This is a genomic window from Kitasatospora sp. NPDC127121 (assembly GCF_042677305.1).
GTDB lineage: Bacteria > Actinomycetota > Actinomycetes > Streptomycetales > Streptomycetaceae > Kitasatospora.
Map to the genome: position 1 here is coordinate 1 of NZ_JBHXTQ010000014.1, position 57,671 is coordinate 57,671.

Below are 57,671 nucleotides of genomic sequence, written 5' to 3' on the forward strand. Positions count from 1 at the left end.
AGCTTATTATCTCTTCCCTCGCGGGGGGGGTCTCTTTGTTCTTGTGCAGCTCCTCCGTGCCCCCTTCCCCTGGGCGGTTCTCCGCGGCGGCGGCCCCCCCCCCCGCCCCCCCCCCCGCGACTCGCGGGACCGCAGCGCCAACTCCCCAGCGACCAGTCCGATGGACTGCGGTCTACAGGAGGGGAGCTGGTTCTCGTCCGACTGCTCGGGAACGTCCTCGGTGCGGGCCTGGACGCGGGCGTCGTCGTGAGCGTCGTCGGTGCGGTCACCCATAACCGGGTTATGGCCCAGTGACACCAGAGCGGGCCTCAACCACCAAGAAGGAGGTGTCGGGTTCGTGGGGCTCGTACGGCTCGAAGTCGGGGCGGTCGATGAGCTCAGCGACTGAGAAGGGGTGCCGGTGGTCGGTGAGGAGCCGGTGGACGAACTCGGCGGTGGAACCGTCGAACCGCGCCCAGCTCTCGCCGTCCTCGTTGCGGGCGATGACCGGCCACCGGTTCGGGTCTGCGTCCTCCGTCAGCCAGTAGAACTGGTCGGCCTGGACGGAGCCGGCCCACTGCAGGAGCCCGCCCGGGGCCGGGTGGAGCTGGTGAGGCCGGTAGAGGTCGGCGATACCGGGGTCGGCGGCGGCGAGTTCGGCAAGGTGGAGGGCGTGCTCGACGAGGCACAGGAACTGCGGGAACGGGTCGTCGCGGCCGGGCGGGGGGCCGGGCAGGGAGAGGTCGAGGAAACCTGCGAACGTGCCAGGGCCGAAGTGCTCCGCCAGGTGCCGGTAGTCGGGGGGCAGGGCGGTACCGAGCCTGGCCTCGGCCGACGACCAGTCGACGGGCCACTGCCGCGACTGCGGCCGGCCCGTCGCGGCGGCGAGCCGCCGAACCCAGCGGTCACCCGGTACGTCGACCTCTTCCTCCCCGTCCTCGGCGAGCAGGCAGGCCGTCGCCGGGTCGGCCCGGCGGGCCGTCACCGCGACCAGGTGCGGCGCGCCGCCGTCGTTGTCCCGGACGATCCCGCAGCCGATCCAGCGCTCGCCCACCGCCCACCCGCACAGCTCGACCAGGCGCCCGGCGAACGGGGCTACCAGCGGCAGCCCGCTGTCGCCGTCGAGCGTCGGGTCGACGAAACCGCCGGTCGCGAGGTTGCGCGACGACCCCCAACGCGGGCGCAGCGCCTCAACGAGGCGGCGGTGGGCGGTGGTGAGGTCGCCGTCGGCCGGCAGGCAGGCGATGTCCGGGGCCGGGCGGGTCAGCAGGGCGTCGATGCGGTGCAGGTGGTCGGTGGTGTCATTCATGGTGTCAGTCAACCGTGGGCCGCTGACAGGGGTTTCGGTAGTTCTCGCCGCTGGCGATCACAGGTCGACGGTCAGCCGGCGGATCGCCTCGGCGTAGATGCGGACCAGCTTGCTCAGGTCGCTGTTCTCTCGTCGTCGCCCGGGCGCGGTCCTTCGCGGGCGTGGACGAGCGGTGTCATGCGGCTGGCGGAGGTCGAGAGCCTCGAATGGCCTACCCGGTCGACCAATTCCTGAAGCCCGCGAACTATTCAGTATTCTACCATAGTTCGATGGAAAGTCATATTCATTGGGGATATGGAAAATTGGCAACTCGTTCGCTATGTTGGCGCCATGACTGCTAGCGCTGAATTAATTGCCGAATCCGGCGAATTGCGCCTGTGGACCGAACGGGTCGGCAACTCGAACGATCCGGCGGTCCTCCTGGTGATGGGGACCGCCGCCCCCGGCATCGGATGGCCGGACGAGCTGGTGGATGTGCTGGCCGCCAGCGGTCGCCAGGTCATCCGCTACGACCACCGGGACACCGGCCGCTCCACCTGCCTGGACTTCGCAACCCACCCCTACACGCTGGCGGACATGGCCGCCGATGCGACGGCCGTGCTCGACGGCCACGGAGTAGCCGCCGCGCACATCGTCGGGGCGTCCCTGGGCGGAGCGATCGGCCAATGGCTGGCCGTTCACCGCCCTGAACGCGTACTGACTCTGACCGCGATGATGACCGGCCCGATGGGCCACAGTGCGGGCCCGGCCTGGGCGCGCGCCATGGCCGGCCAGGCGCCCGACCCCAGCGACCTGCCACCACCCACGGCGCGCCTCCTGACGCACTTCGCACAACGCGCCGCACTCCCGCAGGGGACTCGCGCCGAGTACGTCACGGCGAACCTGGAGACGTGGCGAGTGCTCAACGGCGACATCCTTCCCTTCGACGAGCCTGCCGCTCGCCGCTTCGTGGAAGCCTCCTTCGACCGGACCGGCAACCACAGTGCGGCCCTCAACCACGATCTGGCTGGACGCCACATGACCGAAGACCGCCTTGCTCCGCTGTCCTCGATCAAGGCCCCGACACTGGTCATGCACGGCACGGAAGATCCCCTGCGCCCGCTACCGCATGGCCGTGCCCTCGCCGATGAAATCCCTCACTCCCGATTCCAGCCGATTCCCGGCATGGGGCACACACTGTTCTCCCCCGGACTTCCCCAGCAGATCGGCGAAATCATTCGCGAGCACACCGCGTAGAGAGCGGAACATCGACGTGGCGCTGGACCTCGCGGGCCTCGGCCAGGTGCCCGACGACCTGACCGGTGCCCAGGTCAACCGCATCGCCAACGACCTCGCACAGGCCGGCGACGTCGTGGCCACCACCGTCGCCGAGTTCTTCTCCCGCGGCGTGGTCCACGTCCAGCGGGTACTGCACCGCTTCCCCTCATCAGCGGCTGACCCCCGGCCGAGCCACCCGCGCCCACCGCCCCGGGGCGACACCTCCGTCCGTAAGCACCCCGTCCCCAGCGGCACCAACGGCTCGGCCGAGGTTCGGGAGGTGGGTGGAGCTGCCGTCCTCGGGGATGTCGGGCAGGCGGCCGTTGCGTGCGTGCCAGGCGAAGGACACGGGGCGGGGGCGGTCAGTCGGCGATGGCTCGCCAGGCGGTGCCGTGCCCGTCGGAGTGGACTCGGCCGAACACCACGTCCGCGAAATGGACGCCGAAGCCGGTCGTGTCCGGTCGGGCCAACTCGGCGGCCAGGCGCCGGCGTTCCTGTGCGGCCTGGTCGGGGTCGGGGTCGGCGGCGGCCGACGGGATCGAACCCGGCGTCCCGGCAGGCGGCCGTGACCAGGTCGACCAGCGGCGGGTTGTTCCGGCGGGCCGGCAGGGCGACCACGAGTTCCTCCCGCCACACCGGGATCAGCCGCACGCCTTGCTGCGCCGCCACCTCCCCGCGCACGAAGGCCGCGTCCCACTCCCGGTCGGCGACCCGCCGCAGTCGCTCCTCCGGCGCCGCCGAGGCCAACTCCGCCCAGGTGCCGGGCGCGTTTCGCTCCAGCGCCTCCAGCACCTCCAGCACCCGTTCCAACCGCACGCCCATTCCCCGGCTCGTCCCGACGCGCAGCACGGTCTCCCGCGCGGCGACGAAGCCGCCGACCAGGTCCAGGGCCCGCTGTCCGGCCGCCAACACCTCACGGGCGCCGGGCAGGAACGCCGCCCCCGCAGCACTCAGCCGCACGCGGCGCCCCGCGCGGTCGAACAGCTCGACGCCCAGCTCACCTTCCAGCCGGCCGATCTGCTGGCTGACGGCCGACTGCACGATCATCAACCGCTCGGCCGCGCGACCGAAGTGCAACTCCTTCGCCACCGCGACGAAGTACCGCAACTGACGAAATTCCATGCTCCATCCTTCGGCCGGGCCAGCTGCCCCGGCTCGGGTAGCGACGTCTCCCGCAGTCGGGCCGACGGCCGACCGCGGTCCGGGCCGACCGTGGCGCCCCGGCAACCCGCTGCTCCTCCGGGGCGCTTCTCCAGTACTCGCCGGGAGCGGGGCACCCGCTCACCTCACCCCGTCGCGGGGGGCCTATCCCTGGGCGGTGGGGCGAACGACGATGTCGCCGACGTCGACACCGTCCGGTTGCTCGATGGCGAAGGCGATGGCGCGGGCCACTGCGGTCGGCGGGAGGGCGATCTCCATCAGCTTGTCGATCTGGGCCTTCGCTGCCGGGTCCATGTGCTCCGCGAAGTCGGTGCGGACGGCGCCGGGTGAGACGACGGTCACGCGCAGGTTGGGGCCGGCCTCCTGGCGCAGGCCTTCGGAGACGGTGCGCACGGCGTTCTTGGTGGCGGCGTACACGGACTGGAGCGGGACGATGCGCAGTCCGGCGGTGGACACGGTGTTGACGAAGTGTCCGAATCCCTGCTCCCGGAAGAGGGGGAGGGCCGCCGCGATTCCGTACAGGACACCTTTGAGGTTGACGTCGATCATCTGCTCCCAGTCCTCGACGCGCAGGTCGTCGAGGGGGGAGATCAGGCCGATCCCGGCGTTGCTGACGAGGACGTCGAGCTTGCCGTATCGGTCGCATGCCAGCTTGACGAGGTTGGGGAGGTCCTCGCGCCGCGTCACGTCCGTGCGGATCCAGGCGGCCTCGCCACCGGCCTGTTCGATGCGGGCGGCCAGGGCCGCGAGACGCTCCGGACGGCGTGCCCCGAGGACGACCTTCGCGCCTCGCTCGGCCAGCAGAAGCGAGGTCGCCTCGCCGATGCCGCTGCTGGCGCCTGTGATCGCCACGACCTTGCCTTCGATTCCCGGCATGCTCGCCTGTCCTTCCAGAGTGCGGATTGCGGTGTGTGGAGTGTGGGGTGCGGAGCGGAGGGGGCGTCCGGGCAGGTCGGACCATGCCCTAGAGTGAAAGTGGAGGCTCCGCCACTTCGCCCAGACTAAGTGGCGGAGCCTCCACTTAGCAACGGAGAAGGGAACGAGTCGCCGATGACCCGAGAGGCAGGGCGCCCACTGAGGGCCGACGCGCAGCGCAACCGGGACAAGATCCTGGCCGCCGCGGTGCGCGTGTTCAGCGAGGAGGGGCTCGACGCGCACTTCGAGCGCATCGCCAGGGAAGCGGGCGTGGGAACGGGCACGCTCTACCGCAACTTCCCGACCCGAGAGGCGCTGATCGAGGCGGCGTACCGCAACGAGGTGGCCCGGCTGTGCGAGGCCGCCGCCGGACTCCTGGCGACGATGCCGCCCGCCGAGGCCCTGCGGGTGTGGACTCGCCGCTTCATCGACTACGCCACCGCCAAATACGGCATGGCCGACGCCCTGCGAGCCGTCGTCGCCTCGGGCAGCAACCCCTACGCCGACAGCCACGAGATGATTCAGGGCGCCCTCAACTCCCTGATGGAGGCCGGTGCCGCCGCCGGAACGATCCGCTCCGACATCCGTCCGACCGACATGTTCGCCGCCCTCGCCGGAATCGCCCTCACCTCGGCCAAACCCGAGCAGCGCGAGCAGGCCGAACGCCTCCTCGACCTCACCCTGGACGGGCTGAGATCCGGGCCGCCCCAGCTGCCCGGTAACTGACGACAGGACCCGGACGTCACCAGGCCGCGGTTCGCCGCCCGCGCTGACGAGCGACGGACGAGCGACGGACGCCGCCCCGGACAGCGGCACCACCGGGATCCGCTCGATGGGGGAGTGGTTCGACCCGGACAGCGCCCCCCACCCGTCTGCAGCGGCGAGGCGCCCGAACGCTCGCAGGACTGCGTAGACAGCGCATCAACGCACCGTCGACCCCGGCGTCCCAGGCGGCGGAGGGCGTGTCCAGGCCCGCGCCGACGCCACGGGCCCTCCGGGCTCGCACACGGCCTTCGGCGTCAACGCAAGCGTTGATCAAGTATCAATTCCTGCTTCGTAAAGTCGCGACTTCCCTGTGCCGTCAACGGAAGGAAAGACGTGGAGCACACGTCAATGCGAGGCAGTCACCCCCCGAGCGGGATTCCACGATGTCGACCGACCATCTGGCGTCGAGTCGCCGCGGCACTCGTCCTCACCCTGACCGTGGGCCTGTTGCAGGCCCTCGCGGTCACGCAGGGGGCGCCCGCCGTCAATGCCCCATCTGCCACCGCGACGTACCCAAATCCATACAAACCTGACCAAGTCCTACTAGAGATGCCGGGGGCCGGGCCTGCAGGAGCGACCTGCCGGCCCGGCCGCTGCTGTGGGGAGCGGGCGCCCTACTCGGAGCTCCTCCCCGCGTTGACGTGACGTATACCGCCCACTGCTTCGATCGAGCGTCACTCGACACCCGGTGTCTCCTGATGAGGCGCCGTGAGATATGAGGAACGGAATGCTTGACCGTCATATACGTTCACAGTTGGGAAAAAGGTCGCCGATGACGCGATCTTTCCCGGCGCGCGTAGCTGTCGTCCTGGTGCTCGCTCTGATCGCCGTGCTCGCGCAGACACTCCCGACGTTCGCACCTCCCGCCTCCGCCGCGATCACAGATGTCACGGTGGCGACCTGGAACATGCGCGGGGGCACGGCGAAATGGTCGAACCCCGACGACCTGCCCCACCTCCTGGACCGGTATCACGTGGTCGCGTTGCAGGAGCATCCCGACACCGTGCCGCCCGGCATGGTGCAGACGGACATGAAGTTCGTGCGTCCGGGGTTCGACACCGATACGCCCGGGTGGAACGACGACGCAGACGGCGCGTTCCGCGTCGTCACGTACCAGTGGACCCACCCACAGAACGGCCGTGTCTACTACGTCTACTACCTGGAAACCCCTCGAAATGGCCGGGCGCTGGTGACGGTCAGCGATCGGGAGGCAGTCGCAGTCGGTGTTCTTCCGGCGGTGGGGGGTGTTGCCAATCCCCGCCCCGCGTTCGGTATCCGCCGCGATGACGCTTGGTTCTACAACATTCACGCGGACTCCCCAGGAGGCCCGGATGCCCCTGGCCTGGTTCAGGCCGTTGCGAACAAGTACCCAGGTCCGGCGGCCTCGTGGACAGTGATGGGCGATTTCAACCGGGAGCCCGACACACTTCCGCTGGGGCTGGGCGGGCCCGGGACTCAGATCATCGACTCCGGACTCCCGACGTACAAGGTACCGAACCCTGAGTCGGAATACGACTACATGGTTGCCCACGGGCTTCAAGCCGGCCATCAGTACGCGGCACGCCGCCTCACGTATATGGAGAGCTCCGACCACTACCCCGTTTCCTTCGCCGTCGACCCGAGCGGTCGGGGTCAGGTCTGCAACCGACCAGGTCCTCCGGTCCCCGCGCCCGCTCCCGCCCAGGCGCCGGTCGTACCCAGGTCGGCTCCGGCCTCCGAGGCCGGTGCCGACACCGCCGGGTCCACGTCTGCGGCGGACTGCGCTCCGTCCAAACCCAAGGCGATCGTCTCGCTGGGGGACAGCTACATCTCTGGCGAGGGCGGGCGCTGGGCGGGCAACGCGAACACGAAGGAGGAGGGGGACGTCTGGGGGACCGACCGGCGGTCGCGGTGCCAGACGGGGCAGGACTGCGTGTACGACGCGACGTCCTACGACTTCAACGGCAACCGGTGCGATCGCTCGGACGTGGCGCCGATCAAGGGGACGGAGTACGCGGACGTGCCGCCGGAGCGACGCTTCAACCTCGCCTGCTCCGGGGCGACGACCAAGAACATCCTCTCCGACGGGTTCAAGGGGCAGAAGCCACAGGTCGATCAACTGGCCGACCTTGCCGCCGTTTACGACATCCGCCTGGTCGTGGTGTCCATTGGCGGCAACGACCTGGACTTCAGCGGCATCGTCGCGAACTGCGGGCTGGCCTACTTCGTCGCCGACGCCACCCTGAAACAGCCCTGCTCCCGGGCCAAGGAGGGCGAGTTCGCGGGCAAGCTCAACACCGTACGGGCCGAGATCGTCAAGACGCTGACTGCGGTCCGAGCCACGATGCTCCGGGCCCGACAGTCGAACTACGAGCTGGTGCTCCAGTCCTACCCGAACGTGCTTCCCGGCAAGGACGCACTGCGTTACGGCGAGGGCCAGACCTCGGAAGGCGGGGCGGTCGACCAGAGCCGCTATGTGACGGGCGGGTGCCCGTTCCTCAAGGTCGACGCGGACTGGGCCCACACCTCCGTCGTGCCCCGGATCGGCGAGATGCTGCGCCAGGCGGCCGGGACGGCCGGGGCACGCTTCCTGGACGTGCAGAACGCCTTCGCCGGACACGAGCTGTGCGCCAACACCGCGCAGCAGGCGACGAGCGCGAACAGCAACGGCGCCCCACTGCCGATGGACAAGGCCGAGTGGGTGCGCTGGGTCCCCTACCTTCCGGGCTGGGAGAAGTGGGCGACGGCGAAGCAGGGCGACGTCCAGGAGGCCATCCATCCCAACGCGTTCGGGCAGCAGGCACTGTCGCGCTGCCTGACCGAGTTCGGCAAGGCGGCGTCCGGCTCCGATCGGTACATCTTCAACTGTGCCGGTTCGAACGACGGTATGAAGGTCACTCCGGACGCCTCTGCGGTGCGTGAGGGCATCGTCCGACTGCGCAACGCCCGGACGGGGGAGGTGCTGGACACCGAGACCGACAAGTTCGACGACTACCTCGTCACCCGCCCGGACAGCGGGAAGGCCAGCCAGCGGTGGCTGCTCCACAACGTGGGTTCGCAGATCTCGTTGCAGTCGGTGCAGCACGACGGGCGCTACCTGGACCGCTACAACAACTGGACCAACATCGGCCCCAAGGAGACCGGCTGGTACGTGTCGAAGGCGGCCGACGGCCGGGTCGCGCTGTCCATCGGCGAGAACAGCAGGTGTCTCACGCAGGACCCGGGGAACCGCTCCAGGGACCTCAACTGGGTCAGCAACGACTTCTGCGCCAAGGGTGTCCAGGAGACCCAGTACTGGAACATCGAGTACCCCGGCGACGTAATCATCACCCCCCGCGACCCGGCCTCCGGCACGGATCCGCGTGAGGGCCAGCAGGTGGAGCTGCGTTCGGCCACCGGCATGGCCGTGGACCTCAGCGGCAGCAGCACCGCCGCCGGTACGAGTGTCCAGGCGTACGAGCCCAACGGCTCCGGCGCCCAGCGGTGGGTGATGCGCTCGCTCGGCGGCGGGAACTGGCGCATCGCCGCGTCGGCGAAGCCGGACATGGTCGTCGACCACGATCCCGGGCCGCACACCACCCACCTCATCCAGGCCCAGGAGGGCAACGCCAACCAGGTGTGGCAGCCGAAGGGCACCGGCACCGGCTGGTACACCCTGGTCAGCGGTGCCGACGGCGGCTGTCTGACCGCCGGAGCCGCGGGCGCCGCGCTCGCGGTGGCGGCCTGTGACGCGAACAACCAGGCCCAGCGGTGGAAGTTCCGGGAGAGCGGGACGGGCACGCAGGTGGGCACGATCCGCGGGTTGGGCGGCAAGTGCGTCGAGCCGCGCGGCGGCAGCCGGGACGACCGGACCCCGATCCGGCTCGCGGACTGCGCCGGCTCCGACGGCCAGGCGTGGACGGTCGCGGCCGACGGCACGCTGCAGGCCCTGGCCAAGTGCCTGGACGTCGACGCCGGGCGCGCCGACAACGGGACGGCCGTCCAGCTGTACGCGTGCAACGGCTCCGCCGCCCAGAAGTGGATCTACTCGGCGCGCCAGGAGCTGCGGAACCCGAACTCGGGCAAGTGCCTGGACGTCCCCGGCTCGGACACCGGCCGGCCGCTGCAGATCTACGACTGCAACCGGTCCGACGCCCAGAAGTGGCAGCTGTCCGCCCGCCCGGTGGGCCAGCCCGACGGCGGTGACGCGGGCGACCCGTTCGACGCCTCCCCGGACGGGCGCGGCACCAAGCCGGCCGCCTCGGGGGACTGCCGTCCCGAGGGCATGACGCCCACCCCGGGCGTGGCGGCGCGGTACTGCGACGTGTACGACGGCGCGGGCCGGGAGTGGGTCGGCAACGACCGGACCCGGCGCGTGGTGGGCTACTTCACCGGGTGGCGCGCGGGCGTGAACGGCGACCCGAAGTACCTGGCGTCGAACATCCCCTGGTCGAAGGTGACGCACGTCAACTACGCGTTCGCCGACGTCAAGGACAACCGGATCAGCATCGGCGACCCGAACGACCCGGCCAATCCGGCGACCGGCCTGAGCTGGCCGGGCGAGAAGAACGCCATGGATCCGTCCCTCCCGTACAAGGGGCACTTCAACCTGCTGAACACGTACAAGAAGCAGCACCCGGCGGTGAAGACGCTGATCTCGGTCGGCGGCTGGGCGGGCACCCGGAACTTCTACGCGATGACCACCAACGCCGACGGCTCGGTGAACCAGCCGGGCATCGACGCGTTCGCCGACTCCGTCAGCGCCTTCCTGGACCAGTACGGGTTCAACGGCGTCGACATCGACTACGAGTACCCGACGGCGCTGCCCAACACCGGCAACCCGCTGGACTGGGACGTCTCCAACCCGCGCCGCAAGGGCCTCCAGCAGGGCTACAACGCGCTGATGAAGACGCTGCGGACCAAGCTGGACCGGTCGGGCGCGGACAAGGGCCGCTACTACCTGCTGACCTCGGCCGGCTCCTCCTCCGGCTACCTCGTGCGCGGGCTGGACGCCGGGCAGGCGCTGCAGTACCAGGACTACGTCAACGTCATGACCTACGACCTGCACGGCTCCTGGAACAAGTTCGTCGGCCCGCAGGCCCCGCTCTACGACGACGGGAAGGACAACGAACTGGCCGACGCCGGGATCTACAACGACCAGGCGCCCAACACGAAGGACTTCCAGAAGGAGGGCTACTTCAACACCGACTGGGCCTACCACTACTACCGCGGTGCCCTGCCGGCGGGCCGGATCAACCTCGGCGTCCCGTACTACTCCCGCGGCTGGCGCGACGTCCAGGGCGGCACCGACGGGCTCTGGGGCACGGCCGCGATGGCGGACCAGGCGCAGTGCCCGCTGGGCACCGGCGGCCGCGGGCCCGCCAACGCGCAGTCCTGCGGGCGGGGCGCGGTCGGCATCGACAACCTCTGGCACGACCTGGAGAACGACCGGGAGGTCGGCGCCGGGTCGAACCCGCTGTGGCACACCAAGAACCTCCAGGACGGCCGCACCCCCGGCTACCTGAGGTCCTACGGCGTCGACACCGGCCTGCCGACCGGGCAGCTGACGGGCACCTACGCGCCGAAGTACTCGGACGCGCTCCAGTCGCCCTGGCTGTGGAACGACGCCAAGAAGGTGTTCCTCTCCACCGAGAACGAGAAGTCGATCGACGCCAAGGCCCGCTACATCGTCGACAAGGGCATCGGCGGCGCGATGATCTGGGAGCTCGCCGGCGACTACGCCCAGCGCCAGGGCGGGGAATGGGGCATGGGCTACGACCTGACCACCCGCCTCGACAACGCCTTCAAGGGCGCCAGCGCCGCCGGCAGCACCAAGGCGGGCGGCCGGCCGCAGCCGGCCGAGGTGATCGACGTGAAGGCCGAACTGGTGGACTTCCCCACCGGGGAGAACGACTTCTACCCCGTCCAGCCGAAGCTGCGGATCACCAACAACTCCGGCGTCACCCTCGCCCAGGGCACCGAGATCGCCCTCGACCTGCCCACCTCGATGCCGCCGATCGTCAAGGACAACGACTACAAGGAGATGAAGGGCCTCGTGCCCGGCCACACCGGCCCCAACACGGGCGGCCTCAAGGGGGACTTCCACCGGCTCACCCTCACCCTCGGCTACTGCGAGGACCTGGCGCCGGGCAAGTCCCGGGACATCGACCTGAAGTACTACCTGCCGGTCACCGGGCCGTCCAACGTGACGTTCAAGATCGGCGGACGGGAGTACGGCTCGACCGGGGACCAGCGCCGCGACGTGCGGACGGTGGCCCCGCCCGCCCCCGCGGCCGGCAGCTCCTGCCAGGCCCCGGACTGGAAGCAGGGCCAGGTCTACCGGCCCGACGGCGGCCGGCTGTGGCGGATGTACGACAAGGGCGACAAGGGCTGGATGTTCGAGTACGGCGACAGCCAGACCGGGAAGCCCATGATGATCGACAACAACCCCGACCAGTCCCGCGCGCACCTCGTGGAGCTGAACGACCAGAACCCCAACCAGTACTGGCGGATCCAGGACGCGGGCGGCGGCCTGTACACCGTCTCCGGCGGCGGCAGGTGCCTGACCGCCACCGCCTCCCGGCAGGACATCGCCTCGCTCGCGTGCAACGGACGCAACGAGCAGAAGTGGCGGCTCGTCCCGATCGCCGACAACGGCAGTGAGGGGGCGCCCGGCGGGCCGAAGCACAACGGCCTGTTCAAGCTCCGCTCCGCGAACGGCAGCGACATCGAGGTCGCCGGCGGAGCCACCGTCCGGGAGACCCACGTCCTCACCGGCGACCCGGCCGCCTCGACGGCCGCGTTCGTGAAGTACCAGGGCTACTACTGGTACGCCCAGTGGTACACCACCGCCACCCCCGGCACGGCGGAGGCCAACGGCGGCCGGCCGTGGAAGAAGCTGAGCCCGACGCCGTAGCCCCGTCTCCTGGGACACAGCCGGCCGGGAGCCGGCCGGGCACCGCGCTTCTGCCGGTGCCTGGCCGGCTCCTTCGTCGTCCAGGCCGGTCGGACCGCACCGCCGGGCCGTTCGGCGGGCGCCGCGCCCGGTCGGTGACGGCCCCGGGAGACACCCGGTGCCGTCACCTCCGGAGTGCGTCCCACAACGACCGCAGCGGGGATCGGTGCAGGTATTGGTACAGGTATCGGTGCAGGGGCGAGGCCGGCCGGCGGTGAGGAAGTACCAGCCGGCGCGCGGCGCTCAGCCGCCCGTCGTGCCGCCGGGCAGCGGGATGACGGTGTCTGCGACGTGGATCATCGCGAGACGGTCCGGCCGGACTGGCTGCCGTTGTTGGTCGGGTACAGGTTCGCCCATGACAGGTTGCACGCGAACTGCCACCACGCGTTGTTCGTCCCGGCGTCGGCCACGTCGTTCCAGTTCCAGCTGTAGGTGTGGCCGCAGGTGTCCCCGGCGGTCAGGTAGAACCGCTCGTCGGTGCGGCCCGCGTTGACGTGCCACCCGACGGTCGGGCCGTTCGCGTACACCTGGTACCATGCGCCGTTGTTGCTGGTGGCGCTGTCGGAACCGCTGTCGGAGGCGGACGCGGTGCCGACGGTCGCGACGCCCACGCCGACCATCGTCGAAGTGACGACGGCCAGGGCGGCGAGAGTCTTCCTGATGCGCATGCTGTGCTCCCTTGGTGGATGAGCGTGTCGATGGCCCGCCCCCGGTGCGTGGACGTCATTGCGTGAAGTGGTGCAGCCGATCACGATGAGGGGGGTGCGCCGGGGGCGCGTACCCATGCCGCTTCCACTCCCTGCCCGCACAGTGGGCCGCCATGCAACTCTCCTTGGTGAACGGCCAGTTCGACGAGGGAGGTGCGGGGCGGCCCGGTCTCAGCATGACCTACTCCGACCGCCGGAGTCACTGCATTCGGCAGACGGACTCGAACTCGGCCGCAGTGGCGCGGCGCCTGCGCTGGTGAACCGGCTTGCCCGGCGGCCGGACGGTCGTCGGGCGCGGTCGTCACCGGCGGTCACAACGGTGGTCCCGGCTACATCCTGCTCGCCTGGTAGAGCCCGACGATCGTCTGACGCGGCACGAGCGGCTCCGGGCGGGTGACCCCGCCCACCCGTCCCTGGGTCGCGACACCCCAGCTCAAGGCGCGGGGCGCTGGGACCGGACCTGGACCGGTAGCCCCCGGACCTGGAAGCCCCGGGCGGACAGGCGTGCGAATCCAGGGTAGCGTCTCAAGTACTCGGAGTGACCATGCAGAGAGGTGAAGCCATGAACCCGATCGGCATGGGAGCCGCAGCGCTCCTCCTTGCCACCGGGACGGTGACCGCCGTTCAGGCCCCGGCCCGTGCCGCCGACCCGGCTTACGGCTACACCTGCCCTACGGGCTACTACAGCGAGGAGGTCACGATCGAGGGAGTGTTCTTCGGCGGGGCCTGCATCCCGGACCCTGCCAGCGCCGGACCCCGCTACACGTTCCGCGTCGCCTTGCTCACGGTGGGCTTCCCGAGTGGGGACCGTGAGTACGTCGACGCCACCTTGAAATGCGACGAGTTGCAATCCGCCGCCCCTGACGTCGTCGCGTCGCGCTGCGACTTGGTTGACACCGGCCTCACACCCCGGGCGACGGCGAAGGCGTAGGGCCGGCAGGGCATGGACTGATCCGGGGACCAGGGACCGGTCGTCGCGGCGTAGCGGGAGCGAAACAGACCCCCGGGCGGGCGTTCGGGTCACGTCGGGGAGTGCGGTCAAGGCGCCGGAGGCGACGTCGGCGGCCCGGCCGGAGCGGGGGTGTCCGGATTCCGTCGCCGTGGTGATCGCCTGCTGCACGGTGGCGAAGCCGCCAAGGCCCCCGAACGGATGCTGGTCGCCGTCGGCAGGGCCTGGCCGGCTGTCGGCCGGCTTCCTGGGTGTGGTGGCAGAACGGGACCGCCCGGTCGCCGGCTCGGGTGAGGCGGCGACCGGGCGGTCGAGGTGTGTCGGGTTGGGTGGTGGGCCGTGCCTCGGGATCAGGCAGTGGCCGGTTCGGGCTGCTCCGCCTGGCGGTCGGCGGGCTGTCCGGTGGTGGCGGGGGTGTTCTCCCGGGGGGTGGGGAGTGCGGCCATGATCGCGGCGGAGATCACGATGGTCGCTGCCCAGGCGAGCCCGTACCTGCCGACGGGGGTGTCGGAGAGCGGGCCGGCGAACCAGTCGCACTTGGTGAAGGCGAGCCCCAGCAGCAGGGCGAGCACCCAGGACACCATGGCCTGCCAGCAGAAGCCGCCGGTGTACCAGTAGCGGCTGTTCCTGCTGGTGTCCATGAGCCCGGCGGCGTCGTAGCGCACCGCGCGTGAGCGGCGCCGGAACATGTCCACCGCGTAGACGCCGATCCAGGCCGAGAAGGAGACGGCGAGCAGGATCAGGAAGGTGATGAAGGAGCCCAGGAAGCTCTTGGCGACCAGCATCAGCAGCAGGCCGCCGACCAGCGAGATCACGGCGTTGATGCTGACGGCCGTGGCGCGCGGCAGCTTGACGCCCATGGTCTGTGCGGTGAAGCCGGCCGAGTACATGGAGAGGCTGTTGATCAGCAGCATGCCCACGATCGCGGTCAGCAGGTAGGGCACGGCCAGCCAGGTCGGCAGCAGGTCGCCGAGGAAGGAGACCGGGTCGGCGGCCTGGGCGAGGCCGGGTGAGGCCACCGCCATCACGGCGCCCATGAGCACCATGGGCACCATCACCAGGCCGGCGCCGGAGACCGTCACGCCGACGATCTTCCTGCCGGAGGCGGAGTGCGGGAGGTAGCGGGCGAAGTCCGGGCCGGTGGGGACCCAGCTGATGCCGCCGGCGGCGATGGTCCCGATGCCGGCGATCATCATCGCGGTGGTGCCCGCGGGCTTGGCGAAGACCTCGCTCCAGTGCATGGTGGCGACCAGGTAGCCCAGCACCAGCACGCTGAAGACACCGAAGAGGTACGTCGACCAGGTGTTGCAGACGTTCAGCGCCTTGCGGCCCATGCCGGAGACCAGGAAGGTGCAGGCGACGAAGGCGAAGAGCGTGACGACGATCAGCGCGGTGTTGGCCTTGACGCCGAAGAGCAGGTCGAGGACGGTCAGCACGGCGTAGGCGCCGGTGACGGCGTTGATCGTCTCCCAGCCGAACCGGGCGATCCAGAGCACCGCGCCGGGGAAGAGGTTGCCGCGCACCCCGAAGGTGGCCCGCGAGAGGGTCGCGCCCGGCGCCCCGCCCCACTTGCCGGAGACCGACAGCACGCCGACCAGGCCGAACGAGACGAGCGCGGCGCACGCCGCGACGATCAGGACCTGCCAGAAGTTCAACTGGTTGAACACCACCAGGGCGGCGCCCATGGTGAGCAGCAGGACGCTGATGTTCGCGGCGACCCAGGTCGGGAAGAGCTCGCGGACTCTGCCCCCGCGCTCGTGGTCGGGGACGGGTTCGATGCCGCGGGTTTCTATCGCGCCGCCGGTGTCGGCGTTCGACGGGTTGTCCATGAGGGTGGCTCCGTGCGTGTGAAGCGGAGATAAATCGAACAAATGGTGCATTTATGGAACTCTTCGCGCGTAGCGCGGGAGTTGAGTCATCCTACTTTGTCCGCTTCGGTTCCCGGGCCTGGCCGGTACCGGAGGGGAGGACGTCACCCCCGCCCGCGGCCACTCCGCAAACGCTGCGAACGGCGCGAACGGCGCGAACGGCGCGAACGGCGGACCCGGCCCACGGCCAGGCCCGACGCGCTCGCGGCGTTCGCCGAGGAGGAGATCAGGGCCGGGATGCGCCGCCGGCCCGGGAGCGCGCAGGCCCGACCGGGCGCCGCCTGGTCCAGGCGCTCAGCGCGCACCCGGGAGGTCTCACCCGGGTCTCACCTGGTGAACAGCGAGCTGCCGCTGACGACGCGGGTGGTGCCGTCGGCGAGGGTGACGGTGACCGTGTCGGGGACGGCGCGGTGTGACATCGTCCCGGGCCACCAGACGGTCCAGCGGCCGTCCGCCACGGTGACCTGGAAGGTGCGTCCGGCGACCTGCATGGTGATCGCCTTCACGCCGGCCCCCACGGAGCCCTGCGCGTAGTTGAACATGGCGTCCCCGTCGCCGTGGGAGCCGCCCGTGTCGTACGTGATCGCATCGGCCGCCACGTTCTTCACCGGGTCGATCGCCTCCCACAGACCGCTGGTCTCCGAGGCGACGTAGCAGAGCATGGCCTTGCCGCCGCGGTTGACGACCATGGAGGCGACCTTGCCCCGCAGGTCCGCATTGGTGATCTTGACGGGTGCCCCGGCTCCCGGGCCGTCGGCCATCCGGTCCAGGCACCACTTCTCGGCGGTGGCGCCCGGGCCCGTCGAAGCGGCCAGCGGTGTCGGGACACCGGTCCAGCTCGCCAGCTCCGCAGAGCTCAGCGGCCCGCTGGCCCCGCCCCGCGAGGACTGCGTCACGGCCACGGCCACGACCGTACCCACGACGAGCGCACCGGCGAGGGTGACAGCCAGCCGCCGCCGAAAGCGCGGCCTGGCGGGGGCCGGGGCGGGGGTGGAGGTTGGGGCGGGGGTGTCGAGGTCGATCTGGCGCATCAGGCGCTCCCGGTGTAGGGCGTGGCGTCCTGCGGGGAGGTCGCGCTCGGCCGGCACGGGCACCTGCCCGAGCAGTTCCGCGCGCTCGACCGGCTCCTGCCGCTGTCCGGCGTTCACTGGTGTACCTCCTTCGTGGACGGGACCGCACTCGCGGACCCACCCTGGATCTGGTTCCGGTCACGGCCGGGTTCCACTTTCTTCCGCTGCGCCCGGCGCTGGGCCGTCTCGGCGAGACGGTGCAGCCGGGTCCGGGCCCGGGACAGGCGTGAGCGTACGGTGCCCACCGGTACGCCCAGGGCCTCGGCGGCCTCCTGGTAGTCCAGGCCCGCCCACACGCACAGGGCCAGCACCTCGCGGTCCGGGCGGCGCAACCGCGCCAGCGACTGGTGCAGGACCGCGATCCGCGCCGCGTCGTCGATCCGCCCGGCCACCTCCTGCGCGAAGTCGGGAACGTCCTCGCGGGCCGGCGGGAGCTGTGCCAGTACCTGCCAGTGCCGCCGGGCGGCCCGGCGCTGGTTGCTGACCAGCTTCGTGGCGATGCCCAGCAGCCAGGGCCGCAGCGACCCGCCCTCCGCCTCGACCCGGTCGTGCCGGCGCCAGGCCTCCAGGAACGTCAACGACATCACGTCCTCCGCCGTCGACCAGTCCCCGGTGAGCCGGAACACGTGGTTGTACACCGCGCGCGCATACGTGTCGAAGAGCCGGCCGAACGCGTCCCGGTCACCGGCCCGCACCCTCGCGCGCACATCTCGATCTGAAGAGTCCACGCCCCCTATCTGGTGCCCCGCCCGCTCGGGTTCCTATGACCTGCGTCACCCGCGGAACGCGCCTGGCCGCTCTACCGGCCCGCCCGCCCGGCCGTCGTCGGAGCGATCGCCTGCACTGCGATCCCGCACATCCGGACGAAGGCCTCCGGCGGATCGTCGTGGTCCCCGAACTCGCAGGCAAGGCCGCCCCCGGGCGCTTCGCCCCGCATGCCCGCCGCCTCGGCATCCAGCCCGCCGGCTGGTCCCGGGCGAGTGGCGGGCAGTCCGTGCTCAGGCCGTTGCGTCGAGGGCCGGGGGCTGCCAGTTGTACGTCCGGGCGGAGCGGTTGAGCAGGGTGCGGGCCGGGAGGAGGCCGGCGAGGGTGAGGGCGGCATCGCGCAGGCGGGCGGCGGCGGGGGTGTGGAGGGCGACGAGGTCGCCGGTACGGCGGGAGCCGGTGACGATGGCGGTGGTGCGCGGGAGGCGTGCGGCGGTGTAGGCGGGGAGGGTGGTGGCCGGGTCCGCGCCGGGGGTCAGGGCCGAGGCGAGGACGACGGCGTCCTCGATGGCCTGGCAGGCGCCCTGGCCCTGGAAGGGGCACATGGCGTGGGCGGCGTCGCCGAGGAGGGCGACCCGGCCCTGGTGGTAGGCGGGCAGGGGGTCGGCGAGGTCCCAGACGTCGTGGCGCAGGACGCGCTCGGGTTCCGCGAGCGCGAGGAGTTGGGGCACGGGCGCGCACCAGGTGCCGAACCTGCGCAGGAGTTCGGCCTTCTCGTCGCCGTCGGCGGCGCGGGCGCCAGCCGGGGCGAGGGCGGCGCCGTACACGTAGACCCGGCCGTCGGCGAGCGGGACGACGCCGGCGAGCTGTCCGCGTCCCCAGACCTCGCCCACGGCTTCCGGCCGGCGGGTGGGGGACACGACGGTGCGCCAGGTGGTGAAGCCGCTGTAGCGGGGGCCGGGGTGCTGCGGGAAGAGCAGCGCGCGGGTGGCGGAGCGGAGGCCGTCGGCGGCGACCACCAGGGCGGCGGGCCGCTCCCCGTCGGGGGTCCAGACGACGGCTGGTCCGGTGGTGCTTCCTGGGGTGCCCCCGGTGGCGCTTCCGGTGGTGCCTCCGGGGGTGACGAGGGCGGCGGGCGAGTTGGTGCGGACGGTGCCGTCCGGAAGGGCGTCGACCAGGGCGGCGATGACGTCGGCGCGGGCGACGGCGGCGATCGTGTCGCCGAAGCAGGCCTCGAAGGTGGCGGTGTCGGTACGGGCGAGCCAGCGTCCGGAGGGGTGGCGCAGGCCGACGGCGGGATGGGGGGTGGCGAGGGCGCGCAGGCGTTCGCCGATGCCGAGCCGGTCGAGGGCGCGCAGGGCGTTGGGGGCGAGGGCGAGTCCGGCGCCGACGGGTTCGAGCGAGGCGGCGCGCTCGTGGACGGTCACGGGGATGCCCTGGCGGTGGAGGGCGAGGGCGGCGGAGAGTCCGCCGATGCCGCCGCCGATGACGATTGCCTGGTACGCGCCCATGAGTGAACCCCTCTCCCGGCACTACGGCTGTAGTGACCACTTCCCCGCACCGTACTACATCTGTAGTTGGGGTGGGATAGTGTTGGCGTGAAGGGGGTTCGGGCCCGCCCCGGGTCTGGACCCCCCGAAGAGAGAGGCCAGGACCGGATCCATGACACCGCCGCGCCCGACGCTGATCGCCGACGCCGCCATCGCCCTGATCGCCGAGCGCGGCCTGCGCGGGCTGACCCACCGCGCCGTGGACGAGGAGGCCGGACTGCCCGCCGGCTCGACCTCGAACCTCGCCCGGACCAGGGCCGCCCTGCTCGACCTCGCCCTCACCCGCATCGTCGAACGCGAGACCGGAGGCCACCCGCTCATGGCCGGCGGGCCCCCGCCGGACTGCTGCCCGCGCCACCTGCTCACCCAGGGAGTGGCCGAGCTGCTGTACGGCGCGCTCACCACCGGGCGCAGGCTCACCCTGGCCCGCCTCGAACTCGCCCTGGAAGCCACCCGCCGACCCGAACTACGCGCCGGCTACGACCGGCTGGGCGCGCGCTTCACCGACACCGCTGCCGCCCTGCTGGCACAGAGCGGCTCGGCCGACCCGGCGGCCGACGCCCGACGGCTGATCCGCTGGTGCGACGGGCTGCTGTTCAACGCCACAGCGGGAAGCGGACACTGGCACGTGCCGACACCGGAAGACCTGTGCGGCGAGGTGGCACACTACCTCGCCGCACTGCTCGACCAGGACTGACCGGCCGGGACTGGCCGGTCGGGACTGACCAGTCGGGACGGACCGACCGCCGCGGACGCAGGCCCTCGACGCGGCGGGCTTCGGCTACCACCGCTGCTTCAGTTGGGTGTTCGCTGTTTCCGCCAGCGGGCCTGGTGGAAGATCGGTTCGACGGCGACCACGCAGAACGCGTGCATGGGCTGGTCCGTGCCCCTGGGGTCGAAGAAGCCCACCATGTCGCCGAGGAAGCTCTCGCCGTGCTGATGGACGTGGGGGTCTTGGGCGACGCGGTCGCCGGCGGCGGTGAGCCAGTCGCCGATCCAGAACAGCAGCTCGGCACGGGCGGTGATGACGATCGTCGCGGCGTACTCGGCGAAGCGGGCGGGGTGGCGATCGGCTCGGCGACGGACGTCGTCGGGACGGTCGGGAGACCGTGCCGCTGGGGCGGTCACCCTCAACGGCACCGAGGCGCGGCGCATCCTGTGCCGCAGATCCGGCCAGTCGGACGGCCGCAGTCCCGTGTCCTCACGGGCCAGGAGCATGGGCATCGGATGGGTGTCGCCGCCGGCGGAGGCCATCGGATGGGCGCCCGGTGGGACCGGGATGTAGATCGCGCTGTGCGGGCTCGCCGCGGCGACGCGGAACAGAGCGCCGAGCCGAAGGAGATCGGCGCGGCTTGCGCCCAGATACCCGACTCGGTAGTCGGGCGGGCGGACGAAAGTGTTGCGGAGCATGGGACCAGTGCTCAGGATCCGGCTGAGCCCGGATTCGGGATCGGCAACAGGGTGGCTCGTCACCCGCAACCGCATCCGACCGTCGCCAACCCCCATGCGCCAAGTACAACACGCGCGCCAGTGGCCTCAAGCTCCTTTTTTGCGAAGCCCTGGGAGCCCCTCGCGGTGCGGAGCACAACCATGGTCCCGACGGACCTCGACAAGCCCGTCGGCCGCCTCTCCGTCGGCCGTGAACTGCGGCTGGAACCGGGCCGGAGCGCACACCCGGCACCGGTACGAGGACGAGACGTCGTTACCGGAACCTGACGGTACCGATGGAAGAGCGAAACGCGCCCCAGACCAGGACCTGACGTTCTGTTCCTACAGTGCCGGATATCCGTGACGCGCGGGGCGGACCGCGGCCGCCCCCGCGTACGGACCGCACCTGAACGCGAACCGCATCCGACGCGAACCGCACCCGACCGAGATGGGCAACGATGTCAGCCACACGCCGAGAACTCCCCCGCGGCCTCTCCGCCGCAGCCGCCCTCCTGCTGAGCGCGACCACGGCAGCGGCGGTGCTGCTGCCCACCGCGGCCTTCGCCGCGGAACCGGACTCCGTCACCTCGCACGCCGGCGCCACGACCGCCCAGGAGCGCAGCCGGATCGACGCCTACTGGACCGCCGCGCGGATGAAGCTGGCGGGCGCCATGGTCCCCGAGATCACCCCCGTGCCCGAGGACGACACCACGCCCGACGATCCGCGTCCGCTCCCGCCGAACACGCCGGACCCCGGCGCCGTCTGGACCCACGGCGGCGCGGTGGACCGGAGCGTCGGCCGGCTCTTCTTCACCTTCTCCGACGGCTACGACGGCAGTTGCACCGCGACCGTCGTCAACAGTGCGAACCGCAGCACCGTCGTCACCGCGGCGCACTGCCTGCGGGGCGTCGGGGCTCCCGCCGCCGACGACACCTGGCAGCACAACCTCTACTTCGTGCCCGGCTACCGCAACGGGACGAAGCCGCTCGGCGGATTCAGCATCAAGTCGACGGCCACGTCGTCCCGTTGGGACGCCGATCCGGGCAGCACGACCTCGAACGACGTCGCTGTCGCCGGCTACGACACCGGGGTCCTCGTGGCGAACCCGTCAGCCGAGGGGCGCCGGATCGCGGACGTCACCGGAAGCCAGCGGATCGCGTTCACCGAGCCCGCGGCGGGCGAGTTCATCCACACCTTCGGCTACCCGAAGGACCGGCTCAACGACCCCAGCGCCAAGTACGCCGGTTCACGCATGATCCACTGCGCCGGACCGGACCGGCCGGCCCCCAAGGCGCCCCTGCTGTGGGGCGAGTCCTGCGACATGACCCACGGGGCGAGCGGCGGCCCGCACTTCGCCCGCTTCGACACCCGGACCGGCGCCGGCACCGTCGTCGGCGTCACCACCACCACGGATGACCTCGCGGGCGGGCAGCCCGGCACGCTGTACGCCACCCGCCTCGGTGACAGTGCCCACCGCCTCTACAGCTGGGCCCAGGCGCGCTACTGACTTCGGCGCTTCGGGGTGATTGGCCTGTTCATGTAGCTGACTGATGGTCATCTGCACGCTATGCCGTAGGTATGCGATATGCGGATGGGGGCGGGCTGACGGCGAAAGGTCGCCAGCGTCGCGAGGAGGTGCGGCTGGAGGCCGCCGGGTTGTTCGCCGATGGGCTGGGGCCGCCGGAGGTTGCCCGCAGGTTGCGGGTGAGCTCGAAGTCGGCCTGCCTGTGGCTCTGCGGCCCGTTCGTGAACCGACCTGATGACCTCAACCATTGCTCTCCTCTTGATCGGAAGTTGCGGTAGTTCTCGCCAGAAGCCCGGCGGGGTAGGCCCCGAACTGTGATTTCGGGGTAAGCACCATCCCCTTGGCTCAGGGCAATGACACCATCCGCGTCCGGGCCGGCCTGGACTCGCAGCTGTTCGACCTGACACTTCGTGTCAGCAATGTGCCGCAGGCTCTCCTGCAGGCCGGCGAGTTCGCCGAGCCACTGCATTCATTGGGTCTCCCCGGGGCGGCGGGTGTTGATCTCGATCTCGAGCAGCCTGGGCTCTTGGACGAGGTCGAGACGGAGCATGGGGCACCTGACACGGGCTCATCCGAACTATGGCCTGTTGTGAAAGTGCTGGTCACAGCCATTCGTTGATGGCTGTGACCAGCACGGTCGCTTCGTAGCGGACGGCAGGTTTGTCGTATCTCGTAGCGGCGGCCCGTGGCGCTTGAGTTGGCGGCTCCTTCTGGAGGCCCCCTTTTCGCCGCCCCGGCGGCCTGCTGATGGGTCCGGTACGGAGGCCGCCCTGTCCTCTTACCCGCCGGCAGCAACTCCTCCAGTCGGATCCACTGTTCGTCCGTCAGGCCTCCGCGCCCCGCGCCAAGATCATCACAAACCGCGATCAGAGTTTCCAGGGTGTCGACGAACGGCTCCTCGCCGGCGTCATCGCCCGTCCCCGGCACGTAGTTCGGTGGCGATCTGGCGCCGGCCGGCGACCAGCGCCTCCAGCACCACCGCGACGCAGGCCACCAGCGCCAGGCCCACCGTGGGCAGTAGCACCGGCACCACCGTGGGCGACAGGGCGTTGCCGACCTCGGCACCGACCAGCGTGGAGATGTCGAAGGCCGAGCCGAGCAGTCCGACCGCCGCCGCGGCGACCAGACCGCCGCCAACGGCCGCCGCCAGGGCCTGTGGCAGTGCCTCGGCGATGATCAGTGCCAGCCCCTGCCGGGGCCGCAGACCCATGGTCCGCAACCGGGCGAGCACCGCCGCGCGGTCGGGCGCGGCCTGGAACAGCGTCAGCAGGACGGCGAGCAGGGCGAACCCCGCGCCGGCGAACGCCGCGTACCGGAACAGCCGCCCGGCGGCCTGCTGCAACGGGTCCTCGGCGAGCTGCGCGGCGTACTCGCGGCTGCTGCCCACCGTGTACCCGGGAGGCAGCCCGTGGGTGCCCCGGCCCGCGGCCGCGGCGTCCTCCGCGATCAGCTTCGTGATGCCCGTCGGCTGGGTCAGGCCCCGCTCCAGGAGCGTCGCCCTGACCTGGTCGGGGTCGAAGTCGCCGACGCCGAGCCATTTGTTCATCCGGCCGAGTTCGGGCAGGCGCTGCGCGGCGGGACCGGCGGGTACCACGACGAACGGCAGACCCGGGTCCGGCAGGGCCGGGGTGGCGGTGACGACCCCTGCGACGGTGGTGAGCAGGTCGTTACCGGTGAGCAGGTGCACCTTGGGCGTGCCGGTGGCCAGCCGCCCGGCCAGGTCACGGCTGAACAGTGCGGGCACCGGAGTGTCGGCGCCGCCGGGGGCACCGGCGAGCTGCGCCGCGTTGAACTCGCCGGCCCCGATGCTCCGGGCGATCTCCGCGTACGCCCGCGGCTCCGCGACCACCAGGACGGCCTTGGTGTAGTCCTGGTCGGCGCCGATGAACAGGGCCCTGGAGTCGACGCGGACCCCGGTCGAGGTCCGGACTCCCGGCAGTTCGGCGGCGGCCTTGGTGAACGACTCCGGCAGGGTGGCGTAGTCCGGGACGGTGATGGCGATGTCGCCGCCGGTCGCGGCCCGCGCGGCACGCATCCGGCTGTGCTCCACGGTGTCGAGCACGGTGGCGCCGAAACCGGTTGTGGTGACGGCGATCAGCAGCGCGAGCACCGGCAACGGGGACCGCCGCCGACGACCCGAGCCGTCGCGGGCGGCACGGGCCAGGCCCAGGAACCCGATCAGGCCGCGGCCGCGCTTCGTGAGTGCGGCCAACCGCCCGAACACCACCGGCACGATCCGGGCCAGCAGCAGCCCGCCGGTCACGGCGAGCAGCAGCGGGGCGGCCGCCAACAGCGGGTCCACGTCGGACCCGGCGTGGCCGACGCCGCGTCGGCGGACCTCGGCCACGGCCACGACGGTGACGGCCACAACGGCGAGTTCGCCGATCACCCGGCGCAGGGTGCCGATCACCCGGCCCCGGCCGCGGGCCACCCGCTGACGCGACCACAGCAGGGCGACACGGGCCGGGAAGGCCAGCAGGGCGAGCAGCGTCGCGGCGAGGGCCGCCAGTACCGCGTGCCCCCACCGGGGGGTGGGCAGCAGCAGCACGGCGAGCAGCGTCCCGAGCGCGGCGGCGGGCAGGACGGTCACCGCACCCTCGCCGAGCAGACGCAGCACCACCCCGCGGCGTGAACCACCGCGGGCGTACAGCAGCCGGATCTCGGTGGCGCGCCGGTCGGCGCCGAGGACCGCGGCCAGGAGCAGCACCACGGTGGCGACGCCCGCGGCACCTGCCGGTCCGATCGCGCTCAGCGCCATCGCCGCGTGGTAGCGGGCGGCCGCCCGGGCGAGGACGTCGGGCAGGAAGGAGCTGATGCGCAGGTCCGCGCGCTTGGTCGCGGCGACCAGCGCCGTCGCGGCCCGTCCGGTCAGGAAGGGCTGGACGGCGGCGCGGATCCGGTCGAGCCGGTCGGCCCGCAGGGAGCCGGGGTCGACGGGCAGTCGCCAGAAGTCCTCGACGGTTTGGCCCCAACCGGTCAGCGCAGACAGGCTTGCGCCGTCGACGAAGCCGGTGGTCCGCCAGCGGTTGTCGCCGTTGGTGCCGAGGTTCAGGCAGGCTCGGTCCGGGCAGCCGAGGCCGTCCCAGAACGGGTCGAGCGGATCGTTGACGCGGTAGAAACCGGTCACCACGGCGGTCCGCCGCCCTGTGGGTCCGCCGGTGCCGCTGTCGACTACATCGCCGAGCTTGATGCCGACGGTGTCGGCGGCCGTCCGGCTCAGCACGATCGGCAGCGGGCCGGCGGCGGGCGCGTTGCCCGGCCACGTGCCGTCGGTGAGGGTCACGCGGTCGGCAAGGCCGTGCAGGTAGGCCAGGGAGAGCCCCGGGGCGGTCTCCTCGGCGAGCCGTGCGTACCCCGGGTTGTACATGTCGTTGAACGCGGTGCGGGTGCCGTGGGCCAGGCCCGACCGGGAGAGCGGGAGCTCCCTGCCGACCCGCGCGACGAGCTCCCGCTGCACGGCGTCGAGGCCGTCGGCGGTGTCGGTCGGCCGGGCTCGGGAGGCGGCGTGCAGGCTGGTCGGATAGATGCCCTGGTGGCTCACGTAGTCCGCGAGCGCCGCGTCCGCGTTCCGGTCCGCGACCCGGGGGAAGGCCGCCGCCAGGAAGACCGTGACGAGCACGAGGGCCGCCGTGAACAGTGCCGCGAGCGGGCTCGCGCGCAGCCTGGCGCGGACCCAGTGCGCGGGGCGGAGGGCGGGCCCGGGGGTGCCGGCTTCGGTGGTCACATCTCCTCCACGTGATGCGGCCGGGCGACCGTCTTTCTACTTCCTACGGTGGAGTCCACCGGGCGCGTTCATCGCTTCGGTCCGTGCGCAGTTCAGCTGCGGACGGACAAGGCCGAGGGGCCCGTCGGCGTTCGGATCAACGCCGACCGATCGCCGGATGACCGACGATGCTGTCAGATCCGACCGGGAGGCGGAAGGGATCTTCGCGAATCAATTCCGGTCCCGCCGGGATCCGTTGGACTTCTCTCCGCTACCTACAGGTCGAGCGGACAGCCCTTGACACTGACACCAGCCGACATGTCGTCGGACGGCCAGCCACCCGGGTCAGGGGAGAAGCGGCCGGACGGCCAGCCATTCCTGAAGCTGGTCGCGACTGCGACCGGGTCGTAGGTGTCCGATGATCAGGTCGAGGTGACCGGTCAGGTTCTTGAGGCGGCGTAGCTCACCGATCTGCTCGGCAGGCAGGGCCCGCCAGCGGGCGCCCAGAGCGCCGGCCTTCGCAGGACTCAGGGTGAGTTCGGCGAGGGTGTCGGCGGCGAGAGCGTCAGGGTCCCAGTCGGGGTCCTGGGCATCGGGGCCGAAGCGGTCGATGATCCACGCCCGGAGCATGAAGTCGTTCTGGGCCATGCGTGCCTGTTCCCAGGGGGCGTCGCCGTGCAGGCGCGCGTTGACCCGCAGGGACAGTTTCCCCCATTGCTTGCGCTCCGCCGGTCCGAGGCCATCCTCGGAGCGGTACGCGCGCAGGGCGCTGATCTCCCGGATGCCCTCCAGCTCGCCACGATGCCGACCAGGACGCTCGGCGAACGCGGCGAGCTGGTCGAACGTCAACACGCTGAGGTCTTCGGCCGGTTCACTTGTCGAGGCGGTGTCCATGGACATCAGCCTGTACCACTGAACGACTGACCGCTCGGCCGGCCTCCCCGGTCAGCGTCCGACCGGGGCGACCGGGGCGGCCTGTGCGACAGGCCAGCGGGGGCCGCCCGGGCTGCCCTGCCACGCCCACTGCTTCTCGGGGGTGACGGTGATCCCGTAGTCGTACAGTTCCGGCGAGCCGAGCGCCTCCCACTGGGACCAGGCGGTCATCACCTCGTCGCCGATCCGCCGCGGCCCGCCCTGGAACAGCACCGCGCCCCCGTCACCGTCCGCGGACAGCGCCGCCCACGAGCGGTCGCCGTCGTGGAACCAGACGTTGGCGCCGTCCTCGCCCCGGCCCGTCAGCACGACGGCGTCCGGGACGGCGACCCGCACCGCGAAGCGCAGGTGCCAGTCGTCGGCCAGCGGCGCCGGATCGCGTTCCACGACCCGCCGCATCTCGGGCCCGTCACCCTCGCGCACCGCCGTGTACGTGGCGTGGTCACCGCGCGTCGGAGCCGGCCCGCGCCGGTCGGCCATGAACTGCGCCAGGCCCTGCACCCAGCCCGTCGCGCTGCGCCCGTCGTCGGCAACGGTGAGGGCGACGTGGCCGAGCCTGCCCCAGGGGTAGACGATCCGGCCGCCCGGCTTCGTCGCCTCCACCCAGCCCCACGGGACGGCCTCGACGGCGTAGGTGGCGTGGAGCCGGTCGACCCTGGCGCCGCCGGGCGGCCCCGTGTGGGTGGCGTCGCCGGCCAGCACCTCGGCGTCGACCCCGGCGGCCCCCAGGCGCCCGCGGGCGAACGCCGCCAACTGCTCGTCGACCTCGGTCGACACCACCCGACCGGGTCCGGCCCGCCAGGCCGCCAGAGCACAGGTCCAGCCCTGCCCGCCGCCGACGTCCCACACCGTGTGCCCGGGCTCGAGCATGAGGCTGTCCAGCATGTCCGCCACCACGCCGGGCGCCGACAGACTGGAGGACGGCAGACCGTCGGTGACCTGGGTGATCGCCGCGCCGTTGACGTCGCCGTACAGCTCGTCCGCCCACCCGCCCGCATCAGTGGCGCGGTCCATCGCCACGTAGGCGCATTCGTCCCAGCGCCACAGCCGATCCGGTGCGAACAGGTCGCGCGGCAGCGCGGCCATGGCCTCGCGCAACCACGGCGAGTCCTCGGGCCACGCCCCGCCCTGCTCCATCGCCGCGTCCATCCGCACCCGACGCACCACCAGGTCGGCGTCGGGGCTCACGACTTCTTGTGCTTCCCGCCCGACGGCGGCGCGGGAGGCACCTGCCCGTCCTGGTTGCCCGGCGGCGGGCTCCCCTTCTCAAGCGGCGCCGGCGGCTTCTGGTGATCGCCCATGCTGCTCCCCTTCCACGTACACGCTGACTGGCCGACCATCCTGGCGCAGCCCGGCGCCGGCCGGTAGACGGCGTGCGGTCGCACTTCGAGGGCGTGCGGGTCTCGGGCGCGCGCATCCCGGGAGCGCGGCCAGGTACAGGCAGAGCCGGAGCCCGACATGCCGCAGACAGCTCCCGCCGGGCGCCTCGCCGCACCGCAAGTACGGCGACGGAGCCCGCCGGGCCGCGGCAAGCCGTCAGCGGCGGTGGGCCGCACATGTCATCGCCCTCGTGCTGCTGGCGGAGCAGGCCCGCGAGGAACGGTGCCTTCTCCGGCAGCGGTACTGGTGCCCGGTGTGTAGCGGCATCCTCCAGGCCGGGTTCGGGACCGGCTCTCGCTCAGTTCGTCGGCCGCGTGGGATGCTGCCCGGCATGATCAACTCTCCTGATACCGAAGCGCCGGGTGGGGCCTGGTCGTTCGCGGCGGCGCGTGAGCCGGCCGAGTTCCCCCTCGTCGGGGTCAACGGTGTGCCCGGTGTCGGGCACGCCGGGGACGGGAGGCGGACCCTGTGCGGGATCCGTGGCCAGTACCTGACGTTCTTCCTGCACCACTTCGAGCCGCAGGACCTGGCCTCGTGCCGGAAGTGCCGGGCGCTGGCCGAGGCGGCACCGTCACGGCCGTGCGGGCAGGAACGCCTGCACGACCTGCTCCTCCAGGAAGCCGACGACGGGCCGCTGCGGACGGACCTGCTCGCCGCGCTGCGCCGGGGCGCGCGGATCGCGTTCTGGGGCACCGGCCCGGCACACGGCCCCACCCGGTCCTACGCGCGGCTCGACCGGATGACGGAGGAAGCCGGCCCGGCCGCCGAGGCGCTCGCGGCGGCCGGCACCTCCGTCACGCTGGCCCGCGTCGAGGACACCGACCAGCAGTACCTCGTCGTCCTGCCGCCCGACGGCCGCGCCCGCATCGCGCGCGGCCCGGCGACCGCCTCTCCCGCCGCCTCGCCCACCCCTCCTGCGACGCCACCGCCCCCTCGGAACGCAGCGCAACCGGGCGACGGGCGGGACGGCCCGTGAGGCCTGCCCCGGTCCCGGCCGGCGCGAACCGTTCGGACCGACTCGACCGGCCGTTGCCTGGCCGCCGTCGACCCTTTCGTCGCCGACCGGACCGAGGAGAACCGGACCGTGGTGCGGGAGGCGTTCCTGGCCATCCCGGCGCCTCGTAGCGCCGATACGCGCTGGGCGACGTGGACAGAAAGGACGCACCGCTTCGGGTGCCGGTGACAGGGCCCGGGCGTGGCAGGGCAGCCCGGCTCCGGCCGGGAGCTGCCCGGGACTGCGCAGGGCGGCAGTCACGGGATGGCCATGGGCGACGTGGGTGGTGTCTACGTCTTCGTCTGCCGTGCTTGCCCCCGCTGGCCCACGATCCACCGGTACGACTGCTGAACTCCCGCGAGTCGTGGCGTTGCCGGCCCGCGGTGCTGGCACACCGGCCCGAGCGCTCCCGCAGTCGCTCGGGGTGCCGGCTGAACCTGCCGACCGGCCGGTGGGGCTCGATCATCGTCCGCTGGTTGTCCGCGAGTTGGTGACGCGTCACAGCCCACAGTCCTCCCTGTTCCGCTCTCGGAGGAGGGTGGAACCACAAGGCTGGTCACAACCTCACACAGGCCCTCATTCCCGTACGTCGTGGCGGTTGGTGAACCAACGAGGTCCGCCATCCCGTTGAGACATGTACCTGACCGCCCTCCGATCGAGAGTTGGCTGCCATGACCTCGAAGCGTGTTGTCCAGTCCTCCGTACTGACCGCCGTCCTGGCGCTGAGCGCAGGCTTGGCCCTGGCTCCCGCGGCGCAGGCCGCCACCCCCGACGCCGGAACAGCGCAGTCGGCCACCCCGACGGCGCCCGCCGGCTACGCGGTGCGCAGCACCAAGGTCACCCTGTCCAACCAGACCAGCAGCATGCTCTACCTCGGCTCGGCCACCCTGGCCCACGGGTGCTGGACCGCCGGCAGCCCCCTGCCCCCGAGCTACATCCTGCCGAACGTGGCCCCCAGCTGGAAAACCGAGTCGTGCGGGTTCCTGACGGGTACCGAGGGGCAGATCAGCTTCGGCGTGGACACCTGGAACGGGTTGATCCACTGGAGCAATCCCTATGCCGGGTCGAACATCAACGAGTGCACTGTCGGCGCGGGCCTCACGTGCGAGGTGATCGGCGGCAAGGGGAACACCGCCGAGGTCACCTTCGTGGTGCGGCGCGCCTGAGGCCCGACCACACCTGGTCGTGCGGAAGCCGCCCTCCTCGCCGTCGCCGCCCGCCATTCGTCCTGCCACGATTGCGACTTGATCGGGCGTCAGGTTCCCTCGGTGGTCTGTCGGAACTGTCTCGGACAGCGCGCCGGTTCTGAGCGGACCTCTGCGAGCGGCGATCTCGGTCGTCGACTCCCGGCCGGCGCGCGGCGCGGTCTGGCTGCGCCGCACCGGCCGCGGAGGCATCCGCGAGCCCTTGCTGCGTCCGCGACCCGAGGCGGGGCTGCCAAGACGTCGCGCTCCCGGTCGTGGACGGAATGGGGATCGGTTGCCGCCCCTGAGTCGAGCACCGCCTCAAGAGTGCTAACTTAGGCAAGCCTAACCAAGAAGCGCGATCACACAGCCCAGGGGGGCACCATGGCAGACCAGCCGACCCGCCGGACACCGCAGGCCCGCGAAGCACAGGTGCTGCGCACTGAGCGGATCACACCGCACATGGTGCGCCTGGTCCTCGGCGGTGCGGGGTTGGAGGACTTCGACGCCACCGAGTTCACCGACCACTACGTCAAGGTGCTCTTCACGCCCGAGGGCGTGAGCTACCCGGAGCCCTTCGACATGGCGCGGATCCGCGAGGAGTTCCCGCCCGAGCAGCGGCCGATCACCCGGACGTACACCGTGCGGGCCTGGGACCCGGCGCTGCGCGAGCTGACCATCGACTTCGTGGTGCACGGTGACGAGGGCCTGGCCGGGCCATGGGCGGCCCGCGCACAGCCCGGCGAGACGGTGCGCTTCCTGGGCCCCGGCGGCGGCTACGCCCCCGACCCGAGTGCCGACTGGCACTTGCTGGTGGGCGACGAGAGCGCGCTGCCCGCGATCGCCGCGGCGCTGGAACGGATGCCGGCCGATGCCGTGGTGCACGCCTTCGTCGAGGTCGCGGACGCCGCGGAGGAGCAGAAGATCGTCTCGCCCGCCGGGGCCGAGATCAGCTGGCTGCACCGCGGCGCGCGCCCGGTGGGCGAGGCGCTGGTCGAGGCGGTGGGCGCGCTGGAATTCCCCGCCGGGGCGGCATCCGCGTTCGTGCACGGCGAGGCAGGCTTCGTGAAGGAACTGCGGCGCCTGCTGCGCGTGGAGCGGGGCATCCCGCGCGAGCGGATGTCGGTCTCGGGCTACTGGCGGTCAGGTCAGAGCGACGAGGCCTGGCGGGCAGCCAAGCGCGAGTGGAACGCCCAGGTGGAGGCCGAGCAGGAGCAGGCCGAACAGGAGTCGACCGGCTGATCCGCGCCGCCGGGTAGCCGCCCGCACCCCGCCTCCGCCCGTACCCCGCCCCGCCTCCGTCGGCGCTGTGCACGGAATCGTTGTCCTCGCCGCGCGCGCCTCCGGCCCAGTACCGGTTTCATGATCGCTGAGGGAGAATTCCAGCAGGCCAATTCGGCGCAGTCGACTGGGGGTTGGGCGATGTCGAGGCTCTTCGGCGGGCGGGGCGGCGGCAGGGGAGACGAGGGAAACGAGGGTGCGCAGGAGCTGGCCAGGTCACTGGCCAGGCAGGGGGCCTGGGGCGGTCTGTGGAAGCTGGTGCTGTCCCTCCCCTTCCTGCAGGTCGTGGCGGCAGCCGCCCACCTGAAGCCGTCGCGGTGGCACCCGCAGGGCATGGCGGAGCGCCAGCTGGCCCAGTTGCTGGCCGAGACCGACCGTCGTGAGGTGGCGCGGGTCAGCGAGTCGGTCCACGCGTCGGCGTCGAGGGTGCTGCCGTCCGCCCTCAACGCCGCCGGCCCGGTCGGCTTCTGCCATCAGCTGCCGCTGGCCGCGATCAACCTGATCGGCGAGGACCTCCACCAGTGCCGGATCGTGGCCGTGGACCGTACCGGCGTCCTGAACGAGTTCTACGAAGGCCCGACGAACCATGTGTCGCTGTGCTGCGTGGACGCGGAGACCGCGGTCGCCCTGCGCGAGTTCGCCGCGGACGACCACCTCGGCCACGGACCGATCAGCGCCATCACGTTCACCGCCGACTCCCTGATCACGGCCGGTCTGGACCGGGGCCTGCAGCGGTGGCAGGTGGTCGGCGACCGCCTGCGCCCGCTGCACCCCGCCTCGTTCCCGCCACCCAGGGCCCTGCACAGGCTCAGCCCCGTGCCCGCCTGGGACCTCCTGATCGGGGACGGCGGCAACGAGAACTTCTTCTACGACCAGACGTCCCTGGACAGCCGGACCTCGCCGTCCTTCCTGGGCTCCCTCGACACCGGCATCGGGCACTTCGAGTCAGCACCGTACGGCAGGCTCGCCGTCTACGAGGGCGGCCTGTTCCCGCCGACCCGCGAGAGCGCCGACGGCTTCTACTCCACCGTGGTCCTCGACCTCGACCACCTCCTGAACCTGCTGGCCAGACGGCTGTCGTCGCTCTCCCGTGCGGACGCCGACCGATCGCGCGCCACCCGCGCCGACGCCGACCGCTACCCGCTGTCGGACTCCGCCCGGAACGTCCTCGACTGCCTCGAAGCAGCCGCCGAGCTGGTACCCGAACTCGCCCGGTGACCCCGCGATTCGTCCACGTCTACTACCAGCCAAGGCGGCGTCCTCCCATCGATGTCCCCACCGACCGGGCACCTCGCTCGCGCCGGAGCCCCGTTCGACGTCGGCGGTGGTGCGCGCCGGCCCGTCACCGCCCCGGGACCCGCACCCCCACCTCGCCCAGCACCGCTGACCGCCTCCTCCTCCACCTGCTGCGCCGCATGAATCCGGTGATGCACATTAATCCCCCCCCGTGAAGGCCTCGTACATCGGCGAATCCGGCGCCAGGACGCACGGAGTGCCGGAATTCATGCGTACAGCGCCTGCCGGGAATTCGCGGCCGGTCGACTGGACTGCGCTACATCTCTCACCAGCTCAAATGCAAAGCAGATCGGTGATTATGCCTGTTCAAGTAACTGACTGCTCCTTCGGCTACCGCAAGGGCTCCCGAGTTCTGGACTCCTTCAGTCTCAGCCTGGGAAGAGGGTGCAGTGTGCTGCTCGGCCCGAACGGCGCCGGCAAGTCGACCCTGCTGGGTCTGATCGCTTCCGCGCTCAGGCCCGAGACCGGCCGCATCACCCTCGACGGGCTGGACACGAGCAGTTCCAAGGACCTCAAGGCCTACCGCCGAAGGGTCGGCTGGCTCCCTCAGCAAGTGCGGCCGGTACCCGGTCTGCGGGTGCGGGAGCAGGCAGCCTACGCGGGCTGGCTCAAGGGCATGTCGCGAAGTGAGGCCTGGGAGCGGTCCCAGCGGGCCATCGACAAGGTCGGGCTCACCTCGCTCGCAGATCGGCGCAGTGGGGAGCTTTCCGGTGGTCAGTTACGGCGGCTGGGCATCGCCCAGACCTTGGTGCACGATGCCCAGGTCGTGCTCCTGGACGAGCCCACCGCGGGACTCGACCCGGTGCAACGCGGAGTCTTCCGGGAGCTGATCGGGGAGCTGCGCCACCTCACGAGTTTCGTCGTCTCCACTCATCAGACCGAGGACCTGGCCGAGATCTACGACTCGGTCGTCGTCCTCGACCGGGGAACCGTGCGCCACCAAGGGCCCATCGGGTCCTTTCTGGCGCTCGCGCCGCACGATGCCTCCGCGGAACGGCGTGCCGAGACCGCCTACGCCAGCATCGTCACCGGGGAGGTGTGACCGTGCCCTGGCGCAGCATCATCCGGATCTCGTCGGCACTGCGGGCCATGCCCGTCCTGCTCGTGTGGATCGCGATGTACAGCGGCAACATGGCCGGCTGGATCACCGACGGCTACTGGCCTTCCGTCACGGCCCAGAGCAGTTTTCTGCTCAACTTCACGGCGCCCGCCGTCGCGGCCTGCGGGGCCTGGGAAGGCCTCAAAGTGCGCCAGTCCGCGGTCCTCCGTGCGGCGCCCACCCGTTCCGCCGCCGCAATCGCCCTCTCCGTCCTGGCCCCGACCCTGGCACTCGGCACGGTGTCCGTCCTGGCCGCCCTTGCCCTGTTCGTGCCGCAGGCCAGCGGCTTTCCGGGCTGGTCCACCCCTGTCATCATCCTGCTGGAACTGCTGGTCGTCCTCGCGCACACCGTGGTCGGTTACGTTCTCGGACAGGTTCTTCCGCGGCTGCTCGCCGTACCCCTGGCCCTCGTCGCCAGCTTCCTGTGGATGGCCTACCCGTCGGCGCTCAACGTCTTCTGGGTTCGCCAGCTCAACGGCCGGAACCTCACCGAATGCTGCGCGCCGGACCAGGTGCCGGCCACCCGGGCGGTCCTCGCGCCGGTCATCGTAGGTGTCGGGATGGTGGCCGCCGCCTGGATGTGGACGAGGCTGCGAGGGAACAACCGGCTGACCGCCATCTTGGCGTTGGCGGCCACGACGGCGGCGGGGGCGTGGATCGCCGCACCGCTCGGCTACCGTGCGGCGCAGGCACGCCCGGAAAGCGAGCAGACCTGCACCACGACGGCACCGCGGGTGTGCCTGTGGCCCGAGCAGCAGGCCGATGCCGCCCGTATCACCGACTGGGCGGTCGAGGCCCAACAGCGTCTCCATACTGTCGGTCTGGCGCAGTCCGCGACAGTGTCACCGTTCTCCGCCCGGCCCGGCAAGGACGAGGTGCAGTCACTCGTCGCGCTGGGATACATCCCCAACCGGGCTCCCGACTGCGCCAAGGAGCCGTTCGCCCGCTGGCCCGGCTCCGAGGCCGTCGCCCCACTGTCGTCCTGGCTGAAACTCACGGCCGGCGTCACCCCCAAGTCGGTCGAAGGCCGTTATCGACCACAGGAGGTGCAGATCGCCCGTCAGGTCATGACGCTCCCGCACGACGAGCAGCTCGCGTGGTTCCGGAAGAACGCGGACACCTTGGGCCGTTGCGACGCCAAGCCGGCTCTGGACCCCGTGCAGTACCACCAGCCGGGCGCGCCCTCCTTCCAGGCGGCTCGATGAGCTGGTGGCTGCGCATCAGGTACGTCCCCGCCGTCGCCATCGGCCTGCTCTCCTGCATCCTGCTGGGCAGTGGCCGACTCCGTGACGGTTCCCATCCCGGTGGTGATCGGCGGGCTGACGTTCGACCTGCCCATGTCCTCACTTCTCCCTCTGGTTCCCGTCTGCCTGATCCTGGAGGGCCAGGCCCGCGCCGACGGCGTTGCGGAGCGCGTGGCGGTCCGCGCCATGGGTGGATGGGACGCGGCCTTCATGGCCGTCTGCGTCCTGGTCTGCGCGCTGGCCGCCGTCGTGGCATCCACGGCGGGTGCGGGCAGCGCCGCCACCGCCCTGGCCCGCGACTTCGCCGGCTACCTCGGCCTCGCCCTCATCATCCGGTGGCTCGGGGGAGCACGCCTCGCCACGGTGGCCACCGCGCTGTTCCCCTTCCTGTGCGTCTCCTTCGGCCTGGTGCACAACAGGCCCGGCATCTGGGCCTGGCCACTGCACGACGCCTCATCAGTTACCGCTTCCACGCAGGCTCTGATCCTGCTCGCCGTCGGCGCCGTCTCGCTGTTCCTCCCCCCGCTGCGCCGACACGACGCCGTCAATGACGAGTGACGGTCCCTCTCCGCTCGGGCCAGTCGGGATGCCCGACGGGCCCGAGGGGTGCTGGAGCTGGAGACCGCAGCCGTCCACCTGGTGCGGGGATCGGTCCCGGGCCGGGTGTGTGCAGTCCAGCCGGGCGGCGGCAGGGCGGGTTCACACCTGGAAGCTCTGGATGTCCGATGTCGTGCTCGTGAAGCCGTTGGTCGAGATGACCCTGACCTGAACCTGTGTCCCCGGGGGGAACTGGCTGTGGTCGATCGTGATCGTCGGGTTCTTCAGGCCGACCCCGACGGTCTGCCAGGTCCGTCCGCCATCCGTGCTCACCTGGGTCGCGAAGGTCTGACCGTCCTGCGGGGCCGGGCCGAAGTCCAGGGCCAGCCCGACGTTCCCGTCCTGCGCCGTCGTCGGGCGGGCGCCGCGCAGGGCCGGGGCCGGGGCTCCGGGGCGGAAGGTGTCCACGACCTGCCCTCCGACGAGCAGTTCGACGGACGCCGGATCGGCCCCCACCGGGAGGACCTCGTCGACCAGGCCGGTGCGGTCCTGCCCCGGCTCCGGGTCCGACGACAGCTTGACCGTGACCGGGAAGTCCTGCGGCGGTGCACCGCCTGCCTGCTGGATCCGCAGCACCACCGGCACCTCGCCGTCCGGGCCGGCGCCGTCCGGCTGCCCGGCCCGTCCGGCGGGGGCCGGCTGGGCCGGTTGTCGGGCCGCGGCCGACACCGGATTGACGAAGCGGATGTCACCGGCGCGCTGGGTGAGGTTGACGGTCCCGATCACGCTGACGAGCTGCCCGGTGTCGGGCCCCGCTCCCCGTGCCGCTTCGTCGGCCGCCGGCATCGGGGCCGCCGCGGTGGTCACCGAGAGTTGCGGGAACCGGTCGTCGGGGCGGCCGCCGGTTCGTGTGGTGACTCTCAGTTCGTGGGCGGCCTCGCGCAGCGGAGCCACTGGGGTCGGCGCCGGGGCGCCGGCTGCGAGGGAGTCCTCGGCCAGCAGGCGCTGGCGGATGCCCTCGTAGGTGTAGCTGCAGGGCCACTGGGAGTTGCAGTAGGTCATGACGTCGTGCCACGGCACGCCCGGCCGGGCGGCCATCGGCAGATTCAGCTGGGGGTCGCCCACGTCGAATCCGGCGTAGCTGTTCGCGTCGTTGGCCAGCTGTCCGTTCTGGAACGGGTAGTTCTGCAGGTCGTCCTTCGATTCTCCGCAGAATCCGGGGTGCTTGCGGCCGTAGGTGTGGCCGAGTTCGTGCCCGCCGTACCAGTCGGCGTACGTGCCGTCGAAGTCCCAGCCCCACGTCGCGGCACCGCACGGCGCCGAGGCGACGGTGGTGGGGTCGGGTGTGGCGGGCACCCCGGAGGCGCATCCGCGCATGAAGAACCCGCCGTCGGCCGCCTGGCCGAGGTAGTGGGTGCGCCGGTCACCGCCGGCGCTGATGTCGAGCGCGCGGATGGCGGCGAGCTGGGCGTTGGTGTCGGTGCACTGGAACGGCGGGGTGGCGGTGACGTCGATGATGGTGTGCGGCGCTTCGATGACGTCGGCCACCGGGTAGGCGCGCTTGAGCCAGCTGATCAGGAAGGTGTAGTCGATGTCCCGCGGGGTGTAGGTCACTGGTGGGTTGCCCATGGTGTAGCGCAGCCCCAGGACTCGGACCCGGAGCGGCGGGGACTGCGTGAACCAGACGGCGGTGGCGCCGGGCGGCGTGTTGAACGGGACGTCGGCGCCCGTCATGGTGTCGGTCAGGGCGATCGAGCTCACGCTGAGTGCCCCTTCGGCCGTCAGTGCGCTCGGCACGACGAAGTTGAGGCTCAGGCCGGCGTCGGCTCGACGGGTGGGTACGTCCTTGGGCGCGGTCGGATCGAGGGAGACGGTATTGGCCGAGGAAACGGTGATCGGGGTGTCGGTGGGTGATCGGAGCAGGGTCACGGTGCCGTTCACGCCGGTGGCGGGGCCGCTCGCGCCGCTCACGTAGGCGCGGATCACGGTGACCTTGCCGGCGATCAGGGTGACGCTGTGCTGGAGGTCCTGAATGGCCTGGGTGACCTCCGTGGCGTCCAGCACGGCGAGCGTCTGAGTCGTCATGGCTGACTCCTTGGACGAGCGTTCCGGCCCTTTCAGGCTATGCCGCTCAGGGGCCGTTCGCCTGTACGGCGGCGGCGCCAGAAGGGGCTCAGGGGCCAACGTTGCTCCTGGGTATAGGCGTACCCGTGATTTCTTCGGTAGGCCGCCGCGATCCCGTCCAGGAACGCCGTGTAGTCGGCGAGCGCTGCCGTCGTCCGTCCCCCGTCGGCGAGGCAGTCGGCCACGGCCCGTCCGGCGCGGGCACCGGTGTGCAGCGCGGTGAGGATGCCCTGCGAGGAGAGCGGGTCGAAGGCGAGGGCGGCGTCCCCGGCCGCCACCCAGCCGGGCCCGGCCGCCGGGGTGAGCCGCAGGCCGTGAGCCGGCGCCCAGCGCGGCACGGGTGTCGCGGCCGGACCGTGCCCGGTCAGGCGGCGCCGGACGTGGACGGTGCGACTGAGCGCGTGCCAGAAGCCCTGTGGGGTGCGCAGGGACGGGGTGGCGAGGTCGGCGTCGGTCAGATGGGCGACCAGGCGCCCGGCCGGGATCCGGGTGGTGTACCACCAGCCGTGCGGCGCCGCCTCCACCAGGGTGCGGGCCTCGGCGTCCGCCGGGTCCGACGGTTGGCCCTGGTCCGACGGTTGCCCCGGGCGCGAAGGGCGCGAAGGGCGCGACGGACGGCGGTCGGGGAACACGACGTACGCGGCGACGAGCCGGTCCTGCCGCCAGCGGCGGCCGTTGCGGCGGCCGATGACACAGCGTCGGCCGGTCGCGTCCACCGTCCAGCGGGCGGACAGCTCCGTCACGGCGCCGGTGGCTGGCTCGCGGACGGTCAGCCGGTCGTCGAGCCGGTCCAGTACGGTGGCCTGCCGCAGTTCGGCACCGGCCGCGACGGCCGCGTCCCGCAGGAAGGCGTCGAAGCGGAGCCGGTCGAGGTGCCAGCCGTGGCCGTACGGGTCGAACAGGTGGCTGCGGCCGTGCAGCGCGGCCGATCCCCAGGCGGCGTACGTGCCGGTGGAGACGGGGTGACCGGAGGCCAGGAAGGCCTCCAGCAGCCCGAGGTCGCCCAGCAGCGGTCGGGCGGCGGGCGGCAGGAACTCCCCGATCTTGAACACGGGTTGGGCGGAGAACACGGCGGCGGACGCGACCGGGGACGCGACCGGAGACGTGGTGGCGGACATGGCCGGGGACGCGACCGGGGACATGGCCGGGGACGCGGCGCCTGGCCGGTGCCGGCCGCCTCCGCCGTCCAGGAGCGTGACGCGGTGGCTGGCCCGGGCGAGGACGAGCGCCGCCACGGCGCCCGCCGGTCCGCCGCCCGCGACCACGGCGTCGACCGGACCGGACGGGCGCACGCGAACCGGCGGGTGAGGGGTCACCGGTTGGGCCGCAGGCGCTTGACCTTGTCGATGAACCCGACCGAGACCTCCTCGTCGGGGGCGTCCGCCATGGTGGCCGCGGTGGCCAGCGCGGCCGCGCCCAGAGCCGGGTCGGCGCCGCGGTCCACGTGCACGGTCATCAGGTTGCGCCCGGCCGGCGGGGCGGGCTCGGCCGGGAAGCTCACCTCGGACTCCACCAGGACCTCCGCCGGCAGCCGGGGGTCGTCGGTGGGGCCGACCCGGCGCTCGACCACCCCGAGCTTGCCGAAGTCCTGCACCATCGCGTTGATGGCGGCCATGTAGTCGCGGGGCAGCCAGCGGAGCCAGGTCCGCCGGTTCTGGAACGCGGCCAGGCGGTCGGCGATCGGGCGGGTGGTGTCCATCACCACCTCGTAGTCCTCCTCGGCGAGCACGTGGTTGGGCACCCGGGCCGGCCAGAAGGTCGGCAGGTACGGGTCGTACGGGCCGAAGCCGAGCGAGACGCTGTACTCGTAGCCCGACCGGCAGCTCGCCGTGTCGGTCTGCCACGGCACCGCCATCCACCGGGTCAGGCCGCCCGGGCCCTGGGCGTGCAGCGGGCCGTCGAGGGAGAGCGCGAGCTCCGGCGTCAGCGTCTGGCCGTAGTCGGGCGGGGCGGGCGCCAGCGGGTCGCGGTGCCGCACCCGGAACGGGCTGCTGTACAGGGTGATGTGGCGCATCGGCCAGGTCAGCTCGCAGCCGGGGTGGAAGGCGTCGGCGAGGCAGAACGACAGGGCCGCCCGGTCGAGGGTCCCGGGCTGTTCGGCGAACGGGACGTCGTCGAGGGCGGCGGGCGGCGCGGCCGTCGGGTCGTAGTCGTCGGCGAAGTCCCCGCGGGCCCACCGCTGCAGGAGGCGGTACTGCAGCGCGGAGAGCGTCATGTGCTGGCGCACGGACTGGGGCGGCAGGTTCATCGCGTCGCCGTAGACCGCAGGCCAGGGCACCGGCGACATGCCGTCGCGGTTGTAGTCGCGGACGGAGAGCCAGATCTGCCGGCGCAGCTCCCGCTGGACGGGCGAGGGGTCGGCCAGCGCGGCGACCCGGGCGGGGTCGAGGAGGTACTCGCGCCCGCCGAAGCCGAACTGGGTGGACAGGCCCTTGTTGACCCACTGCAGGCCGGACAGCCGGCGCAGCACGGGCAGCACGTCGCGGGTGAACGAGACCTGCTGCGGCTCGGGGAGCTGCCCGGCGCTGAAGAAGGAGTCGCGCACCAGGTCGTACATCGTGCGCACCGAGGCGAGTTCGGGCGCGTAGTTGGGGGGCGCGGTCACCACCCAGGCCGGCTCGACCGGGATCGGCCGTCCGTCGATGCTCACCTCGGCGGTGACCGGGCCGTCGGAGGTGTCGTCGTACCAGCCGTCGTTGTTGGCGAAGGTGTCGGCGGGGGTGCCGGTGGAGGAGGCCGAGACGCCGTGGCCGCCGAGGAAGACCAGCCGGCCGCCGTCGTCGGTGCGCAGTTCCCCGAGGTAGACCGGTTTGCCCATGAAGGTGCCGGTGTCGAAGCGGTACTCGGGTTTGTCGGAGCGGTTGCGGCCGCGCACCGAACGGGGGCCGGGGTCGATGACCAGGAGGTCCGTGCGCTGGTCGGCCTGGATCTTGGGGTTGCGCAGGTTGCTGTCGTCGGCCTGGTTCGCCTCCGGGATGTCGAGGGCGATCTGGAACTGGTACCAGGCCGCCTTCGCGTTGGCGACGTGTACGGTCCAGCGCAGGTCGGCGTTGTCGGCGGTCAGTTCGGCGACCGGCTCGCCGGCGGCGTTGTAGCCGTACACCCGGAACCGGACGCCCTGGCGCTTCAGGGCGCCGGTGACGTCCTTGTAGCTCCCGACCGGCAGCGGGGCCGGATCGTCGACCTCGGGGCCGAGGACGAAGTCGTCCATCGTGCTGTCGCCGACCCGGGCCACGCCGATGGCCGGGTGCACGGCTGCCCGGACGATCCGGGTGTCGCGGGCCGCCGGCGGGGTGATCTGCGGGCGGGCGGGGCCGGGCTCGGCCGTCGGGACGCCGTTCACGTCGCGGCGCTGTTCGGCCGAGGCCAGGTACACCGTCCTGCGCACCTCGGCGATGCTGCCCACCGGGGTGTGCTCGGCGAGAGCGTGCCACGGGTTGAGGGAGAGGTTCTCGCCGTACGCGGCCTGGCCGCGGGCTGTGACGTCCTGCTGCTGGAAGGTCAGCCGGGCCACCTTCACCGGGGCGCTCTCGGACTCCTCCCACCGCACCGTCGCCTGGTCCAGCGGCATCTTCTCGTCGTCGGTGCGGAACTGGAGCATCAGGTCGAAGGCCGCCGGACCGGCCTTGAGCCGGTGGACCAGGTCGGCGCCGAGGTAGGTGGGGTCCTCGTCGGGCGGTGTCGCCGCCGGGTCGGCCGGCTCGCAACCGGCGGGCACCAGCTTGTACTTGACGAAGCGGTCCGGTCCGAAGGCGTAGGGCAGCACGCCCCAGTAGGTGGCGGTCAGCACGCTCTGCTCGAACGTGGCCATCGCGTCGAGGATCCCGGCGGTGACCGGATGGGCTTCCAGGTACTTGTCGTAACTTCCGTCGATGACACCGGCCTTGGTGAACTCGCACATGTCCTGGGCGGTGTCGACGAAGAAGACGTCGAAGTTCTGCAGCAGGAGGTCCTGGGTGCCGGCCTCGGCGTAACCCTCCAGCAGCTTCGGGCCGGGCACGCCGAACAGCTTGATGCCGACGCCGAGGGTGGTCTTCAGGTCGGGAGCGCCGGGCACGGTGTCGCTGGAGAACCGCACCCAGGCGGGCAGGCCGCCGGCCTGGGTGCGGGCGCTCTCCAGGAACCCGACGCGCAGGTCCGACGGCAGGTCGTCGGCGACGGTGAGCGTGCCGCGGGCCACACCGTGCGGCTTGAGGAACACCGGCCGCTTGACGGGGTCCTGGCCGCGGGCCATCCGCACGCCCTGGGTCAGGTCCACGAACATCTGCTTCAGTGCGCCGGCCGCGTCCTCGGCGCAGCCGGGCAGGGGCGGCAGCCCCGCGGTGTCGTCGAAGGGCTCGGGGGTCCCGGTCATGTTGTGCTCCCGTCGGTGCGCTGGTGGAGGGGTCCAGGCCGGTGGAGCACCTCGGTCGACGTCGCGCGGCTTCCGGACCCCGGTCAATCGTGCACAGACCTTCGAGGGGCTGCGCGCCGACGTACGCCCGAAACGACCAGGCGGCGGGCCCGCTGCGCGCCGCCTCACTCCAACCGGCCAGCAGCGCTCGCCCACCCCGGGGTCCGGTGGCAGCGTCTTCGGTGACCGGTGCCGTCAGTGGCCCGGTCGGCCCGGCCGACTGCCCCGAGGAAAGGAAGGTACATGACCAGAAGAGGATTCAGTGTCACCGTCCAGGGCGACCTGGAGGGGGACGTGCTGCAGCGGATCGGGGACACGGTGCGAAGGCTCATCCTCGACCAGGTCGCCGAGCTCGACCTCGCGCCGCCGCTGCGCGAGGTGCCGCTCGGCGGGGCCGGTTCTGCCGGCGACGCGGTGGACGCGCTGCTGAAGCGGCCGGGGCCGATCGGGTTGCAGATGGAGCAGGAGTAGTAGTGACCGAGACCGAGGCCGGCCCGGCCCGAGCCGGGGCGACCTGCCCGAGCAGCCTGTGCGCCCCGGGCCACCTGCTGCTCGGCATCGTCCGGCAGGACGGCACCGTCGCCGCACTGCGCCCGCCGCTGACGGTGGACGCCGAGTTCACGGCCCGGGCCTCCGCCCCCGGTCTGCGCCCGCCCGAGGCACGGTTCCGCTTCGCCGGGCCCTGCGTCGAAGCGGCCTGCGGCCAGTGGGAAGGGTCCCGCTGCTCGCTCGGCGACGCGGTGGCCCATGCCGCGTACGAGGTGGGCGCGGACGACCCGGACGCTCCGCTTCCCCCGTGCGCCGTCCGCTCCACCTGCCGCTGGTGGCAGCAGAGCGGTTCCGCCGTATGCCGAGTCTGCGACCGGATCGTGCACACCATCAAAGCGCCCGCCGAGACCACCAGTTCGAGGACACTCTCGAAGCCTGGGATGTCTCCGTCCTGGCCCGGGTCTCCTCATGGCAGTGAGGAATGCACCGCTGATGCTTCAAGTTCCCGCGCGGCCGGATCGGGCCCTGTCGCCCGCGCGAGCGCCCCCGCGGCAAATCAGCGGAGTCACCGAAGGGCGATTTCATAACAGCCTGTCTTCACTATGAATACTCAGAGTGACTGCTATATGTGGGTACATGACACATGAACAGCACTCAGCGCCTCCTGGGCAGCGCCCGCGGCGCGTCCGGACGGCCCGGCTCGCCGCAGGGGCCCTGGCCCTGATGGTCGGCGCCGCAATGCCCCTGTGCCTGGACACCGGCACCCAGGCGCAGCCTCGGGCCGGCGGCTCGCCCCTGGTCAGCGAGACGTTCACCCAGGCCACCGCCCCGGAGTTCACCGGCGTGGGGTCGGCCTGTCTCACCGGCGCGCCGGCTGCCGCCGCGCCCGGCCCCGGGGACCATCCGCTGGGCGGCTGCCCGGGCGGCGTGGGCCCGGTGCCGCCCCCCGACGGTGCGCCGCACGGCTATCTGCGGCTGACGGACGCGTCCAACGACCAGGCCGGCGCGGTCCTCTACAACAACGCGCTGCCCGCCAACCAGGGCCTCGATGTCACCTTCGACCAGTGGCAGTACGGGAGCACGACCCCGGCCAACCCCGCTGACGGCATCTCGTTCTTCCTGGTGAACGGCGACGGCGCGCTGGCCCACCCCGGCGCCTTCGGCGGCAGCCTCGGGTACGCGCAGAAGCTTCCAGACGACGACCCCACCGCCACCTTCCTGCCCGGTGTCGACCGCGGCTACCTGGGCGTGGGGCTCGATGTCCTCGGGAACTATTTCGGCGACTGGGAGCACCGCGGCAACGGCTGCCCCACCCGCTCGCCCGCCGGGACGGCGTTCCGCGTCCCCGGTCCCGGGGCCAACATGGTCACGGTGCGCGGCCCGGGCGACGGGATCGAGGGCTACTGCTTCCTGACCGCCACCACCAGCAACTTCAGCACCACCGCACCCTGGCCGTCGACGCTCCCGGGCACCCTGCAAGGACCGCTCACCGCGCTGCCCCCGGGGGCCACCCCCGCCCAGGCCGAGACCGCGCTCGAACCCTCGCGCCGCCGGGTCCATGTCGAGCTCACCCCGACGCCCGCCCCGGTGCTCACCGTGTCGGTCGACTTCAACGACGGCACCGGCTCCCACCAGGTGCTCAGCACGCCCGCCCCGCAACCGGTGCCCGCCACCTACAAGTTCGGGTTCGCGGCCTCCACCGGCCTGTTCACCGACGTGCACCTCATCCGCAACGTGGTGGTGAGCAGCAACCAGCCGCTGCCGCAGTTGAACCTCGTCAAGCAGGTCCGGCAGCCGCTGCCCGGTGACCTGGTGGCCGGGACACGGGTGCCGTACGACTTCGTGGTCACCAACTCCGGTGCCACGGACATCACCGGCCTCGCCGTCAACGACCCGAAGGTCGGCCCGGTCTCGTGTCCCACGACGACGCTCGCGAGCGGCCATACGGTCACCTGCACGGCCACCTACACCGTCACCACCGCCGACGTGACCCACGGTTCCATCGACAACACGGCCACCGCGACCGGCACCTCGGGCGGCCAACCGGTCTCCTCGCCGCCGTCCTCGCAGAGCGTGCCGATCGAACGGCCGCCCGGCCTCGCCATCGAGAAGCAGGCGCAGACGCCCGGCCCCTACACGGTCGGGCAGACGGTCACCTTCCGCTACACCGTCCAGAACACCGGGGGCACCGAGCTGACCGGCGTCCACGTGACCGACGACCACGTCGCCGACATCACCTGCCCCTCGACCACGCTCGCCCCGGCGGAGAGCCCGGGCGACCGCACCACCTGCCACGGCACGTACACGATCACCGAGAACGACGCCACGGCCGGCTCCGTCACCAACACCGCCACCGCCACCGGTACGGCGAACGGACAGCCGGTCACGTCCCCGCAAACCCAGCTGACGCTGCCGATCGGGGCGCCGCACCTCACCCTGAAGAAGCGGGTCCTCTCGCGCGGCCCCTTCGCCGTCGGAGACACGGTGGAGTACTCCTACACGGTCACCAACACCGGCAGCACCGACCTGCACGGCGTGCTGGTCGACGACGACCGCATCGCCGACGTCAGCTGCGCCGCGACCACGCTGACGCCCGGGGCCAGCACCACCTGCCACGGCACCTACACGATCACCCTGGCCGACATCGAAGCCTGCAAGACGGCCCACAACCGCGGCGGCGGCGAGAAGGGCTGCGACATCACCAACGTGGCGTTCGCGGCGGCCACCGACCCGCACGGGAACCCGATCGTCAGCGAACCCGCCAAGGCCACCATCACCGTGGGAGAGAAGAAGGACTCCTACTGCCACAAGCACCCCGGCCACGGCCACTGCCGCAAGGGACTCACCGAGCCCGCGCCCGACCAGGAAGACGACTGACGACACCTCGCCACCCCCGGCCCTCGCGCCCCCTTCCCGCACCGCGCCCCCTTCCCGCACCGCGTTCACGCGCCGCTTCGTCTAGGGTCCGGGCCGGTCGGCGTTCCACCCCTGCGGCAGGGCCTCGTCGCAGAAGACACGGACGAAGTCCTCCTCGCGCACGATGTTGAGCTGCCGGCAGGACGGGCAGCGGCGGAACAGCACCTCGTGCGTGAAGCCGGACGGGCGAACGACCCTGGCCTGATCCAGGGCGCCGGCGACGGCCGGCCACGAGCTGACGTCCGGGCAGTAGTCGGTCGACTGGTTGCCGACCTCGTCGACCGCCCACCGCCCGGACCCCTCGCGGAAACCGGCCTCACCGGCGCCCAGGACCATGTCTCCACCAGCAAACACGCCCACGTGCTCACCGCGGCGCGGTACGAGTCGCAGGGCCTCGGCCCGGCCTGATCGACAACGAAGGTGAAGGGCTCGGACAACACGCTCCCCGGTTCCACCACGTCGGTGTGTTCTCCGGGTGTTCGGAGATCTGCCGCTGACGTCGTCGACCCCGACGCGGCCCAGTCTGAGCTAGGTTCTCCCCGTGACTCCTCCTCGGCGTAAACGCCGGGGCTTCTCGTTAACCCTGGCGGGCGTCGCGACGGGCCAGCCCGGCCCGTAGAACGTTGATGGCTCCTACCGTGTCGGCGTGCGCGCGGTGGCCGCAGGCGACGCAGTGGAACTTCTCCTGAGTGGGCCGGTTCTCCTTCGCGGTGTGCCCGCATTCAGGGCACTCGCGGGAGGTGTTGCGGGGGTCCACGGCGATGACTTCCCGTCCGGCGCTTTCAGCCTTGGCGTGCAGGATCGTCAGGAACACCCCCCAGCCGGCATCCGAGATCGAGCGGTTGAGTCCGGCCTTGGCCGCGGCACCGTTGGGCAGGAAGACGCCCGGTTGGTCGGGGTCGGGCTTCGGCGCGGGGGCCGCGAGCATGTTGCGGATCTTCAGGTCCTCGTGCGCGATGAAGTCGTGCTCACGGACCAGCCCGAGGGCGGCCTTGTGGGCGTGGTCGAGCCGTTGACGGCGCACCTTGCGGTGCAGGTCCCCGATCCTCCGGATGGTCTTCTCCCGCCGGTTGCTGCGTCGCTTGCACCGGGACAGGGCCTGCTGTGCGGCTTCGAGCTTCGCGGCGGCGGCACGGGCGTGACGCGGGTTGGGAACGAACCCGCCGCCGGAGTCGGCGAGGAAGTTGGCTATCCCGAGGTCGATGCCGACCACGCTGCCGGTCGGGGGCAGCGGCTCGCAGTCGCCCTGCTCGGCGGTCAGGATCACGTACCAGCGGTTGCCCTCACGCTTGACCGAGACGGTCCTGACCCTGCCGGCCACCGGGCGGTGCTGGTTGATCTTGACGTGTCCGACGCCTTGTAGACGGACGCGGGTCACGGGGTCGTGCGGGGTGGAGTCCCAGCGGCAGCCATCCCCGTCCTTGGGAAACTCCACCGTGTCGAACCGGTTCACTCCACGGAACCGGGGGTATCCCGGCGTCCGGCCGGCCTTCACGCGTCGGAAGAACGCGGCGAACGCCTTGTCCAGACGGCGAAGCGTGGCCTGCTGGCTGGAGAACGACCAGCGTCCCTGGCGCTGCGGGTCGAACGCCCGTATGTCCTTGAGCTGTGCGGACTGCTGCCCGTACTTGATCGAGGTCTTGGAGACGTGCCGGTACGCGTCGCGGCGCTCCTGAAGCGCTCCGTTGTAGAGCGAGCAGTGATCGCGCAGCATCTCGCCGAGCGCTTGCGCCTGGCCCACGGTGGGCCGTATGAGGAACTTGTACGCACGGATCATCCGACCCACCCCCTTTCGATGCTGACGGTTGGTCATCCTACCCTTGGCCCATGTCACCACGCTGGGAACCCGACCCCGATATGCGGCGGGGAAACCACGTTGTCCACAACCTGCACGCGCACTTGGTATTCGTCACCAAGTACCGGCGGGACATCTTCACCGACGAGATGCTGACGCGGTGCAACGCGATCATGCGCGACGTGTGCGAGAGCTTCGGCGCGGAGCTACGCGAGTTCAACGGCGAGGGCGATCACGTCCACCTGCTGGTGCACTACCCGCCGAAGGTCTCCGTCTCAAAGCTGGTCAACAGTCTCAAGGGTGTCAGCTCCCGCTACCTGCGCGCCGAGTACACCGGGCGCACCAACCGCATCGGCATGGGGTCCGTGTTCTGGGCCCCCTCGTACTTCGCCGGGTCCTGCGGCGGCGCACCGCTGAGCATCGTCAAGGACTACATCGAGAACCAGAAGCGGCCCACCTGACCGTCACCACGCAAGCGCAGGGACCTACGGCGCTCCGCGCCTCCGTGCCAGGGATCGCATTCCCTCCCGGCCTGAAGGCCGGGATTCCCTGCGAAGATCAGGTGATGGCAGACATAGACCCGCTGGTACCTGTCCTTGCCGGGCTGGTCGTCGACAGCTGCGACGACGACGAAGTGGATCCCGACTCCGCGGTGAGGATGCTGGAGAGCGTGGCCTCGGTGCTCAAGGGCCTGCCGTCCGAACAGCTCGACAGGTTCCTGGTGGTGCTCAGGAGTCTGGCCGAAGTGGAGCCCGAGCCCAGTCGGCGGGAGTTCTTGGAGGCGTTCCCCTTCACCTGCGGCTTGGTCGAGGAAGAGTCCTGCGCAGTCGAGACGTCTCCTGGCACGCTGGTGGCATGAACGATCTCCAGGATCGAGAGCCGATTGATTCGCTCGTTGCCGCGGACTCTCCCTCATGGAGCGTCAGGGTCGTTGCAGGGCGTCGGCTGGCGGTAGTACCTCATATCGAGGACGTCGCCGAAGTCCTCCACCGCCTTTTGCTCGATGTTCAAGACACCGGAGTGACCTCGGAGACAGCCGTGGCCTTGTTGGCACGTGAGGACCTACCGGGTCTACGCGCCGTGCTCGCCGCCCTAGCCAACGCGACCGACCAGGGAACCGCTGACCAGCTCAGCGCAGAGCTTGACTGTGACCCGCGCTGGATGACCGGCGATGGCCTGGCCGAGCTCATCCGTCAACTCAAGACGCTGACGTTGGAAGCAGATTCAGGGGTTCGCGACGAGGCCCAACGGCGACTCTCGCTCCTACGACAGAACAACTGACCTGCGGTGGTCCGTCACCACTGGCGCAAACCGCCGTCGGCCCACCTTCGGTGACACGCGGTCCAGGTTCCCTGGCACAGGTCAGGGGGCGTTCAAATGTACGCAGCTGAGGAGAGCGAAGGCCGTAGGCCGACGCTGGCTCTGATGACGGCGCCGACGCCACCTCGCCGTGTGCGCACTCACTGGCTTCCCTGTCTCCGCGCTCCGGTCCGGACCGGGGCCGGTGTGGATCGTGTCCGTGTCGATGGCGTGGGGGAGCACAGCGTCGGCGGGTTCGGTGTTGCCGGATTCCGTGAGGCCCGCCGTCCCTGTCGACTCCTTCGGTTCCGTCGGGACCGGAAATTCTTCGGTGTGTTCCCGTCCGGGTAACCCCGTTCAGGGCTCCGGGACAGGAAGATTTCCTGTCCCGCATGTCGGTGCCGTCACCGCAGGGGGCTTGTGAGACGAAGCCAGTCCGGCTGCTGCTCCGTTCGGCGCCGGGTTTCCGAGGGCGCAGGCCCGTTGGGCTGTTCGCAGGCGCTGGTGGCGACGGCGGTCGCGCCACCATTCCAGCCGGTCGTGTGAGGCCTGGGGGAAGACGGCGTTGAGTACGGTCCAGGCCCCGGCAGGTGCGGCAAGGAGCAGGATCGCCCACCAAGGGGTGTGGTTGTGGAGCAGGAGGACCGGTGAGATGACACCGGCGGTCCCGGCCAGGGACAGGGTCCGGTTGCGTTTATCCACCTGAAGCCTCTCTCCTCAATGACGGCGGGGGCTGCTCGTCACGTGTGTGACAGCGTTCCTTCACCGAGTCAGGGGCGATGCAGTGTTGGCCTGTTGTGTGCCCCGGGTGGAGAGGTCTCTTCCACCGTGGTGGAGAGGGATGGAAGGTGTCGTCGGTTGCTCAAATCCATCGTCGAAGGGGTTGTCGATGCTGAGGGACTACTCGGTGAGGTCGATGGCGAGGAACTCGCCGGCCTGCCGCCAGCTGTTCCGGCGGTGCCCGCCGCCCTGGGGCGCTGTGTCCCGGGGTGCTGGGCCGGTTGGGTTGACCACCTGTTAGCGTGCGCGAATGGAAGATCTGGGAGCTGTGGTTTGGCCGCCTGAGCCGGTCAGGACCGGGAGGCTCGTGCTCCGTGAGTCCGAGGTCCGGGACCGTGCGGCGTTCATCGAGCTGCTCGCCTCGCCGGAGGTGCACGCCTACCTCGGTGGCCCCCGGCCGCGTGACGAGCTCGAGCGCGAGATGCCCGGGGCGCCCGAGCGGTGGCCCGGGAGTTTCGTCGTCGAGCTCGACGGATCGATGATCGGCCAGATCCTGCTCAGGAGGGCGACGGGGCACCGCCGTCCGGCTGCCGCGGGGAAGGTCGATCTCGGTTACCTGTTCCTGCCGCGGGCGTGGGGACTCGGGTACGCCGCCGAGGCCTGCGCGGCGGCACTCGGCTGGCTCGCCGAAGCGCTTCCCGGCGAGCCGGTGGTGCTCACCACCCAGAGCGCCAACATGGGCTCGATGCGTCTGGCGGCGAAGCTGGGGTTCACTGAGGTGGAGCGGTTCGAGGCCTGGGGCGCCGAGCAGTGGCTCGGCATGCGCTCCCCGGCCACGCCGTCCGATTGAGCCTGCGACGCAACCGCCGGGGAGCACCCGCCCACCTGTGCGCGGGAGGCGCTGCTGTGGGTTCTCGTCCGAATGCCGTCAGGAGCCGGCGCACCTGTCGTTCTCTTGTGGCGGAGAGGGGCGCTTCTCGCGCGTCCAGGCGGGCGTGGGCCCGGCGCGCGCGTGTCGATAGTGGTCGTCGCGACGGATGCGCCGTCCGCGAACTGGCGCGGAGCAGCACGGGCCCCTGTCCCGGTACTCCAACGGGCTCGGCATCCGAGTGCAATCCCGGTCCTTTGGAAGGACCGTCAAGTACCCTGCCAGGCATCGTTCTCGACCGGCTGTTCTGTCGGTGGCGGCGGCTAAGGTCCGTATGCCTGTCCGCCGTCCGAAAGAGATGCCTCAATGGTCCGTGTCACACCGCCGCGCCGGGTGGATATCGCCGCGGCCTTCCCGGAACTGGTGCCGTTGGCGCGGCAGACGGCGCGCCTGCACCCACGGTTGGGCGAGCCGACCGTCCACGACAGTTCGGTCGGGGGCCCGTTGCTGTGGCCGGCCGGTGAGCCGTGGCCGGTGTGCGAGGGCCCGCATCCGGAGGAGGACGAGGGCGATCTGCCGGTGTCGCTGGCGGACGTCCGGCGGCGCCGGGAGCTCTATGAGAAGGGCTGGGCCGACGGCAGTCCCACCGACCAGGAGCGGGCTGCTCTGGACGCGACGCGCGCGGGACATCCATGGACCCGGAAGCCGAACGCCCTGCTGCCGGTGGCCCAGCTCTACGCGCGCGACGTCCCCTCGCTGCCGTGCCCTGAGGGCGCGGACATGCTGCAGGTGCTGTGGTGTCCGCTGAACCACGATCCGTCCTGGATGCCGACGGCCAGGGTGGTGTGGGGCTCTTCCACGCAGGTCGACGTGCTGCTGACCGATCCGCCGCTGCCGGCTGACGTGGAGAATTACGGCAACTACGTGCCCGAGCCGTGCGTGCTGCACCCGGAGGTGGTGACGGAGTGCCCGGCGCCGCTGGAGCTGGAGGCCGACCTCGCGGGCCGGATCGGGGACTGGTGCGAGCGGGAGTTCACCGGCACCGATCCGAGGTACCGGTACGCCGATGAGTTCCGGGCCTACTACCGGTACGAGCTGTCGGTCGCCCTGGCTGGAAGGTCGGCGGTTGGGGGCCGTGGAGCTTCCGCGATCCGTCGGTGATCCGGTGCACCGCTTGCGAATCCGCCATGGTGCCGTTGCTGACGATCGCTTCCGGCGTTCTGGACGGCAGCGGCTGGGACCCGGTCGAGGACCGCGACGCGGACGGCGACATCGGCATCCAGATCGGGCGGAGCTACACATGCAGCTCTACTACTGCCCGCTCTCCTTCGAGCACCCGTGCCGGGAAGTCATGCAGTAACGGCCTTGGGTGAAGTCGGGGTCGGGGCGTGGCTGTTGGCGGTTCGACCGGTGGGTGAGCAGCAAACGGCGTCGCGGGCGAGGACGAGTTCGGCGCTTGTCCGGCGGCGGCGGCGGGCCGGGCGTCGTGCGGAGCGGTCGGAGAGCAGGCGTCACAACTCACCCAACCCGTGCGGCCCTTCCACCGTCACGGTCCCACCAGCACCGGGACCGTTCATCCCAAGGCCGCTAATCCGCCTCGCGGTCCCAGGGCGGCAGCTCGGTGGTCGCAGGCTGTCCGAGGTGGTCGCGCAGTTCGTGTCTGCCCAGGTCCGTGAGGGCGAGGGCACGGGTGGTTCCGATCCGGGTCAGCCACCCGGAGGCCAGGGCGTGCCCGCAGATGGCGGCGCCGACGGCCCCGCCCAGGTGCGGGCGTCGTTCGGCCCAGTCCAGGCAGGCGCGTACCAGCGGTCTGCGGGAGGCGTCGGGCAGTGCGATGCCCAGGTCGTGGAGCCAGGCCGCCCCTTCGGCGGTGAGCGACGGATCGGCTCCCCACTCCAACAGGCCGCGGGCGGCCATCGAGTCGGTGACGGCCAGGCCCAGTTCTCCGGCCAGGTGGTTGTAGCAGAGCCGCGCGCGGGCCAGAGCCCGCTGTCGCCCTGAGCCCGACAGCGAACGCGGCCTGGGGGTGTGGCGCGGCGCGAGTGCGGCGAGGCTCTCGATCAGGGCCATCACGCGCGGATCGGCCATCCGCAGGTAACGGTGGCGTCCGTGGCGTTCCTCGACGAGGAGTCCGCCACGTACGAGCACGTTCAGGTGCTCGGTCGCGGACGAGGCCGCGACACCGGCATGGCGGGCCAGTTCCGTGGCCGTCCAGGCCCGGCCGTCCAGCAGGGCCAGGCAGAAGTCCGCCCTGGTGCCGTCGGCCAGCAGCCTGGCCACGGCGGCCAGGTCGACGCCGACGTCCCGGCCTTCGCGCTGATGGTCCATGTCCCCGATTGTCGCCGATCTCGCTTCGGGCTCGGGCGAAGCGTCCACGCCCTAACGTCCCGTACTGGCCGAGGCCACCGCGCCCCGCGCCCCGCGCCCTGTGCCCTGCGCCCGCACACCGTCCGCCAACCGCCCTGGGAGCCTCATGCCCGCCACCGACAGCACGCCATCGAACCTCCGGCCCGGCATCGGCCTCACAGTCACCGACGCCCCGAAGCCCACCGACGTATCGCTCATCTCCGACGCCCTGGACCGGTTCAACACCGACTCGACGGCCGTCGACGACCGCCGCCCGCTGGCCGTCCTGGTGCGTGACTGCGTGACCTCCCAGGTGATCGGTGGCCTGACCGGTCGCACCTCACTCGGGCTGTTCTTCCTCGACCTGTTCTTCCTGCCGGCCGAGTTGCGCCATGGCGGCCTGGGCAGTGAGATCCTGCGCCGGGCCGAAAGCGAAGCCCGCGCACGCGGCTGCCGCACGGCGGTGCTGTACACGATCAGCTTTCAGGCTCCCGGCTTCTACGCGAAGCACGGCTGGCGACGCCTGGGCGCAGTCCCGTGCGACCCGCCGGGCACCAGCAGGGTCTTCATGACAAAGGACCTCGACCCGCCGTCAGCCCCCTGAATCCGCAGCACCGCGGTGCTGCATGCCGTGTTCTGCCCGCTCCTCAAGGACGGCAGTAGCGGGTGAGCATGCGGCCCCTGCCCGAGTAGCCGACGGGCTGGGCCTCCGCGGCCGGCAGAGCGGCGGCGGGGGCCTGCCGTCAGGTCGCCTCCGTCCGGCCATCGGCTATGCGTGGCCCGGAGTCGCGCTGGTCGGTAAAAGACCTCGACGCGGCGGCAGGGCCGGGCTGGCTCTCACCAGGCCCTCTCAGTCCCACGGGCTGGTGGGCACCGGGCCCGGGACGACGACCACCGCGATCTCGCCGTCGCGCGCACGGCCCGCCCAGACCTGGCCCCAGCCTTCCGGGACACCGAAGGCCAGCAGGTCGGCCCGGCATCCCTCGTCGCGGGTGAGCTCGAAGTAGCCCTCGCAGAGGTCTTCGGTGCCCCGCCCGACCGGCGGGCCGCCGAATCCGGCGGCGGTCACGTCGGCCAGGTAGCGGCGGAATGGTTCGGTCAGCGGTTGCCAGGCGGTGGCGTCGGCGAAGCAGCCCATGGCTTCCTCCGCCTCGAATCCCGCGCCGGCAGCGTGCAGGGCCGGGTCCTCGCCCACGCCGAGGGCAAGCTCCCACGTGACCACCGGCTCGTCGCGCACGCGCAGGCGTGTTGCGGCGCACTCCCGATGTTCGGTGTAGTAACCGTCGGAGAGGTGGGGCCAGTTGGCCCAGGAGACGTCCACCGGGTACTCGCCGGGCGGGATACGGAACGCGAGCTCGCGCGGCGGCCCGGTGATCCAGGGCGAGTCCACGACCAACCGGCCGCTCGGCAGCCGGATTGCGGTGACCTCCTGCACCTCGGCGATCTCGATCCAGCTGCACGGGGTGTGCGGGTTTCCGCCGATCCGCAGGCCAGGTATGAACAGTCCGTCGAGGTACTCGCGCGTCCCCGGCCTGACCTCGTCCATTTCCGCCCCTTCCTTCTCACTCCTGTGGCACCTGTTGCCCCGGACGATACGCACCGCCGCAGACAACCTCCGGTGCCGTGGCCCGCCCGGCGCGGCCGGTTCTGACCGGGCCGCAGGGGCACGGCGCGCAGGCCGGTTACGGGGAGGCTTCCGAAACGAGAACCGTTTCCAAAAACCCCGCCATCGATCGGTCAAGGTCTGTCGGAACGCGGCCGTAGCGACCGCCCGCTGCGCCAGGGTGGGCGCCATGAGACTCCTGAAACCCCGTCCTGCCCCGCGCGCGGGCCGGACGCCGTTCCGCGCGCTGCCGCTGATCGCGCTGGTCGTGGCCGGCGCGGTGATATCCCTCGGTACGGTCGTCCCGGCCGCGGCCGCGACCTCCCGGGTCGACCTGAACGTCCTCGTCGTCACCGACGGCAACCCGTGGGTCGAGGGCATCCACAAGCAACTGGTCTCCGAGGGCGTGCCGACCACCGTGGTCGACCTCACCAGCAGCAACCGCGCCACCCTCACGGCGCCCTTCCTCGCCGACGCCCTGGCCGACGGCACACCGCACGGCCACTTCGAGGGCGTCGTCCTGCCCAACGACGCGCCGAGCCGGCTCTCCACCGCCGAACTCTCCGCCCTCACCGGCTACGAGCAGGCCTACCACGTCCGACAGGTCGACTCCTACGTGTGGCCGGGCGCCAACACCGGTCTGAGCACGCCCGCGTGGACCGGTTCGCTCGACGCGACCACCGCCACCGCGTCCTCCTCCGCCCGGGCCGACGCCTTCCGCTACCTCAACGGCCCGGTGCCGTTCGAGGGCACCGCGGGCGGCAGCGGCTCGTACGGCGCGCTGGCCACGCCGGTGCCCGACAACCCGGCCACCGGCTCGCACTTCGAACCGTTCCTCACCGAGACGGTGCCCGGCACCTCGACGCAGGGCGTGCTCGCGGGCGTCTACACCAGCAGCGGCCGCCAGCAGTTGGTCCTCACCTTCGCGTACAACTACGACCAGCAGCAGTTCCGGCTGCTCGCGCACGGGATCGTCGACTGGGTGACGCGGGGCGTCCACCTGGGCTACTGGCGCAACTACTTCTCGGCACACGTCGACGACCTGTTCAACGCCAACTCCCGTTGGAGCCAGAGCGGCAAGTGCACCCCGGGCGAAGGCGACTGCGCCGCCGGCGTACCGGACACCACGCCCATCCGGATGGCCGCCTCCGACGTCACCGACACGGTGAACTGGCAGCAGCAGAACGGCTACACCCTGGACTTCCTGTTCAACGCGGGCCCGGGTGTCGAGTACCAGCAGGAGCAGGGCGGCGACGACCCGCTGAGCGACGCGCTGCTGGCGAACAAGAACAGCTTCCGGTGGGTCAACCACACCTACGACCACCCGTTCCTGGGCTGCGTGCAGGACTTCTCGGTGATCCCCTGGCGGTGCCAGACCGACGCCACCGGGGCCATCGAATACGTCGACCAGGCCACCATCAGCTCCCAGATCACCCAGAACATCCAGTTCGCCCAGGCCAACGGCCTCCCGTTCCGGCCGAACGAGCTGGTCGCGGGCGAACACTCCGGCACCGTGATGCTGCCGCAGCAGCCCGACGACAACCCGAACTTCCTGGCCGCGCTGAGCGCCGACAACATCCAGTGGCTCGGCGTCGACGCCTCCCGCGAGAGCGGGCAGCGTCAGATCGCCTCCGCACTCGGCACCCCGCGCCACCCGGTCAACGTGTTCTACAACGTCTCCACCCAGGCCGACGAGGTGAGCGAGTACAACTGGCTCTACACCTCCAAGGCGAACGGCGGCAGCGGCAACTGCGAGGCCAACCCCGCCACCACGACCTGCATCGCACCGCTGGACCCGAACACCGCCTGGTCGAGCTACGTCCTGCCGCTGCAGGTCAGGATCACCCTCGGGTACGTGCTGTCCAACGACCCGCGGCCCTTCTTCATGCACCAGTCCAACCTGACCGATGACAAGCTGGCCCTGCAGACCCTCACCGGCATCCTGTCCACCTACCGCACCTGGTTCACCGCGGACACCCCGGTGGTCAACCAGACCCTCACCGACTCCGGGACGGTCCTCCAGCAGCAGGCCGGCTGGCAGCAGGCCCAGAACGCGGGCTCGGCCACCGGCTACGTCCAGGGCGGCGTGGTCACCCTCCAGGGGACCTCCGGCACCGCCGTGCCGGTCACCGTGCCCGCCGGCACCACCGTCACCGGCGGCGCCACCTTCGGCGCCGCGTACGGCGGCGAGCAGTCCGCGAACACCACGCTCGGCGCGACGGCTACCGCACTCACGCTGCCCACGAACGTGTTCGGTACGGTGGCCGACTCGACCCCCACCGGCCCGGGCGCGGAGCTCGCCTCCTACGCCAAGGGCTCCCCGCACGACGTGCGCCGCGACGGCGACGCCATCGTCATCACCGACCCGACCGGCACCCACGTCCTGCCGAAGCTCGCCGGCGCGCCGGAGGAGCAGCTGCACATCGGCGACCACCACCACAACCCGTACAACGCCGTCCCGAAGGCACCGGCCAAGAAGTAGCCCGCACCGCGCACCTCGTACCCCGTACCGCGGCGGCGGCCCGCACGAGCGCTCCCCGGCCCGTGCGGGCCGCCGCCCGCAGCCGGCCCGGCTACGCGGTGCCGACGGTGAGCCGGGTGATGCTCCCGACCACCTCGGTATCGGTCGCGTCGAGCAGTGAGGCCCGCACGGCCGCCGTGTCACCCGCGGCGTAGCGGCTCTGGTTCAAAGTTGTGACCGGGACGGTCACTTGGACATTCGTGCCCGTGCAGTTCGGGGTGAAACGTGCGTAGCCAAGGGCGCCGGACGTACGGTCCTCGGCGGTCACGGTCGCGGACGCGACGAAACCGCCGGCGTCGCAGGAGTACGCGATGGTGACGTTCACCGTCGCCGAGGCGCCACCGGAAACGGTCGCGCCGTCGACCCGCACCCCGGTGCCGGCGTGCGCCGGGGCCGCCCCGAGCACCGCCCCCGCGAGCAGTACGGGTACGCCGAGCAGAGTCACGATCCTGCCGTTCATGATGCCCCTCCCAATGCCGATCACCGGTGTCACACCGTCGACGACGGACCGGTCAGGCGGCGGTCGATCCCGGAGTCCTTCCCGGGGCGATACGCCGGGACCGGCACCACCGGCAGCGTCACCGCCGTGACCTGCAAAACTGACCTGACGATACATCATCAATAATAACTGGCAAGGAAGTTGACTCAGATCGCGGAGTCACGCCACCTGACCTCTGTGGCGCCGCTGGACCCGTCCTCCGCCCGCGCGGCCGCCGCCAGATAGCCCGGCGGCCTCGCAATCCGGCCTGGCACCCACCCCCACCCCCACCCCCACCCCCACCCCCACCCCGTCTCGTCGCGCTGCGACAGCGAGGACCGCAGGCCACCGCCGCCCCGATGTGCC

At 71.4% G+C, this 57,671-nt stretch carries 44 protein-coding genes and 1 pseudogene; 24 read left to right on the plus strand and 21 right to left on the minus strand.

The annotated features are described in order from the left end of the window. Positions 1 to 280 precede the first annotated feature (280 nt). Entirely contained in the window at positions 281 to 1,288 is a 1,008-nt protein-coding gene (locus tag ACFVHI_RS10290; protein ID WP_380337603.1) for a hypothetical protein, read from the minus strand. Between the two features lie 330 nt (positions 1,289 to 1,618). Here ACFVHI_RS10290 and ACFVHI_RS10295 point away from each other — a divergent pair, with 330 nt between their 5' ends. Then, positions 1,619 to 2,524, plus strand: coding sequence for an alpha/beta fold hydrolase (locus tag ACFVHI_RS10295; RefSeq protein WP_380337606.1), 906 nt, complete (start codon positions 1,619 to 1,621; stop codon positions 2,522 to 2,524). On the opposite strand, the gene ACFVHI_RS10300 is transcribed toward ACFVHI_RS10295, so the two are convergent. The 3 genes and pseudogenes from ACFVHI_RS10300 to ACFVHI_RS10310 all read right to left on the minus strand — a co-directional run bounded on the left by ACFVHI_RS10300 (position 2,502) and on the right by ACFVHI_RS10310 (position 4,582). After that, positions 2,502 to 2,702 (minus strand): hypothetical protein, encoded by a 201-nt coding sequence (locus ACFVHI_RS10300; RefSeq protein WP_380337842.1) that lies wholly within the window; start codon positions 2,700 to 2,702, stop codon positions 2,502 to 2,504. The two genes, ACFVHI_RS10295 and ACFVHI_RS10300, sit on opposite strands and share 23 nt — an antisense overlap. Before the next feature lie 500 nt (positions 2,703 to 3,202). Beyond that, a pseudogene (locus tag ACFVHI_RS10305) lies at positions 3,203 to 3,667 on the minus strand (LysR family transcriptional regulator); the annotation flags it as partial. Between the two features lie 183 nt (positions 3,668 to 3,850). After that, positions 3,851 to 4,582 carry an SDR family oxidoreductase gene (locus ACFVHI_RS10310; RefSeq protein ID WP_380337609.1) on the minus strand — a complete coding sequence of 244 codons (732 nt, stop codon included), beginning with the start codon at positions 4,580 to 4,582 and terminating at the stop codon, positions 3,851 to 3,853. Between the two features lie 174 nt (positions 4,583 to 4,756). On the opposite strand from ACFVHI_RS10310, the gene ACFVHI_RS10315 reads away from it, so the two are divergent. Together ACFVHI_RS10315 and ACFVHI_RS10320 are read left to right on the plus strand one after the other, a co-directional pair. Then, a complete protein-coding gene (locus ACFVHI_RS10315; protein WP_380337612.1) occupies positions 4,757 to 5,347 on the plus strand; it encodes a TetR/AcrR family transcriptional regulator in 591 nt (196 codons plus the stop codon). A 1,951-nt stretch (positions 5,348 to 7,298) separates the two neighbouring features. Further along, positions 7,299 to 12,260: a glycosyl hydrolase family 18 protein gene (locus ACFVHI_RS10320; protein WP_380337615.1), complete on the plus strand. Its 4,962-nt coding sequence runs from the start codon at positions 7,299 to 7,301 to the stop codon at positions 12,258 to 12,260. Between the two features lie 335 nt (positions 12,261 to 12,595). On the opposite strand, the gene ACFVHI_RS10325 is transcribed toward ACFVHI_RS10320, so the two are convergent. After that, positions 12,596 to 12,967 (minus strand): hypothetical protein, encoded by a 372-nt coding sequence (locus tag ACFVHI_RS10325; protein WP_363367939.1) that lies wholly within the window; start codon positions 12,965 to 12,967, stop codon positions 12,596 to 12,598. A gap of 601 nt (positions 12,968 to 13,568) precedes the next feature. Here ACFVHI_RS10325 and ACFVHI_RS10330 point away from each other — a divergent pair. Further along, positions 13,569 to 13,937 carry a hypothetical protein gene (locus ACFVHI_RS10330; RefSeq protein ID WP_380337618.1) on the plus strand — a complete coding sequence of 123 codons (369 nt, stop codon included), beginning with the start codon at positions 13,569 to 13,571 and terminating at the stop codon, positions 13,935 to 13,937. 368 nt (positions 13,938 to 14,305) lie between these two features. Here the strand turns inward: ACFVHI_RS10330 and ACFVHI_RS10335 are convergent, their stop codons facing one another. The 4 genes from ACFVHI_RS10335 to ACFVHI_RS10350 all read right to left on the minus strand — a co-directional run bounded on the left by ACFVHI_RS10335 (position 14,306) and on the right by ACFVHI_RS10350 (position 19,109). Beyond that, positions 14,306 to 15,784 carry a cytosine permease gene (locus tag ACFVHI_RS10335; RefSeq protein ID WP_063351870.1) on the minus strand — a complete coding sequence of 493 codons (1,479 nt, stop codon included), beginning with the start codon at positions 15,782 to 15,784 and terminating at the stop codon, positions 14,306 to 14,308. Between the two features lie 365 nt (positions 15,785 to 16,149). Then, positions 16,150 to 16,971 carry a hypothetical protein gene (locus tag ACFVHI_RS10340; protein ID WP_380337621.1) on the minus strand — a complete coding sequence of 274 codons (822 nt, stop codon included), beginning with the start codon at positions 16,969 to 16,971 and terminating at the stop codon, positions 16,150 to 16,152. Next, the gene (locus ACFVHI_RS10345) at positions 16,968 to 17,600 is read right to left on the minus strand and encodes an RNA polymerase sigma factor (RefSeq protein ID WP_380337624.1); all 633 of its coding nucleotides are present in this window, start codon (positions 17,598 to 17,600) and stop codon (positions 16,968 to 16,970) included. The genes ACFVHI_RS10340 and ACFVHI_RS10345 overlap by 4 nt, the downstream gene beginning before the upstream one ends. A 291-nt stretch (positions 17,601 to 17,891) precedes the next feature. Continuing rightward, entirely contained in the window at positions 17,892 to 19,109 is a 1,218-nt protein-coding gene (locus ACFVHI_RS10350; RefSeq protein WP_380337627.1) for an FAD-dependent monooxygenase, read from the minus strand. 151 nt (positions 19,110 to 19,260) lie between these two features. On the opposite strand from ACFVHI_RS10350, the gene ACFVHI_RS10355 reads away from it, so the two are divergent. Beyond that, a complete protein-coding gene (locus ACFVHI_RS10355; RefSeq protein ID WP_063351866.1) occupies positions 19,261 to 19,845 on the plus strand; it encodes a TetR/AcrR family transcriptional regulator in 585 nt (194 codons plus the stop codon). Between the two features lie 98 nt (positions 19,846 to 19,943). Here ACFVHI_RS10355 and ACFVHI_RS10360 read toward each other — a convergent pair whose 3' ends face one another. Then, the gene (locus ACFVHI_RS10360; protein WP_380337630.1) at positions 19,944 to 20,654 is read right to left on the minus strand and encodes a hypothetical protein; all 711 of its coding nucleotides are present in this window, start codon (positions 20,652 to 20,654) and stop codon (positions 19,944 to 19,946) included. 380 nt (positions 20,655 to 21,034) lie between these two features. Here ACFVHI_RS10360 and ACFVHI_RS10365 point away from each other — a divergent pair, with 380 nt between their 5' ends. The 3 genes from ACFVHI_RS10365 (at position 21,035) to ACFVHI_RS10375 (ending at position 22,721) form a co-directional block, all read left to right on the plus strand. Then, the gene (locus tag ACFVHI_RS10365; RefSeq protein WP_380337633.1) at positions 21,035 to 22,084 is read left to right on the plus strand and encodes a trypsin-like serine peptidase; all 1,050 of its coding nucleotides are present in this window, start codon (positions 21,035 to 21,037) and stop codon (positions 22,082 to 22,084) included. 71 nt (positions 22,085 to 22,155) lie between these two features. After that, positions 22,156 to 22,380, plus strand: coding sequence for a helix-turn-helix domain-containing protein (locus ACFVHI_RS10370; RefSeq protein ID WP_380337636.1), 225 nt, complete (start codon positions 22,156 to 22,158; stop codon positions 22,378 to 22,380). A 62-nt stretch (positions 22,381 to 22,442) separates the two neighbouring features. Beyond that, a complete protein-coding gene (locus ACFVHI_RS10375) occupies positions 22,443 to 22,721 on the plus strand; it encodes a hypothetical protein (protein WP_063351864.1) in 279 nt (92 codons plus the stop codon). A gap of 288 nt (positions 22,722 to 23,009) precedes the next feature. Here the strand turns inward: ACFVHI_RS10375 and ACFVHI_RS10380 are convergent, their stop codons facing one another. From ACFVHI_RS10380 to ACFVHI_RS10390, 3 genes are all read right to left on the minus strand, one after another. Then, positions 23,010 to 25,826: a hypothetical protein gene (locus ACFVHI_RS10380; RefSeq protein ID WP_380337639.1), complete on the minus strand. Its 2,817-nt coding sequence runs from the start codon at positions 25,824 to 25,826 to the stop codon at positions 23,010 to 23,012. A 324-nt stretch (positions 25,827 to 26,150) separates the two neighbouring features. Next, positions 26,151 to 26,699, minus strand: a complete 549-nt coding sequence (locus tag ACFVHI_RS10385; protein WP_380337642.1) for a hypothetical protein — start codon at positions 26,697 to 26,699, stop codon at positions 26,151 to 26,153. 51 nt (positions 26,700 to 26,750) lie between these two features. Then, on the minus strand, positions 26,751 to 27,926 hold the full coding sequence (locus ACFVHI_RS10390) for a protein-L-isoaspartate O-methyltransferase (RefSeq protein ID WP_380337643.1): 1,176 nt from the start codon (positions 27,924 to 27,926) through the stop codon (positions 26,751 to 26,753). A 523-nt stretch (positions 27,927 to 28,449) separates the two neighbouring features. Between ACFVHI_RS10390 and ACFVHI_RS10395 the strand changes: the two genes are divergently transcribed. From ACFVHI_RS10395 to ACFVHI_RS10425, 7 genes are all read left to right on the plus strand, one after another. Next, the gene (locus ACFVHI_RS10395) at positions 28,450 to 29,094 is read left to right on the plus strand and encodes a hypothetical protein (protein WP_380337646.1); all 645 of its coding nucleotides are present in this window, start codon (positions 28,450 to 28,452) and stop codon (positions 29,092 to 29,094) included. A 689-nt stretch (positions 29,095 to 29,783) separates the two neighbouring features. Beyond that, positions 29,784 to 30,278, plus strand: coding sequence for a hypothetical protein (locus tag ACFVHI_RS10400; RefSeq protein WP_380337649.1), 495 nt, complete (start codon positions 29,784 to 29,786; stop codon positions 30,276 to 30,278). Positions 30,279 to 30,680: 402 nt separating this feature from the next. Further along, entirely contained in the window at positions 30,681 to 31,538 is an 858-nt protein-coding gene (locus ACFVHI_RS10405) for a siderophore-interacting protein (protein ID WP_380337652.1), read from the plus strand. A gap of 180 nt (positions 31,539 to 31,718) precedes the next feature. Then, positions 31,719 to 32,795: a hypothetical protein gene (locus ACFVHI_RS10410; RefSeq protein WP_380337655.1), complete on the plus strand. Its 1,077-nt coding sequence runs from the start codon at positions 31,719 to 31,721 to the stop codon at positions 32,793 to 32,795. A 376-nt stretch (positions 32,796 to 33,171) separates the two neighbouring features. Beyond that, entirely contained in the window at positions 33,172 to 33,915 is a 744-nt protein-coding gene (locus tag ACFVHI_RS10415) for an ATP-binding cassette domain-containing protein (protein ID WP_380337830.1), read from the plus strand. Further along, complete coding sequence (locus ACFVHI_RS10420) at positions 33,912 to 35,177, plus strand: hypothetical protein (RefSeq protein ID WP_380337656.1); 1,266 nt, start codon at positions 33,912 to 33,914, stop codon at positions 35,175 to 35,177. The genes ACFVHI_RS10415 and ACFVHI_RS10420 overlap by 4 nt, the downstream gene beginning before the upstream one ends. 69 nt (positions 35,178 to 35,246) lie before the next feature. After that, a complete protein-coding gene (locus tag ACFVHI_RS10425; protein WP_380337659.1) occupies positions 35,247 to 35,774 on the plus strand; it encodes a hypothetical protein in 528 nt (175 codons plus the stop codon). Between the two features lie 141 nt (positions 35,775 to 35,915). On the opposite strand, the gene ACFVHI_RS10430 is transcribed toward ACFVHI_RS10425, so the two are convergent. Genes ACFVHI_RS10430 through ACFVHI_RS10440 form a run of 3 tightly spaced genes read right to left on the minus strand, consistent with a single transcriptional unit; the run spans position 35,916 to position 42,231 of the window. Further along, positions 35,916 to 37,838: a hypothetical protein gene (locus ACFVHI_RS10430; RefSeq protein WP_380337661.1), complete on the minus strand. Its 1,923-nt coding sequence runs from the start codon at positions 37,836 to 37,838 to the stop codon at positions 35,916 to 35,918. A 32-nt stretch (positions 37,839 to 37,870) separates the two neighbouring features. Then, positions 37,871 to 39,169 carry a tryptophan 7-halogenase gene (locus ACFVHI_RS10435; RefSeq protein WP_380337664.1) on the minus strand — a complete coding sequence of 433 codons (1,299 nt, stop codon included), beginning with the start codon at positions 39,167 to 39,169 and terminating at the stop codon, positions 37,871 to 37,873. Positions 39,170 to 39,189: 20 nt separating this feature from the next. Continuing rightward, entirely contained in the window at positions 39,190 to 42,231 is a 3,042-nt protein-coding gene (locus ACFVHI_RS10440) for a LodA/GoxA family CTQ-dependent oxidase (RefSeq protein ID WP_363367989.1), read from the minus strand. Positions 42,232 to 42,513: 282 nt separating this feature from the next. Here ACFVHI_RS10440 and ACFVHI_RS10445 point away from each other — a divergent pair, with 282 nt between their 5' ends. Then, complete coding sequence (locus ACFVHI_RS10445) at positions 42,514 to 42,741, plus strand: hypothetical protein (RefSeq protein ID WP_063351855.1); 228 nt, start codon at positions 42,514 to 42,516, stop codon at positions 42,739 to 42,741. Between the two features lie 741 nt (positions 42,742 to 43,482). Beyond that, positions 43,483 to 45,636 carry a hypothetical protein gene (locus tag ACFVHI_RS10450; RefSeq protein WP_380337669.1) on the plus strand — a complete coding sequence of 718 codons (2,154 nt, stop codon included), beginning with the start codon at positions 43,483 to 43,485 and terminating at the stop codon, positions 45,634 to 45,636. Between the two features lie 81 nt (positions 45,637 to 45,717). Here the strand turns inward: ACFVHI_RS10450 and ACFVHI_RS10455 are convergent, their stop codons facing one another. Together ACFVHI_RS10455 and ACFVHI_RS10460 are read right to left on the minus strand one after the other, a co-directional pair. Next, positions 45,718 to 46,011, minus strand: a complete 294-nt coding sequence (locus ACFVHI_RS10455; RefSeq protein ID WP_380337672.1) for a hypothetical protein — start codon at positions 46,009 to 46,011, stop codon at positions 45,718 to 45,720. A 241-nt stretch (positions 46,012 to 46,252) separates the two neighbouring features. Continuing rightward, positions 46,253 to 47,452 (minus strand): RNA-guided endonuclease InsQ/TnpB family protein, encoded by a 1,200-nt coding sequence (locus tag ACFVHI_RS10460; RefSeq protein ID WP_380337675.1) that lies wholly within the window; start codon positions 47,450 to 47,452, stop codon positions 46,253 to 46,255. A 50-nt stretch (positions 47,453 to 47,502) separates the two neighbouring features. Between ACFVHI_RS10460 and tnpA the strand changes: the two genes are divergently transcribed. The 5 genes from tnpA (at position 47,503) to ACFVHI_RS10485 (ending at position 51,518) form a co-directional block, all read left to right on the plus strand. Then, the gene (gene tnpA, locus ACFVHI_RS10465) at positions 47,503 to 47,931 is read left to right on the plus strand and encodes an IS200/IS605 family transposase (protein WP_380337678.1); all 429 of its coding nucleotides are present in this window, start codon (positions 47,503 to 47,505) and stop codon (positions 47,929 to 47,931) included. Positions 47,932 to 48,035: 104 nt separating this feature from the next. Beyond that, positions 48,036 to 48,329, plus strand: a complete 294-nt coding sequence (locus tag ACFVHI_RS10470) for a hypothetical protein (RefSeq protein ID WP_380337681.1) — start codon at positions 48,036 to 48,038, stop codon at positions 48,327 to 48,329. Continuing rightward, on the plus strand, positions 48,326 to 48,751 hold the full coding sequence (locus tag ACFVHI_RS10475) for a hypothetical protein (protein WP_380337684.1): 426 nt from the start codon (positions 48,326 to 48,328) through the stop codon (positions 48,749 to 48,751). Before ACFVHI_RS10470 ends, ACFVHI_RS10475 begins: the two co-directional genes overlap by 4 nt. 1,048 nt (positions 48,752 to 49,799) lie before the next feature. Then, positions 49,800 to 50,339: a GNAT family N-acetyltransferase gene (locus tag ACFVHI_RS10480; protein WP_380337687.1), complete on the plus strand. Its 540-nt coding sequence runs from the start codon at positions 49,800 to 49,802 to the stop codon at positions 50,337 to 50,339. A gap of 384 nt (positions 50,340 to 50,723) precedes the next feature. Continuing rightward, positions 50,724 to 51,518, plus strand: coding sequence for a hypothetical protein (locus tag ACFVHI_RS10485; protein WP_380337690.1), 795 nt, complete (start codon positions 50,724 to 50,726; stop codon positions 51,516 to 51,518). 426 nt (positions 51,519 to 51,944) lie between these two features. On the opposite strand, the gene ACFVHI_RS10490 is transcribed toward ACFVHI_RS10485, so the two are convergent. Next, on the minus strand, positions 51,945 to 52,685 hold the full coding sequence (locus ACFVHI_RS10490) for an ArsR/SmtB family transcription factor (RefSeq protein ID WP_380337692.1): 741 nt from the start codon (positions 52,683 to 52,685) through the stop codon (positions 51,945 to 51,947). Between the two features lie 145 nt (positions 52,686 to 52,830). On the opposite strand from ACFVHI_RS10490, the gene ACFVHI_RS10495 reads away from it, so the two are divergent. Then, entirely contained in the window at positions 52,831 to 53,307 is a 477-nt protein-coding gene (locus tag ACFVHI_RS10495) for a GNAT family N-acetyltransferase (RefSeq protein ID WP_380337695.1), read from the plus strand. 246 nt (positions 53,308 to 53,553) lie between these two features. Here the strand turns inward: ACFVHI_RS10495 and ACFVHI_RS10500 are convergent, their stop codons facing one another. Further along, positions 53,554 to 54,249: a DUF4241 domain-containing protein gene (locus ACFVHI_RS10500; RefSeq protein ID WP_380337698.1), complete on the minus strand. Its 696-nt coding sequence runs from the start codon at positions 54,247 to 54,249 to the stop codon at positions 53,554 to 53,556. Positions 54,250 to 54,496: 247 nt separating this feature from the next. Here ACFVHI_RS10500 and ACFVHI_RS10505 point away from each other — a divergent pair, with 247 nt between their 5' ends. Continuing rightward, positions 54,497 to 56,788 carry a hypothetical protein gene (locus ACFVHI_RS10505; RefSeq protein WP_380337701.1) on the plus strand — a complete coding sequence of 764 codons (2,292 nt, stop codon included), beginning with the start codon at positions 54,497 to 54,499 and terminating at the stop codon, positions 56,786 to 56,788. Between the two features lie 91 nt (positions 56,789 to 56,879). Here ACFVHI_RS10505 and ACFVHI_RS10510 read toward each other — a convergent pair whose 3' ends face one another. Beyond that, on the minus strand, positions 56,880 to 57,320 hold the full coding sequence (locus tag ACFVHI_RS10510; protein WP_380337704.1) for a hypothetical protein: 441 nt from the start codon (positions 57,318 to 57,320) through the stop codon (positions 56,880 to 56,882). Positions 57,321 to 57,671 lie beyond the last annotated feature (351 nt).

Excerpts from the sequence above, each read along its gene's own strand:
- ACFVHI_RS10290 (WP_380337603.1), bottom strand. The coding sequence starts at position 1,288 with ATGAATGACACCACCGACCACCTGCACCGCATCGACGCCCTGCTGACC.
- ACFVHI_RS10295 (WP_380337606.1), top strand. The coding sequence starts at position 1,619 with ATGACTGCTAGCGCTGAATTAATTGCCGAATCCGGCGAATTGCGCCTG.
- ACFVHI_RS10310 (WP_380337609.1), bottom strand. The coding sequence starts at position 4,582 with ATGCCGGGAATCGAAGGCAAGGTCGTGGCGATCACAGGCGCCAGCAGC.
- ACFVHI_RS10315 (WP_380337612.1), top strand. The coding sequence starts at position 4,757 with ATGACCCGAGAGGCAGGGCGCCCACTGAGGGCCGACGCGCAGCGCAAC.
- ACFVHI_RS10325 (WP_363367939.1), bottom strand. The coding sequence starts at position 12,967 with ATGCGCATCAGGAAGACTCTCGCCGCCCTGGCCGTCGTCACTTCGACG.
- ACFVHI_RS10330 (WP_380337618.1), top strand. The coding sequence starts at position 13,569 with ATGAACCCGATCGGCATGGGAGCCGCAGCGCTCCTCCTTGCCACCGGG.
- ACFVHI_RS10335 (WP_063351870.1), bottom strand. The coding sequence starts at position 15,784 with ATGGACAACCCGTCGAACGCCGACACCGGCGGCGCGATAGAAACCCGC.
- ACFVHI_RS10350 (WP_380337627.1), bottom strand. The coding sequence starts at position 19,109 with ATGGGCGCGTACCAGGCAATCGTCATCGGCGGCGGCATCGGCGGACTC.
- ACFVHI_RS10355 (WP_063351866.1), top strand. The coding sequence starts at position 19,261 with ATGACACCGCCGCGCCCGACGCTGATCGCCGACGCCGCCATCGCCCTG.
- ACFVHI_RS10360 (WP_380337630.1), bottom strand. The coding sequence starts at position 20,654 with ATGGGGGTTGGCGACGGTCGGATGCGGTTGCGGGTGACGAGCCACCCT.
- ACFVHI_RS10365 (WP_380337633.1), top strand. The coding sequence starts at position 21,035 with ATGTCAGCCACACGCCGAGAACTCCCCCGCGGCCTCTCCGCCGCAGCC.
- ACFVHI_RS10370 (WP_380337636.1), top strand. The coding sequence starts at position 22,156 with ATGCGATATGCGGATGGGGGCGGGCTGACGGCGAAAGGTCGCCAGCGT.
- ACFVHI_RS10385 (WP_380337642.1), bottom strand. The coding sequence starts at position 26,699 with ATGGACACCGCCTCGACAAGTGAACCGGCCGAAGACCTCAGCGTGTTG.
- ACFVHI_RS10395 (WP_380337646.1), top strand. The coding sequence starts at position 28,450 with ATGATCAACTCTCCTGATACCGAAGCGCCGGGTGGGGCCTGGTCGTTC.
- ACFVHI_RS10400 (WP_380337649.1), top strand. The coding sequence starts at position 29,784 with ATGACCTCGAAGCGTGTTGTCCAGTCCTCCGTACTGACCGCCGTCCTG.
- ACFVHI_RS10405 (WP_380337652.1), top strand. The coding sequence starts at position 30,681 with ATGGCAGACCAGCCGACCCGCCGGACACCGCAGGCCCGCGAAGCACAG.
- ACFVHI_RS10410 (WP_380337655.1), top strand. The coding sequence starts at position 31,719 with ATGTCGAGGCTCTTCGGCGGGCGGGGCGGCGGCAGGGGAGACGAGGGA.
- ACFVHI_RS10415 (WP_380337830.1), top strand. The coding sequence starts at position 33,172 with ATGCCTGTTCAAGTAACTGACTGCTCCTTCGGCTACCGCAAGGGCTCC.
- ACFVHI_RS10430 (WP_380337661.1), bottom strand. The coding sequence starts at position 37,838 with ATGACGACTCAGACGCTCGCCGTGCTGGACGCCACGGAGGTCACCCAG.
- ACFVHI_RS10440 (WP_363367989.1), bottom strand. The coding sequence starts at position 42,231 with ATGACCGGGACCCCCGAGCCCTTCGACGACACCGCGGGGCTGCCGCCC.
- ACFVHI_RS10445 (WP_063351855.1), top strand. The coding sequence starts at position 42,514 with ATGACCAGAAGAGGATTCAGTGTCACCGTCCAGGGCGACCTGGAGGGG.
- ACFVHI_RS10450 (WP_380337669.1), top strand. The coding sequence starts at position 43,483 with ATGGTCGGCGCCGCAATGCCCCTGTGCCTGGACACCGGCACCCAGGCG.
- ACFVHI_RS10455 (WP_380337672.1), bottom strand. The coding sequence starts at position 46,011 with ATGGTCCTGGGCGCCGGTGAGGCCGGTTTCCGCGAGGGGTCCGGGCGG.
- ACFVHI_RS10460 (WP_380337675.1), bottom strand. The coding sequence starts at position 47,452 with ATGATCCGTGCGTACAAGTTCCTCATACGGCCCACCGTGGGCCAGGCG.
- tnpA (WP_380337678.1), top strand. The coding sequence starts at position 47,503 with ATGTCACCACGCTGGGAACCCGACCCCGATATGCGGCGGGGAAACCAC.
- ACFVHI_RS10470 (WP_380337681.1), top strand. The coding sequence starts at position 48,036 with ATGGCAGACATAGACCCGCTGGTACCTGTCCTTGCCGGGCTGGTCGTC.
- ACFVHI_RS10475 (WP_380337684.1), top strand. The coding sequence starts at position 48,326 with ATGAACGATCTCCAGGATCGAGAGCCGATTGATTCGCTCGTTGCCGCG.
- ACFVHI_RS10480 (WP_380337687.1), top strand. The coding sequence starts at position 49,800 with ATGGAAGATCTGGGAGCTGTGGTTTGGCCGCCTGAGCCGGTCAGGACC.
- ACFVHI_RS10485 (WP_380337690.1), top strand. The coding sequence starts at position 50,724 with ATGGTCCGTGTCACACCGCCGCGCCGGGTGGATATCGCCGCGGCCTTC.
- ACFVHI_RS10490 (WP_380337692.1), bottom strand. The coding sequence starts at position 52,685 with ATGGACCATCAGCGCGAAGGCCGGGACGTCGGCGTCGACCTGGCCGCC.
- ACFVHI_RS10495 (WP_380337695.1), top strand. The coding sequence starts at position 52,831 with ATGCCCGCCACCGACAGCACGCCATCGAACCTCCGGCCCGGCATCGGC.
- ACFVHI_RS10500 (WP_380337698.1), bottom strand. The coding sequence starts at position 54,249 with ATGGACGAGGTCAGGCCGGGGACGCGCGAGTACCTCGACGGACTGTTC.
- ACFVHI_RS10505 (WP_380337701.1), top strand. The coding sequence starts at position 54,497 with ATGAGACTCCTGAAACCCCGTCCTGCCCCGCGCGCGGGCCGGACGCCG.